53 protein-coding genes and 1 tRNA gene (1 of these 54 only partly in view) are annotated in these 57,671 nt (G+C 30.6%); 27 read left to right on the plus strand and 27 right to left on the minus strand.

Annotated elements, in window-relative coordinates:
• The 3 genes in view from LXD69_RS09315 to rluF are tightly spaced (at most 43 nt apart) and all read right to left on the minus strand, a layout consistent with a single transcriptional unit that may run on beyond the window.
• A protein-coding gene (locus LXD69_RS09315; protein WP_246914799.1) for a DEAD/DEAH box helicase crosses the window boundary here: on the minus strand, positions 1 to 39 show its beginning. It extends 1,302 nt beyond the left edge of the window; the window shows 39 of its 1,341 coding nt (coding positions 1-39); the start codon lies at positions 37 to 39; the stop codon falls past the left edge of the window.
• A gap of 43 nt (positions 40 to 82) precedes the next feature.
• Complete coding sequence (locus LXD69_RS09320; protein WP_246914802.1) at positions 83 to 535, minus strand: hypothetical protein; 453 nt, start codon at positions 533 to 535, stop codon at positions 83 to 85.
• 21 nt (positions 536 to 556) lie between these two features.
• On the minus strand, positions 557 to 1,348 hold the full coding sequence (gene rluF / locus LXD69_RS09325; RefSeq protein WP_045967719.1) for a 23S rRNA pseudouridine(2604) synthase RluF: 792 nt from the start codon (positions 1,346 to 1,348) through the stop codon (positions 557 to 559).
• Between the two features lie 275 nt (positions 1,349 to 1,623).
• Here rluF and LXD69_RS09330 point away from each other — a divergent pair, with 275 nt between their 5' ends.
• Positions 1,624 to 1,872, plus strand: a complete 249-nt coding sequence (locus LXD69_RS09330) for a hypothetical protein (protein WP_246914805.1) — start codon at positions 1,624 to 1,626, stop codon at positions 1,870 to 1,872.
• Between the two features lie 70 nt (positions 1,873 to 1,942).
• Here the strand turns inward: LXD69_RS09330 and LXD69_RS09335 are convergent, their stop codons facing one another.
• Both LXD69_RS09335 and LXD69_RS09340 read right to left on the minus strand, forming a co-directional pair.
• Positions 1,943 to 2,722, minus strand: coding sequence for a zinc ribbon domain-containing protein (locus LXD69_RS09335; RefSeq protein ID WP_045967721.1), 780 nt, complete (start codon positions 2,720 to 2,722; stop codon positions 1,943 to 1,945).
• 1 nt (position 2,723) lies between these two features.
• On the minus strand, positions 2,724 to 3,818 hold the full coding sequence (locus LXD69_RS09340) for a Nif3-like dinuclear metal center hexameric protein (protein ID WP_246914808.1): 1,095 nt from the start codon (positions 3,816 to 3,818) through the stop codon (positions 2,724 to 2,726).
• Positions 3,819 to 3,863: 45 nt separating this feature from the next.
• Here LXD69_RS09340 and lpxK point away from each other — a divergent pair, with 45 nt between their 5' ends.
• Positions 3,864 to 4,871, plus strand: coding sequence for a tetraacyldisaccharide 4'-kinase (gene lpxK / locus LXD69_RS09345; protein WP_246914811.1), 1,008 nt, complete (start codon positions 3,864 to 3,866; stop codon positions 4,869 to 4,871).
• On the plus strand, positions 4,843 to 5,655 hold the full coding sequence (locus tag LXD69_RS09350; protein WP_045967726.1) for a purine-nucleoside phosphorylase: 813 nt from the start codon (positions 4,843 to 4,845) through the stop codon (positions 5,653 to 5,655). The genes lpxK and LXD69_RS09350 overlap by 29 nt, the downstream gene beginning before the upstream one ends.
• On the opposite strand, the gene LXD69_RS09355 is transcribed toward LXD69_RS09350, so the two are convergent.
• From LXD69_RS09355 to recF, 8 genes are all read right to left on the minus strand, one after another.
• Complete coding sequence (locus LXD69_RS09355) at positions 5,639 to 7,774, minus strand: tetratricopeptide repeat-containing hybrid sensor histidine kinase/response regulator (RefSeq protein WP_246914814.1); 2,136 nt, start codon at positions 7,772 to 7,774, stop codon at positions 5,639 to 5,641. The genes LXD69_RS09350 and LXD69_RS09355 overlap by 17 nt on opposite strands.
• A gap of 177 nt (positions 7,775 to 7,951) precedes the next feature.
• Positions 7,952 to 8,947, minus strand: coding sequence for a type I glyceraldehyde-3-phosphate dehydrogenase (gene gap / locus LXD69_RS09360; protein ID WP_045967730.1), 996 nt, complete (start codon positions 8,945 to 8,947; stop codon positions 7,952 to 7,954).
• A 288-nt stretch (positions 8,948 to 9,235) separates the two neighbouring features.
• Entirely contained in the window at positions 9,236 to 10,111 is an 876-nt protein-coding gene (gene lipA / locus LXD69_RS09365) for a lipoyl synthase (protein WP_246914817.1), read from the minus strand.
• A gap of 112 nt (positions 10,112 to 10,223) precedes the next feature.
• Positions 10,224 to 10,805, minus strand: coding sequence for an RNA polymerase sigma factor (locus tag LXD69_RS09370; protein WP_045967734.1), 582 nt, complete (start codon positions 10,803 to 10,805; stop codon positions 10,224 to 10,226).
• The gene (locus tag LXD69_RS09375; protein ID WP_045967736.1) at positions 10,796 to 11,905 is read right to left on the minus strand and encodes a glycosyltransferase; all 1,110 of its coding nucleotides are present in this window, start codon (positions 11,903 to 11,905) and stop codon (positions 10,796 to 10,798) included. The genes LXD69_RS09370 and LXD69_RS09375 overlap by 10 nt, the downstream gene beginning before the upstream one ends.
• Positions 11,906 to 11,922: 17 nt before the next feature.
• A complete protein-coding gene (locus LXD69_RS09380) occupies positions 11,923 to 12,126 on the minus strand; it encodes a hypothetical protein (RefSeq protein ID WP_045967738.1) in 204 nt (67 codons plus the stop codon).
• A 60-nt stretch (positions 12,127 to 12,186) separates the two neighbouring features.
• Positions 12,187 to 13,194, minus strand: coding sequence for a UDP-N-acetylmuramate dehydrogenase (murB, locus tag LXD69_RS09385; protein ID WP_246914818.1), 1,008 nt, complete (start codon positions 13,192 to 13,194; stop codon positions 12,187 to 12,189).
• 46 nt (positions 13,195 to 13,240) lie between these two features.
• Positions 13,241 to 14,320 carry a DNA replication/repair protein RecF gene (recF, locus tag LXD69_RS09390; RefSeq protein WP_246914821.1) on the minus strand — a complete coding sequence of 360 codons (1,080 nt, stop codon included), beginning with the start codon at positions 14,318 to 14,320 and terminating at the stop codon, positions 13,241 to 13,243.
• Between the two features lie 196 nt (positions 14,321 to 14,516).
• Between recF and LXD69_RS09395 the strand changes: the two genes are divergently transcribed.
• The 8 genes from LXD69_RS09395 to LXD69_RS09430 all read left to right on the plus strand — a co-directional run bounded on the left by LXD69_RS09395 (position 14,517) and on the right by LXD69_RS09430 (position 21,114).
• Entirely contained in the window at positions 14,517 to 15,299 is a 783-nt protein-coding gene (locus LXD69_RS09395) for a tetratricopeptide repeat protein (protein WP_045967743.1), read from the plus strand.
• A gap of 7 nt (positions 15,300 to 15,306) precedes the next feature.
• A complete protein-coding gene (ribH, locus tag LXD69_RS09400) occupies positions 15,307 to 15,789 on the plus strand; it encodes a 6,7-dimethyl-8-ribityllumazine synthase (RefSeq protein ID WP_045967745.1) in 483 nt (160 codons plus the stop codon).
• Positions 15,790 to 16,044: 255 nt separating this feature from the next.
• Entirely contained in the window at positions 16,045 to 16,272 is a 228-nt protein-coding gene (locus LXD69_RS09405; RefSeq protein ID WP_045967747.1) for a hypothetical protein, read from the plus strand.
• 16 nt (positions 16,273 to 16,288) lie between these two features.
• Positions 16,289 to 16,576 (plus strand): hypothetical protein, encoded by a 288-nt coding sequence (locus tag LXD69_RS09410; protein ID WP_045967749.1) that lies wholly within the window; start codon positions 16,289 to 16,291, stop codon positions 16,574 to 16,576.
• Positions 16,577 to 18,439 carry a DNA mismatch repair endonuclease MutL gene (gene mutL, locus LXD69_RS09415; RefSeq protein ID WP_246914824.1) on the plus strand — a complete coding sequence of 621 codons (1,863 nt, stop codon included), beginning with the start codon at positions 16,577 to 16,579 and terminating at the stop codon, positions 18,437 to 18,439.
• Positions 18,436 to 19,188 (plus strand): rhomboid family intramembrane serine protease, encoded by a 753-nt coding sequence (locus tag LXD69_RS09420; RefSeq protein ID WP_246914827.1) that lies wholly within the window; start codon positions 18,436 to 18,438, stop codon positions 19,186 to 19,188. Before mutL ends, LXD69_RS09420 begins: the two co-directional genes overlap by 4 nt.
• Positions 19,189 to 19,212: 24 nt before the next feature.
• Positions 19,213 to 20,067, plus strand: coding sequence for a rhomboid family intramembrane serine protease (locus LXD69_RS09425; protein ID WP_045967754.1), 855 nt, complete (start codon positions 19,213 to 19,215; stop codon positions 20,065 to 20,067).
• Positions 20,068 to 21,114, plus strand: a complete 1,047-nt coding sequence (locus tag LXD69_RS09430; protein WP_246914829.1) for an endonuclease/exonuclease/phosphatase family protein — start codon at positions 20,068 to 20,070, stop codon at positions 21,112 to 21,114.
• A gap of 6 nt (positions 21,115 to 21,120) precedes the next feature.
• On the opposite strand, the gene LXD69_RS09435 is transcribed toward LXD69_RS09430, so the two are convergent.
• The 7 genes from LXD69_RS09435 to LXD69_RS09465 form a co-directional block, all read right to left on the minus strand.
• Positions 21,121 to 21,732 carry a WbqC family protein gene (locus tag LXD69_RS09435; protein ID WP_246914832.1) on the minus strand — a complete coding sequence of 204 codons (612 nt, stop codon included), beginning with the start codon at positions 21,730 to 21,732 and terminating at the stop codon, positions 21,121 to 21,123.
• A 97-nt stretch (positions 21,733 to 21,829) separates the two neighbouring features.
• On the minus strand, positions 21,830 to 23,536 hold the full coding sequence (gene lepB, locus LXD69_RS09440) for a signal peptidase I (protein WP_246914835.1): 1,707 nt from the start codon (positions 23,534 to 23,536) through the stop codon (positions 21,830 to 21,832).
• Between the two features lie 106 nt (positions 23,537 to 23,642).
• Positions 23,643 to 23,903 (minus strand): four helix bundle protein, encoded by a 261-nt coding sequence (locus LXD69_RS09445; protein ID WP_246914838.1) that lies wholly within the window; start codon positions 23,901 to 23,903, stop codon positions 23,643 to 23,645.
• Between the two features lie 107 nt (positions 23,904 to 24,010).
• Positions 24,011 to 24,709, minus strand: coding sequence for a 4-hydroxy-tetrahydrodipicolinate reductase (gene dapB / locus LXD69_RS09450; protein WP_045967761.1), 699 nt, complete (start codon positions 24,707 to 24,709; stop codon positions 24,011 to 24,013).
• 44 nt (positions 24,710 to 24,753) lie between these two features.
• Entirely contained in the window at positions 24,754 to 25,314 is a 561-nt protein-coding gene (locus LXD69_RS09455; protein ID WP_045967763.1) for a DUF5683 domain-containing protein, read from the minus strand.
• Positions 25,314 to 26,210 carry a ParB/RepB/Spo0J family partition protein gene (locus tag LXD69_RS09460; protein WP_246914841.1) on the minus strand — a complete coding sequence of 299 codons (897 nt, stop codon included), beginning with the start codon at positions 26,208 to 26,210 and terminating at the stop codon, positions 25,314 to 25,316. Before LXD69_RS09460 ends, LXD69_RS09455 begins: the two co-directional genes overlap by 1 nt.
• Before the next feature lie 3 nt (positions 26,211 to 26,213).
• Positions 26,214 to 26,978, minus strand: coding sequence for a ParA family protein (locus tag LXD69_RS09465; RefSeq protein ID WP_045967766.1), 765 nt, complete (start codon positions 26,976 to 26,978; stop codon positions 26,214 to 26,216).
• A 632-nt stretch (positions 26,979 to 27,610) separates the two neighbouring features.
• On the opposite strand from LXD69_RS09465, the gene LXD69_RS09470 reads away from it, so the two are divergent.
• On the plus strand, positions 27,611 to 29,239 hold the full coding sequence (locus LXD69_RS09470; protein ID WP_246914844.1) for an amidohydrolase: 1,629 nt from the start codon (positions 27,611 to 27,613) through the stop codon (positions 29,237 to 29,239).
• Positions 29,240 to 29,533: 294 nt separating this feature from the next.
• Here the strand turns inward: LXD69_RS09470 and LXD69_RS09475 are convergent, their stop codons facing one another.
• Positions 29,534 to 30,661, minus strand: coding sequence for a methionine aminotransferase (locus tag LXD69_RS09475; protein WP_246914847.1), 1,128 nt, complete (start codon positions 30,659 to 30,661; stop codon positions 29,534 to 29,536).
• Positions 30,662 to 31,741: 1,080 nt separating this feature from the next.
• Here LXD69_RS09475 and LXD69_RS09480 point away from each other — a divergent pair.
• The 11 genes from LXD69_RS09480 to LXD69_RS09530 all read left to right on the plus strand — a co-directional run bounded on the left by LXD69_RS09480 (position 31,742) and on the right by LXD69_RS09530 (position 45,811).
• Complete coding sequence (locus LXD69_RS09480; RefSeq protein ID WP_246914850.1) at positions 31,742 to 35,239, plus strand: DUF6443 domain-containing protein; 3,498 nt, start codon at positions 31,742 to 31,744, stop codon at positions 35,237 to 35,239.
• A 434-nt stretch (positions 35,240 to 35,673) separates the two neighbouring features.
• Positions 35,674 to 36,549 carry an RHS repeat-associated core domain-containing protein gene (locus LXD69_RS09485; protein ID WP_246914853.1) on the plus strand — a complete coding sequence of 292 codons (876 nt, stop codon included), beginning with the start codon at positions 35,674 to 35,676 and terminating at the stop codon, positions 36,547 to 36,549.
• Between the two features lie 499 nt (positions 36,550 to 37,048).
• Complete coding sequence (locus LXD69_RS09490; RefSeq protein ID WP_246914856.1) at positions 37,049 to 37,960, plus strand: hypothetical protein; 912 nt, start codon at positions 37,049 to 37,051, stop codon at positions 37,958 to 37,960.
• Between the two features lie 14 nt (positions 37,961 to 37,974).
• Positions 37,975 to 38,406, plus strand: a complete 432-nt coding sequence (locus LXD69_RS09495; RefSeq protein ID WP_246914859.1) for a hypothetical protein — start codon at positions 37,975 to 37,977, stop codon at positions 38,404 to 38,406.
• Between the two features lie 24 nt (positions 38,407 to 38,430).
• Positions 38,431 to 39,195, plus strand: a complete 765-nt coding sequence (locus LXD69_RS09500) for a zinc-dependent metalloprotease (protein WP_246914862.1) — start codon at positions 38,431 to 38,433, stop codon at positions 39,193 to 39,195.
• Positions 39,196 to 39,198: 3 nt separating this feature from the next.
• A complete protein-coding gene (locus LXD69_RS09505; RefSeq protein ID WP_246914864.1) occupies positions 39,199 to 39,741 on the plus strand; it encodes a hypothetical protein in 543 nt (180 codons plus the stop codon).
• Positions 39,742 to 39,881: 140 nt separating this feature from the next.
• Positions 39,882 to 40,142: a hypothetical protein gene (locus LXD69_RS09510; protein ID WP_246914867.1), complete on the plus strand. Its 261-nt coding sequence runs from the start codon at positions 39,882 to 39,884 to the stop codon at positions 40,140 to 40,142.
• Positions 40,143 to 40,236: 94 nt separating this feature from the next.
• Entirely contained in the window at positions 40,237 to 40,788 is a 552-nt protein-coding gene (locus LXD69_RS09515) for a PB1 domain-containing protein (protein ID WP_246914870.1), read from the plus strand.
• A gap of 142 nt (positions 40,789 to 40,930) precedes the next feature.
• Entirely contained in the window at positions 40,931 to 41,401 is a 471-nt protein-coding gene (locus LXD69_RS09520) for a hypothetical protein (protein WP_246914872.1), read from the plus strand.
• A gap of 170 nt (positions 41,402 to 41,571) precedes the next feature.
• Positions 41,572 to 44,778, plus strand: a complete 3,207-nt coding sequence (locus LXD69_RS09525) for a VIT domain-containing protein (RefSeq protein ID WP_246914875.1) — start codon at positions 41,572 to 41,574, stop codon at positions 44,776 to 44,778.
• 136 nt (positions 44,779 to 44,914) lie between these two features.
• Positions 44,915 to 45,811, plus strand: a complete 897-nt coding sequence (locus LXD69_RS09530) for a glycerophosphodiester phosphodiesterase family protein (protein WP_246914878.1) — start codon at positions 44,915 to 44,917, stop codon at positions 45,809 to 45,811.
• A gap of 42 nt (positions 45,812 to 45,853) precedes the next feature.
• Here the strand turns inward: LXD69_RS09530 and scpA are convergent, their stop codons facing one another.
• The 4 genes from scpA to udk form a co-directional block, all read right to left on the minus strand.
• On the minus strand, positions 45,854 to 47,974 hold the full coding sequence (scpA, locus tag LXD69_RS09535; protein WP_045967785.1) for a methylmalonyl-CoA mutase: 2,121 nt from the start codon (positions 47,972 to 47,974) through the stop codon (positions 45,854 to 45,856).
• A gap of 3 nt (positions 47,975 to 47,977) precedes the next feature.
• Entirely contained in the window at positions 47,978 to 49,345 is a 1,368-nt protein-coding gene (locus tag LXD69_RS09540) for a methylmalonyl-CoA mutase subunit beta (RefSeq protein ID WP_246914882.1), read from the minus strand.
• A 107-nt stretch (positions 49,346 to 49,452) separates the two neighbouring features.
• A complete protein-coding gene (locus LXD69_RS09545) occupies positions 49,453 to 49,803 on the minus strand; it encodes an FtsB family cell division protein (RefSeq protein WP_246914885.1) in 351 nt (116 codons plus the stop codon).
• A gap of 2 nt (positions 49,804 to 49,805) precedes the next feature.
• Complete coding sequence (gene udk / locus LXD69_RS09550; RefSeq protein ID WP_246914888.1) at positions 49,806 to 50,414, minus strand: uridine kinase; 609 nt, start codon at positions 50,412 to 50,414, stop codon at positions 49,806 to 49,808.
• A 129-nt stretch (positions 50,415 to 50,543) separates the two neighbouring features.
• Here udk and LXD69_RS09555 point away from each other — a divergent pair.
• A tRNA-Pro gene (locus tag LXD69_RS09555) sits at positions 50,544 to 50,618 on the plus strand.
• 321 nt (positions 50,619 to 50,939) lie between these two features.
• On the opposite strand, the gene LXD69_RS09560 is transcribed toward LXD69_RS09555, so the two are convergent.
• Both LXD69_RS09560 and LXD69_RS09565 read right to left on the minus strand, forming a co-directional pair.
• Positions 50,940 to 51,644, minus strand: coding sequence for a LytR/AlgR family response regulator transcription factor (locus tag LXD69_RS09560; protein WP_246914891.1), 705 nt, complete (start codon positions 51,642 to 51,644; stop codon positions 50,940 to 50,942).
• Positions 51,641 to 52,435: a sensor histidine kinase gene (locus LXD69_RS09565; protein WP_246914894.1), complete on the minus strand. Its 795-nt coding sequence runs from the start codon at positions 52,433 to 52,435 to the stop codon at positions 51,641 to 51,643. The genes LXD69_RS09560 and LXD69_RS09565 overlap by 4 nt, the downstream gene beginning before the upstream one ends.
• 201 nt (positions 52,436 to 52,636) lie before the next feature.
• Between LXD69_RS09565 and LXD69_RS09570 the strand changes: the two genes are divergently transcribed.
• From LXD69_RS09570 to LXD69_RS09580, 3 genes are read left to right on the plus strand one after another with little or no spacing between them, the layout of a single operon-like run.
• Positions 52,637 to 53,509, plus strand: a complete 873-nt coding sequence (locus tag LXD69_RS09570; protein WP_246914897.1) for an ABC transporter ATP-binding protein — start codon at positions 52,637 to 52,639, stop codon at positions 53,507 to 53,509.
• 10 nt (positions 53,510 to 53,519) lie between these two features.
• A complete protein-coding gene (locus LXD69_RS09575; RefSeq protein WP_246914900.1) occupies positions 53,520 to 56,795 on the plus strand; it encodes an ABC transporter permease/M1 family aminopeptidase in 3,276 nt (1,091 codons plus the stop codon).
• Between the two features lie 54 nt (positions 56,796 to 56,849).
• Positions 56,850 to 57,224 (plus strand): cupin domain-containing protein, encoded by a 375-nt coding sequence (locus LXD69_RS09580; protein WP_317236287.1) that lies wholly within the window; start codon positions 56,850 to 56,852, stop codon positions 57,222 to 57,224.
• Positions 57,225 to 57,671 lie beyond the last annotated feature (447 nt).

Here is a 57,671-nt window from a genome sequence, read left to right on the forward strand (position 1 = left end):
TGGTGCAGTAATTCCTAACTTGGAAAATTGATTTGACATCTTTTTATGGGTTTGTTGTTTTGAAAAACAGGTGTTTATAAATTTATATTTTAGTTTCAGGCTTAAAAGGAGTATACTTTTCCAAGTATTTAGGTTTTATAATTAATCCACTATATTTATGTTCAAGAGTTGAGTATACTCTAATTTCTGGATTATGTTTAATTTTTGAATAAGTGGCTTTAAATCTATAAATCAATGTTTTTTTATAGATTAAGGCTTGTTGGATTTCTAGATTTAATAACGTTCCAAAACGATCATTAATTTTTACACAAGACTCTGCTAAATTGTTAATAGTTAGTTTTCTTGCAAAATTTGGCGTTGCTATTTTATTTGTAATAGGAATATAATTTCCTGTTGAGCAACTTTCAAATTGAGTAAATGCGAAATTTTTAGCATTTATAATGTAAATTGAATCTAATTTATTAGGAATTGTTGTTGTGGTTGATGAACAATTATATAATGTAAAAAATATAATTAAAATATGAATTTTTTTCATAGATTATTTATGAAAATCCAGTTATCTATTCCTGTCATCATAATTTCTTTTGCCAGTAAATTTACTTTTATTACTTGGTAGACTAGCTTCTTCGGTTTTACTAGACTGCACAATCAAATTATTTAAATCGGTCATTTCTTTCGATGTAAGTAAACGATGTTGTCCAACAGGTATATCTAATGAAATATTCATTATTCGAGTACGTTTTAGCGCTTCTACTTCATAATCTAGGTATTCGCACATTCTACGAATTTGACGATTTAATCCCTGTGTTAAAATAATTCTAAAAGTATTTTTACTTACTTGTTCTACTTTACACTTTTTAGTAATAGTATCTAAAATAGGAATTCCATTTGCCATGCGTTGAATAAAACGATCAGTAATTGTTTTATTAACTGTTACAATATATTCTTTTTCGTGATTATTTCTTGCACGTAAAATTTTATTTACAATATCGCCATCATTGGTTAACAATAAAAGACCTTCACTAGCTTTGTCTAATCGACCAATAGGGAAAATACGCTCAGAATAATTAATATAAGAAACAACATTATCTCTTATATCAGGATTTGTAGTACATTCAATGCCTACAGGTTTATTAAAAGCAAGATAAATTCGATTATCTGTTTTTTCTTGAATCAATTGTCCGTTTACTCGCACTTCATCGTTTGGACCTATTTTTGTTCCCATTTCTGGAACAATTCCATTTATAGTTACACGACCTTGGTCTATTAAACGATCGGCTTCTCTACGTGAACAATAACCTGATTCTGATAAAAATTTATTAATACGAACTAATTTTTCTTCTTCCATGTTACAAAGATAAGTTTTTTAAAGTATTTGTAAATTTATTTTTAAAAAACACTATAATCATGTTTGTTTGAAAAAATGTAATGCGTTTTTACTTTATTGAAATTTAACTTTTTTTACAGATTTACTGTATGTGAATTAAGACGATTTGTAGCTATTTTTGTATAAAATTACAAAAGAGTAAGTTGTTTTTGAGAAAATATCTATTCAAATAAAAGTCGAAAAGCTGAAGGCGACTTAAAATATAGTGTAGGCATGTAAATAAATAAATTTTAATTATGAAAAATTTCTTTAATGTTTTTGGTTTAATGTTTTTATTTGTAACAATGGCTAGTTTTACTTTTCAGGAATCATCTAGTTCTTCAGTATTAGAAGTAGGACCACCGATAATACAAGGGTATGAGGCGGTGAAAAACGGTACAACTATTTATTTTAATACTCAGCAATGTGCTATAGATAATGGTTATACTTTAACAGGTAATGTTGCTATGTTACCAGAAACACAAGTTTATAAATGTTTTCAATAAAAAACATATTTAAACATAAAAACCGATGATTTATTTAAATCATCGGTTTTTTTTATATACGTTCTGAGAATTACAATTTAGCAAATAATTTCTCCATTTCATCTTTTACTTCTTCAGCTAGTATATTATCTACTAATATTCTACCACTGTGTTCGTCTGTTAAGATTTTTTTACGTCCAGCAATTTCCATTTGTGTTTGCGGTGGAATTGTGAAAAATGAACCAGCAGAAGCGCCACGCTCAATAGAAACAACAGCTAAGCCATTTCTAACACTTGTTCTAATTCTTGTGTATGCTGCTAATAAACGATCTTCAATTTTTTCTTGAAACTCTTCTGATTTTCCGATTAAGAAGTTTTCTTCTTTTTCAGTTTCAGCCATAATATCACTAAGTTCAGCCTTTTTGTGTTTTAAGTGATGTTGCTTAGAATCTAATTTTTCTTTAGTTTGACCAAGAACTTCTTTTTTATGTTCAATAGAAGCTTTCATTTCTTTAATATGCTTTTCAGCTAATTGAATTTCTAGTTCTTGAAACTCAACTTCTTTTGTTAAAGAGTTAAATTCTCTATTGTTGCGAACATTTTTTTGTTGATCTAAGTATTTTTTTATGCTTGTTTTGTGCTCATCGATTGCATTTTTCTTTTCTTTAATTTGAACATCGATAGCTTCTAAATCTGATTTTAATTTATCTAAACGAGTGCTTAGACCGGCAACTTCGTCCTCTAAATCTTCAACCTCAAGAGGTAGTTCTCCTCTAACATTACGTATTTCATCAATCTTAGAGTCAACCAGCTGTAAAGCATAAAGTGCTCTTAATTTATCTTCTACGCTAAGTTCTTTTTTGTTTGCCATATTAAAAGTATTGAACAGGATTTGTATTTTCTTCTGATAAAACGATTGCAAAATTAGTGATTTTTTCTTTAAGATAATCAACAATATAATTTTTTGTAAATCTTTCGCTCTCAAAATGACCAATATCGGCTAAAAGAAGTCTTCCTTCTGCTTCATAAAATTGATGATATTTTAAATCTGAAGTTAAAAAAGCATCTGCACCAGCTTGTAAAGCTGCTTTTGTTGCAAAACTTCCCGAACCACCTAAAACAGCTACTTTTTTTATAGATTTGTTTGTAAAAGCACTATGTCTAATGCCTCCACACTGCATTTTTGTTTTTACAAAAGATAGAAAATCGCTTTCATTCATTGGTTCAGATAATTCTCCTATCATTCCTAAACCAATATTTTGATGTTTATTGTTTAATGAATAAATTTCATATGCAACTTCTTCATAAATATGATTGCTGAATAATGTTTTTAGAATTTTAGATTCTAAATGCTTTTCAAAAGTAACTTCAATTTTAGTTTCTATATTTTCTATAAATTCAAATTTGTTTCCTATTTCAGGGTTGCTATTTTCATTTCCTAAATAAGTGCCGATTCCTCGACTGTTAAAACTACAATTTTCATAGTTCCCTATTTTTCCTGCTCCAGCTTCAAATAATGCATTTCTTAGTTGTGTAGAATTTTCAGGAACAGTATAAGTAACTAATTTTTTGATATAATTTTCTTTTGGAATAAGAATCTTAGTGTTTTGTAAACCTAGAGCATCACTGAAAATTTTATTGACACCATTTTGATGATTATCAAGTGCCGTGTGAATAGCATAAATTGAAATATCATTTTTAATAGCTTTCATAATCGCTCTCTCTACATAGTTTTTACCTGTAATTTTTTTTAATCCACTAAAAAGAATAGGGTGGAAGCAAACTACAAGGTTGCATTTCTTTGAAATGGCTTCATCAATTACATTTTCTAATGCATCATGACAAACTAATATTCCTTTTATTGTTTCGTTTTGATTGCCAACGAGTAAGCCTACATTATCAAAATCTTCTGCATATGGTAATGGAGCGAGTTCTTCAAGTATAGGAAGTATTTCGAAAAGTTTCATGTATAGAAATTTACTTCAAAGATAAAAAATTGCTACTTTCGTGCTATGGTTTTTTTAAGAAAAATACTTTTCCCACTGGCATTCATTTACTGGATAGTAACATTCATTCGAAATCTTTTGTATGATATTGGCATTTTTAGAAGTCAGACTTTTAATATTCCAATAATTGCTGTTGGAAATTTAAGTGTAGGAGGAACAGGAAAGACACCTCAAATTGAGTACTTAATACGCTTGTTAAGAGAGTATAAAGTAGCTACACTAAGTAGAGGTTATAAAAGAGAATCAAAAGGTTTTGTTTTAGCTAATGAAAATACTTCTGCTAGAATTTTAGGAGATGAGCCTTTTCAATTTTATTCTAAATTTCCTGAGGTTTTGGTTGCTGTTGATGCTAATAGAAGAAATGGAATTGCAGAATTGTTAAAATATAGTCCAGATGTGATTTTGTTAGATGATGCTTTTCAGCATAGAAAAGTAAAAGTAGGATTTTATATTCTATTAACGACTTATGATGATTTGTTTTGTAATGATTTTATTCTCCCTTTTGGTAATTTAAGAGAACCTTCATTAGGAAAAAAAAGGGCAAATATGATAATTGTCACTAAATGTCCTTCACTAATTTCCGAACTTACACAGGAGAATATAAAGAGACAGTTAAATGTTAATTGTCCTGTTTTCTTTAGTACAATTGAATATGATGAATATGTGTATGCTGAAAATGAGGTAATAAAAATCGAAGATTTAAAAGAGCCAAAGTTGCTTTTGGCAGGTATTGCTAAACCCGATTTGTTTTTTGATTTCTTAGGAAATGAAGAAGATGAAAAAATGGTTTTTCCAGACCATCATAATTTTTCTGATCAAGATATAAAAAGAATAAAAAAGTTAGCTAGTAATAAAAAAATTATTACTACTGAAAAAGACTTTGTTAGACTAAAAGGTAAATTTTTAAATAATCAATTATTTTATTTGCCTATTAAGAGTAGAATAATTGAAAACGAAAATAATTTTAATAGTAAAATAAAAGAGTATGTGGGAAAAGGCACAAGAAACGGTTAATTATTTGAAAGGTATAACACATTTTGCTCCAGAGTATGGAGTTATTTTGGGTTCTGGTTTAGGAGGATTTGCCAATGATATTAAGGTTGAATTTTCAGTTTCCTATAGTGAAATTCCAAATTTTCCTGTTTCTACTGTTAAAGGACATAAAGGAGCGTTATTATTCGGAACTATTGATTCTAAAAAAGTAATGGCTATGCAAGGACGATTTCATTATTATGAAGGTTATGATATGAAAGAAGTTACGTTTCCTGTGCGAGTTATGAAATTATTAGGAATAGAAAAATTAATTGTTTCAAATGCTTCTGGTGGTGTAAATGCATCTTTTAAAGTAGGCGATGTTATGATAATAAAGGATCATATAAATATGATGCCAGAACATCCATTGCGTGGGCATAATGATGAGCGTTTTGGGCCAAGATTTGTAAATATGAGTGAACCATATTCAAAAGATATGATTGCTAAAATAAAAAATATTGCAAAAGATAATGAAATAGAGGTTAAAGAAGGTGTTTATTTAGGGTTGCAAGGACCTACATTTGAAACATTAGCTGAATATAAGATGGTTAAAAATATTGGAGCTGATTGCGTAGGAATGTCTACTGTTCCAGAGGTTATTGTAGCAAAGCATATGAACATGGATTGTTTAGGAATTTCTGTAATTACAGATATGGGTAATGAGGAAAGTATTGAAGAAGTAAATCATGAAGAGGTTTTAGAAGCTGCAAAAAAAGCAGAACCACATGTGAGAAGCCTAATTAAAAATTTTATTCTTCAGTATTAGATAAAAAGTTAAATAGAATAGTGTAAAATTCTTCAGGAACAAATGGTTTTGTGATTACTTCATTCATGCCGTAAGAAAGCAGCATTTCCCTATTCTCATTTAATGATATTGCTGTGAGAGCAATTATGGGTGTAGTAGTGTCAAAACTTCTAATTTCAGAAGTAGCTTCTGTTCCATTTATGCCAGGTAAGTGAACATCCATTAAAACCAAATCATAAGTGTTTGTTTTTAAATGTTCAATAGCTTCTTCTCCATTATCAATGATAACTGAAAATATACCTTTTTGTTCTAGCATTTTTTTGGTTATCATTTGATTTATTTTGTTGTCTTCAACTAATAAAATTTTTATAGTTTTTTTTGTGGGTAAATTTTCACTTTCTTGTAATGCTTCTTTCTTTTCAATGATTTCACCCTTGTCAAAAGTTAAATTAAATTGTAAGCTAGTTCCTTTGTTAACATCACTTTCAAGTATAATATCGCTACCTAAAATTTCTAAAATTTTCTTTACAATGGATAATCCTAAGCCAGTTCCACCATAAGTGCGATTGATTTCTACAGATCCTTGACTAAAGCTGTCAAAAATACTTTTTTGTTTATCTTTTGGAATACCAATTCCATTATCTTTTATTTCAAAAGAAAGTACGATTTGATTTTTAGATTCTTTTATTTTTTGAATGGTTAACCAAACATCTCCATTCTTACTAAACTTAATAGCATTGTTAACTAAGTTAATTAAAATCTGTGAAATTTTTGTAGGATCACCAATAGTGTAAGGAGGGATATCTTTGTCTATCTTAAGGTGGAAATTAATATTATTTTCAATAATAAATTCATTAAAAGAGGTTTTAATATTTTCGACTAAATCAATTAAATTAAAATTTATTTTTTCAACTAATACTTTGTCAGATTCAAGTCTGTTAATTTCAAGAATATCATTAATAAATGTAAGTAAATATTTTCCGGAAAATTCTAATGATTTTAAATAGTTTAGTTGAGTTGCTTTTGGTTTTTCATTAAGCAGAATATATGCAATGCCATTTATAGCGTTTAAAGGTGTTCTAAGTTCATGACTTACGGTTGCTAAGAACTCAGCTCTAGCTTTACTTGCTCTTTCAGCTCTTTCTTTTTCTATGGTTAATTCTTTGTTTTTTTCTTTTAATAATTTATTTGTGCTAATTCTAATTTTATTGTTTTTGTATAAAGACAAACTAAGTAGCGATAAAATAGAAATTAATGCGATACTTAAAATACTTATTAGTTTTGAAAAACGAAGCGTTTTTTGTTGACTTTTTTTCTCTTTGTCTAATTGCTCAATTGTTTTTAATTGTTTGTCAAACTGAATTCTATCAAATGTGTTTTCAGATAATGAATGATTGTAAAAATTATCTAAAGAATCTGCAATAGAAACATATCTTTCTAAATAAATTTGAGATTTATCAAGTTGATTGTTTTTTTTATAGGTATTACTTAATTGTCTAAGAATTTTCTTTTGGAGTTGAATATTCTTAGAATGATTATAATTCATAATTAATGCATTTTCGAAAAAATCAATTGCATTATTAGTGTTGTTTTTTAGATTTTCAATTTCACCTATTTGGTAATAAGCTTCTACTTTTGTGTCAAAAAAAGATTCATTAGAAATGGAGCTAATTACAGAGCTAAAAATAGAAATAGCTTCGTCATATTTTCCTTTGTTTTTCTGGATAATTCCTTTTTGAATGTTGATTAATTCAATTGCGTCTGAAAAATTTAATGCCCCGTAGATTTCAGAAGATTTATTAAAATAGATTTCAGCAAGATCTATTTTGTTCTTTTCTAAGTAACATTTTCCTAAACTATAATAAGCTAAAGCTAAGTTTGCACTAGGAACATTTTTTTTATATAGATTAATACTTCTTATGAAGTTTTCAATTGCAGTATCAGGTTTTCCTAAATCATAATAAACTCCACCTAAAACTAAATAACAGTCTGGAAGTTTAGAATACTCTCCATGTTTCTTGGCATAATCTATGGCTTTGTCAATATAAATTATGGCTTTGTTAAAATAGCGTTTATCTTCTTTGTTGAATGATGCAACTTCTAAATAATAATCAATACTATCATTTATTTCAGTAGTCAATTTTAAAAGTGACTGAGAGTAACTTATTGAGCAGAAAAATAAAAAAACAAGTAATAAGTTTCTCATTATAAATGAAATTGATTTTGAGATTTAGCGATTGTTAACAAAAATATATATTTTTTTCTAATGTTATATTTTAATTATAGTTAATTGATTTTACGTATTTTAATTATAAGATTATTTTTTGGATACAAAGAGAATCAAGTCTATTAATCGTGATGAATATCCGATTTCATTATCATACCAACCTACAACTTTTATCATTTTGTCTATTACAGATGTTAATTGTGCGTCGAAAAGACAAGAATTTCTGTTCCCTATTATATCTACTGAAACAATTGGATCTTCTGTATAGTCTAATATTCCTTTTAAATTTGTAATTGAGGCTTGTTTAAAAGCATTGTTTATTTCTTCAATACTTACTTTCCTTTTTACATTAAAAGTGATATCAGTTAATGAACCATCAGGAACAGGAACACGAATACCACATCCTCCAATTTTACCTTCTAGTTCTGGAAAAATTTTAGATAATGCTTTTGCTGCACCAGTTGTTGTAGGAACAATAGACTGAGAAGCACCTCTAGCTCTTCTTAAATCTTTATGAGGTTGATCGTGTAAACTTTGATCGGTGGTGTAAGAGTGTACGGTTGTAATATAAGCTTGTTCAATTTCGCATAGTTCTTGAATTACTTTTATCATAGGTGCTGCATTGTTTGTTGTGCAACTTGCATTTGAAATGATAACTTCAGAACCGTCTAAAATGCTTTCATTTACTCCTAAAACCACTGTTTTTATTTTGTCATCTTCAGGAGGAACAGATAGAATTACTTTTTTTGCTCCAGATGAAATATGTTGATTTAAAGTGTCCCAAGTTTTGAATTTTCCTGTAGCTTCAATTACAATGTCTATATTTAAGGATTTCCAATCTAAATTTTTAATATCTTTTTCGTGATAGAATAAATATTCTTTATCATCTATTATAATAGAAGTATCATTATAACTTGTTTTTGATTGTAACACACCATGAATACTGTCATATTTTATTAGATGACTCATCGTTTTGTTGTCTGCAATATCATTTATTGCAATAACTTCAATTGAAGGATGGTTAAGCAAAAGGCGAAATAAATTTCTACCAATTCTTCCAAAACCATTAATAGCAATTCTTGTCATTTTTTTAAAGAAAAATTAGAGTATAAAAGTAAGGAATTTATTATTTTTGATGGATAGATAAGGAATATAATTTGATTGTATTATTAAATTTTAAGATTTATTTAAGTTATGTGATTATTTGAAAAAGAATAATGATTATTTGAAATATAATTCAATGAAGAAGTTTTGGTTGTTGTTAAAAACGATAAAGTATAGATAATAAAAAACTCCATAAATTAATAGTTATGGAGTTTTTGGTTTGAATAAAGTAATAGTTTCTAGTTAATAACTGCTAACTTTATATGGTTTTTAATGAATATGTTTTTCAGCATGGTAAGAAGAGCGCACTAAAGCACCACTTTCAACATGTCTAAATCCTAATTCTTTACCTATTTTTTCATATTTTTCAAACTGATCAGGAGTAATGTATTCTTTTACAGGCAAATGTTTTTTACTAGGTTGTAAATATTGACCTATTGTTACAATATCAACATTTGCAGCTCTTAAATCGTGTAGAGTTTGAATTACTTCTTCTTCTTTTTCTCCTAAACCTAACATAATACCAGATTTAGTTCTTTTAATGCCTTGTTCTTTTAAATAACGTAAAACTTCTAAACTTTTTTCATATTTAGCTTGTATTCTTACTTCTCTTGTTAGTCGTTTTACAGTTTCCATATTATGAGAGACTACTTCTGGAGCTACTTCAATAATACGATCTAAATTTCTAGTGTTTCCCTGGAAATCAGGAATTAGAGTTTCTAAAGTAGTGTTTGGGTTCATTCTTCGAATAGCTTTAACTGTTTCAGCCCAAATAATAGATCCCATATCTTTTAAATCATCTCTGTCTACACTTGTAATAACGGCATGTTTAATGTTCATTAACTTTATAGAACGTGCCACTTTTTCAGGTTCGTCCCAATCAACCGTTTCTGGTCGACCTGTTTTTACACCACAAAATCCGCATGAACGAGTACAGATATTTCCTAATATCATAAAAGTAGCGGTTCCTTCTCCCCAACATTCTCCCATATTTGGGCAACTACCAGAAGCACAAATTGTATTTAATTTGTATTTGTCAACTAATCCTCTTAATTCTGTATAATTTTTTCCTGTAGGTAACTTTACTCTCAGCCACTTTGGTTTTGGTTCTCTTGGAGGAAAAACATTCTCAGTAACAGTATTCATAAAAATAATTTTGAATCACAAAGATAGTGAGATTTGATAAAACAAAAGAAGAATTAGTAAGTTTTAAGATTTGTTTGTCATGTTGTGAAATTTGAAACAATATTAAGTGCGTTTACTTCAATTTTTTATTCTTTTTTTTAGAAATAGTTTCAGCTAATAATTTTTTAGCACGAAGTAGCTTTATCTTAATATTATTTAAAGGCTCATCAAGTTGCTCAGCCATATCTTGATAGGTCATTTCTTGGAAATAACGTAGTTGAATAACTTCTTGATATGCGGGTTTTAATGTTTTAATGTAATTTAATAGTTGCGAAAGATTTTGTTCAGTAATAATTTCATCTTCTATAGAAGGTGTTTCGTCAACAACATTAAATGCATGATCATTTTCTTCATCTGTAATATCTATAAATAATGAAGATTTCTTTTTGCGTAGCATATCAATATGAACATTTTTTGCTATTGCAATTAACCAAGTATTAAACCCGAATTCTGGATTGTAATTAGTGATTTTATCAAAAGCTTTTGCAAAAGTTTCAATTGTAATGTCTTCTGTGTCGATTTCGTTTTCAGTTCTTTTTAGCATAAAGCCATAAACTTCATTCCAGAAAAAATCTAATAAGAATGTGAAGGCAACTTGGTCTCCAGTTTTTGCTTTGTCTATATTTTTTTGAATAATTTCAGAATTTATTTCCAATGTACGGGTTTTGAGAAAATGTTAGTAAAGAAAACATTTAGTTGTGTGAAGATAAGGAAAAATTCTATAATTGGATACCAATACATTACATCTTTTTCTTTTAGTTTTCCGGCTGCATAACCAAGACTTATCCATGTAAATAAATAGCGAAATACTATAATTGATGTTACAATGATCCATTGATGTTGAAAGGCTAACAATATAATTGAAAGTAAAATGAATGCTAATTGAGAAATGTAAAATAAGCCTAGTTGTAAGCGATCAAAAGGTTTGTATAGTTTTGCGGTTGATACATGTCTCCTTTTTTGATTAAACCATTCATTAAATGTTTTTTTAGGTTCAGAATATGTGAAGCTTTCAGGTGTAAAACAAATAGTAGTATTTGATTTTGTACCTACTTGATTTATAAATAAATCATCATCACCAGACCTAATTTTCATGTGTTCTATAAAACCACCTGCATCAAAAAAAGTTTTTTTAGTATATGCAAGATTTCGACCAACGCCCATGTATGGATTGCCTGTTTTTGCCCATCCGAAGTATTGAGTAGCTGTAACAAGTGTTTCAAAACGAATGACTTTATTTAGGAAGGAGTTTTTGATTTTTTCATAACCACCATATCCTAATACTATTGCTTTTTTTGATGTAAACTGGCTAGCCATTTGTGTTATCCAGTTCTTTGAATTAGGATAACAATCTGCATCAATAAAAAGAAGATGTTCGTTTTTAGCAACTTTTATTCCTAATGTAAGTGCATATTTTTTATTTCCCCAAAAAGTTTCATTGTTTTGAACTTTGACTAGTTTTATATTTGAATATTGTTGTTCGTATTTTTCAAATAAATCAAGTGTTTCATCACTAGATGCATCATCAATTAATATAATTTCATAATCTGGATGATTCTGTGAAATTAAAAGAGGAAAATATTTTTTGATATTTTCAGCTTCATTTTTAGCGCAAACAATTACTGAAATAGGGATTTTTTTAGCTGTAGTAGTTGTTTTTTTAGAAAAAGAAAATCGTCCTAAAATAAATACATAGTATAGGAATTGAATACCAACAAAAAATGCTAGTAAAATCAATAAAATTTGTAAAAACATATAGAGAAAGTAAAAAATTAAGAGTGTGAACTTTCTTCACAGTTTTTCATTTCTTCTGGAGTTTTTCCACAAAAGCTACAGTTTTCTCCATCTGGATTTAGGAATGGACTTTGGCTAGCACAAGTTCCAGCGAATTTACCATCTTTTTTTGCCCAAATCTTTATTGAAATGCCAATAATGGCAATTGCTAGAAGACCTATAGTAAGTAGAATTAGTTTCATAATGCTTAATATTAGACTGCAAATTTACAAAACAATTAGTATTATTATTGATTTTTATTATTAAATAATGTTTACTTCTGCTTCTATTAAGATACCAAATTTGTTTAAAATAGTGTTTTGAATGTCTTTAGAAACGGCAAGAATTTCACTTCCAGTAGCATTTCCGTAGTTAACTAATACAAGTGCTTGGTTTTTGTGAATTCCAGCATCACCAAAGCGTTTTCCTTTGAAACCAGCTTGTTCAATTAACCAACCAGCAGGTACTTTTACTTCAGAATCAGAAATGTTATAATGTGGCATGTCTGGGAAAAGTAGTGCAATTTTTGAATATTTTTCTTTCGAAATAATAGGGTTTTTAAAAAAGCTACCGCTACTGCCTAATTCTTTTGGATCAGGTAATTTGCTTTTTCTAATAGAAATTACAGCATTGCTAACATCTTTTATAGTTGGAGTAGTGATATTTTGATTTGCTAATTCTGTCTCAATAGCACCATAAGAAGTGTTTAATTTGTGATTTTTATTAGTTAGCTTAAATGTAACGGAAGTAATAATATATTGATTTTTCAGCTCGTTTTTGAAAATGCTTTCTCTGTATCCAAATTGACAAGAGTCTTTATCAAAGATAATTAGCTTTTGTGTTTCAATTTCCATTGCTTCACAGCTAAAAAAAACATCTTTAATTTCTACACCATAAGCACCTATGTTCTGAATAGGAGTTGTTCCTACGTTGCCTGGGATTAAAGATAAATTTTCAATTCCACCATAATTATTTTTAATACAATAAAGTACAAATTCGTGCCAGTTCTCACCAGCATTTGCTTTTATATATGTATATTCTTCATTTTTATCTATGACTTCTATTCCTTTTAAATTAATATGAACAACTAATTTATTAATGTCTTTAGTAAGTAACATATTGCTTCCACCACCAAGAATGAAAATATCTTTCTCATTTTGTAATAATGTTGCTAATTCTTCTATTGTATGAATTGCGATAAACTGTTTTGCTAAAGCATTAATTCCAAAAGTATTATGTTTTTTTAAAGAAAAATTAGATTGAATGTTCATTTTGAAATAAAATTTAATGATGCAAAAATAAGATTAATTCTATAAATTATAAGTTGTAAATAGTGTAAGATTGATGTGTGTTTTTAATAATGTTTTCTGTTCTTTCAGCATGGGTATCAGAAATGAAAATTTGTCCAAAAACAGCATCGTTTACCATAGTTACAATTTTTGAAACACGAGATTCGTCTAATTTGTCAAAAATATCATCAAATAAAAGAATAGGTAATTCACCGCTTTGTTCTTTTATAAATTCAAATTGAGCTAATTTTAAAGCAATTAAAAATGATTTTTGTTGTCCTTGTGATCCGAATTTTTTAATTGGGAAATTATCAATTTCAAAAGAAAGGTCATCTTTATGAATGCCGGTACTAGTATATTGTAGCGCTCTGTCTTTATTTAAGTTTTGCTTAAACAATGTAGTTAAATCAGATATAAAAAGCTGACTTTGATAAATTAATTGTACTGTTTCTGCTTCACTAGAAATTATAGTGTAGTATTTTTGAAAAATAGGGATGAATTGATCTAAAAAGTGTTTCCTTTTCTCAAAAATTATTTTACCTAAAGGTTCAAGTTGGTCATCATAGATAGCTAAATTATCTTTGTCAAATATTTGATTTAATGCAAAGTATTTTAAAAGAGCATTTCGTTGTGCTATTAATTTTTGATATTGTATTAATTCATTTAAATATTTGTTATCTAATGTAGAAATAACACTGTCAATAAATTTTCGTCTGGTTTCACTTCCTTCGACTATTAAGTCTGTATCAGAAGGTGAAATAATAACTAAAGGAACAAAGCCAATATGTTCTGAAAGTTTTTCGTATATTTTATTGTTTCGTTTTATTATTTTTTTCTGACCTCTTTTTAAACTACACGAAATTTTTTCTTCTTGTTCGTTTTTGTTAAAAATGGCATCAATTAAGAAAAAATCCTCATCATGTTTTATATTTTGAGAAGCTAATGGATTAAAATAACTTTTCCCATAAGCTAAATGGTAAATAGCATCTAAAATATTAGTTTTTCCTATTCCGTTTTTTCCAACAAAACAATTGATTTTACTATCAAAATCAAAAGATTGTGTGGAGATGTTCTTATAGTTAAGTAAGGTGAGATGTTGTAAAAACACTATGTAATAAATCTTATTAGTATATGAAATTACAGCAAAAATACTATGAAATTATATAAAACAATTAAAAAAGCACTTTTAATTTATTCATAGCTTAATAATGTAAGTATAGCTTAATATAATAATATTTTAAAATATTTTTTGTGTCTGTTTCAATAAAAATTATATTTTTGCAACTTTAATAAACTTATTATAAATGGCAACATATAACAAAAGAGGTTATAAAGCACCAAAACCAAAAGATGTTTTAGATAACGAAAATGAATTTGAAGAAGTATTAGAATCTGGTGAAAGTACAACGGAAGAAGTATTTAATACACTTGACGAGACAGCTTCAAGAACAGAAGAATGGGTAGCTAAAAACCAAAAGTTAATTTTAGGAGTTGTAGGTGCTATCGCTTTAGCAACAATTGGGTATTTATTATTTAATAAATTTGTAGTAGAGCCTAAAGAAGATAAAGCGTTGAATGACATTTACCAAGCTCAAGTTTATTTTAATGATGCTTTAGCTAATGCTCAAAACCCAGATTCATTATTTAATTTAGCACTTAAAGGTGGTGAAGGTAAATTAGGATTAATAGGTGTTGCAGAAGAATATTCAGGTACAAAATCTGGAAATGTAGCAAACTATTATGCGGGTATGGCTTATTTACATACTAAAGATTTTAAAAATGCTGAAAAATACCTTACAGCTTATAAAGCAAATGATGCAATAACAAAAGCAGAAGCTTTAGGAGCTTTAGGTGATGCATATTCAGAACTAAATAAAGTTGATGCAGCAATTGATAGTTATAAGAAAGCAGCAGAATCTAACGAAAATGATTATACTACTCCAAGATTTTTAATGAAAGCAGCTCAACTATGTTATTTAAATAATAAAAAAGGAGAAGCAAATGCTTTATTCAAAAAAATTAAAGAGAATTATGAAACGTCAAGAGAAGCTCAAAATATAGATGCTTTAATTACGATGACAGAATAAGCTTATTATGGCTACAGAAAATAAAAATTTATCACAATACGATAAAAACACAATCCCAAATGCGAAAGACTTTCGATTTGGGATTGTTGTTTCAGAATGGAATGACGCAATTACGAATGGTTTGTTTGAAGGTGCAAAAGCAGCTTTAATAGATTGTGGTGCTTTACCAGAAAACATTGTCCGTTGGGATGTGCCAGGAAGTTTTGAACTAATATTTGGTTCAAAAAAGATGATTGAAACACAAAATGTAGATTGTGTTATTGCAATAGGCTGTGTTATTAAAGGTGAAACGATGCATTTCGAATTTGTATGTGATGGAGTAACTCAAGGAGTGAAAGATTTAAATTTAAAGTATGATGTACCTACTATTTTTTGCCTTTTAACAGATAATACAATGCAACAGTCTATTGATAGAAGTGGAGGAAAGCATGGTAATAAAGGAACAGAAGCTGCTATTGCAGCAATAAAAATGGTAGCCTTAAATAAATAAAAAAAACTAAAAGCCTGAGTTTAATTATTTCAAAGAAATAGTTGTCTCAGGTAAGTTTTTAATAAAAAAATATTACTTTTTATCACAAAATCCAGATAGGATTTAGCCTAAATTGATAGTTTTATAATAATCAAAAACTCATATTGGTTTTTAAGACTTGTAAGTTTCTCTAATTAACAAAATTTGGCAATTTGTATTTCTAATTCTATTTATTTTTAAGTATTTTTGATTCTATAAAAAAGCACCTAAGTTTTGTTGTATAAATCAAAAAATAGAACCTTTAATTATAAGCCTCGATTTTCAAAAGAAAATAATAGAGAGACCAATGATGATTCTTTGTCAGAGGAAGATTTTATTTCAAAATGGAAAGGTGTGCATGGGCAAAATAAAAAAACAAAAACAGTTCTGCCAATAAGTGTATTAATACTATTACTGGTATTATTATTGATAGGTATATATGTGTTAGATTCCTATGTTGAATAATTAAAATAAAAGTAAAATGGGACTTTTGGGGAAAAGAAAAAATAAAAAATTTAGTTATCAACCAAGATATTTTGATGATAAAGGAGAAGGAAATCCTTTTGAAATTAAACATAAATTTGACGAATATCGAGTAACCATAGGTTCAGATAGAGGGTTGAAAGCAAAATTTATGAAAGCTTTAAATGATTTTAAACATAATCAAAACAAAGAAGCGAATAGGAGAATTTTGATTATAATAAGTATTTTGATACTTATTTTTTTATTTATAATTGACTTTGACTTATCGGTCTTTAAAAGAAAATAAATGTCCAGTATAATTCAATTATTACCTGATCATGTTGCGAATCAGATTGCAGCAGGTGAGGTTGTTCAAAGACCAGCTTCTGTTGTAAAAGAATTACTTGAAAATGCTATCGATGCAAAAGCAAATGATGTTAAATTAATTGTTAAAGATGCAGGAAAAACATTAATTCAAGTTATTGATAATGGAGTAGGAATGAGTGTTACAGACGCTCGTTTGTGTTTTGAACGCCATGCTACATCAAAGATTCGTTTAGCAGAAGATTTATTCGATTTAAGTACAAAAGGGTTTCGCGGTGAAGCATTAGCTTCTATTGCGGCAATTGCTCATGTGGAGCTAAAAACAAAACAGGATCAGGAAGAATTAGGACATCACATTGTTATAGAAGGAAGTAAATTTATATCACAAGATGTTGCAGTTCTACCAAAAGGAACCTCATTTTTAGTAAAAAATTTATTTTTTAATATTCCAGCTCGAAGAAATTTCTTAAAATCTGAAACAGTTGAAATGCGTCATATTGTTGATGAATTTCAACGTGTTGCATTAGCTCATCCAAATATTTATTTCACATTGATCCATAATGGAAGTGAAATGTTTAATTTACCTGCTTCAAATTACAGACAGCGTATTGTGAATCTTTTAGGAGGTAAAACAAATGAAAAATTAGTTCCAGTAACAGAAGATACAGAAATTGTAAAAATAAGTGGTTTTGTTGGTAAGCCTGAATATGCTAAAAAGAGTAGAGGAGAACAATTCTTTTTTGTGAATGATAGATTTATAAAAAGTGGTTATTTACACCATGCAATTATGAATGCCTATGATGGATTATTAAAAGAAGGAAATCAACCGAGCTATTTTTTGTATTTACAAGTTCCTCCAAATACCATAGATATCAATATTCATCCTACTAAAACAGAGATTAAATTTGACGACGAACAAGCTTTATATGCTATTTTACGTTCTGCTATAAAACATAGCTTAGGACAGTTTAATGTGGCTCCTGTTTTAGATTTTGAACGCGATCCTAATTTAGATACTCCTTATGAGTATAAGAATAAAGATAGTGATTCTCCTACTATTCAGGTTGATGCAAATTTTAATCCTTTTATAGAAGATAAACCAGTAAGAAATAATAATAATTCATACGCTTCAAGTGGAAATTATACGAAGAGAGAAACTGCAAATTCTTGGGAAAGTTTATATGTAGATTTAAGAAAGGATACTGCGGAAGTAGAAAGCATTTCATTTGAAAGTGAAGAGGTAACAGGTTCTTTTTTTGATAATATGGAAGTTGAAAATACAACTTCAAGAACCTACCAAATACACAAAAAGTATATCGTTAGTTCCATAAAATCAGGAATGCTTGTTATTGATCAAAATAAAGCACATCAACGTATTTTATACGAACAATATTTGACAAATATTACAGTTAAACATGCTTCAAGTCAGCAATTATTATTTCCATTAGAATTGTATTTTTCTAGAGAAGAAATTCAGTTTATCAAAGAACTACAACCTTCATTAGAAAATACAGGATTTATATTTGACAATATTAAAGAAGATAGTATTCAAATAGGAGGAATTCCTGTTTCCATTCAAGAGAGTGAAGTAAGTATTTTGCTAGAAGAACTAATAAATGGATTGCAACATAATATTCCTGAAAGTACTTTCTCTTTAAATGATGGAATTGCAAAGACAATGGCAAAAAGTCTTGCCGTAAAAACAGGAACATATTTAGCAGAAATAGAACAAGAGAACTTGGTTAATGGCTTATTTGCTTGTAAAGATCCAAACGTTTCTCCATTTAATAAACCGATCTTCATTACTATAAGTGTAGAAGATTTAGATAAAAAGTTTGCATTATGATTAGAATGACAGATATGGTAAAGCATTTGCTTATCATCAATATTATATTTTTTATAGGGAGTTATATATTACCTAATTCTATTGATTTATTAGCATTACATTACTTTGAAAGTGATAAGTTCCAATTTTGGCAACCTATTACACACATGTTTATGCATGGAGGTCCAATGCATATTTTCTTTAATATGTTTGCTTTGGTTTCTTTTGGAAGTGCTTTAGAGCAAATGTGGGGAAGTAATAAATTTCTATTTTTCTACTTTTCATGTGGAATTGGAGCAGCTTTACTTCACACAGGAGCAAATTATTATCAATTTCATAATGGACTAAATGTATTGTTAGAAAATGGAGTAGATAAAGAGGTTATTTTTGAAATATTAAACCAAGGAAAGTATAGCACAAACTGGACTGAATATCTTTCACAGAGTAGTTTAGATGGAATGGCTTCTTCATTTATAGCTCCAGCAGTAGGTGCTTCAGGAGCAATTTATGGTTTATTAGTAGCTTTTGCTTTTATGTTTCCTAATGCAGAATTAGCATTGATGTTTATTCCTGTGCCAATTAAAGCAAAATATTTTGTTCCAGGATTGTTAACAATAGATTTATATTTAGGATTACAAGGAAGTTCATTATTTGGTAGTGGAGGAACAGGAGTAGCTCACTTTGCTCATTTAGGAGGAGCATTAGTAGGATTTATTATGATGTGGTATTGGAAAAAGAATCAGTTTAATAAAAATCGTTGGGACAGATAACAAAATAATCTAATAAATAGATTTATGAATATTATAGAAGATATAAAACAGCAATATAAAACAGGAGGTATAGTTCAAAGATTAATTTTTTGGAATATAGGAATCTTTGTGCTGTCAATTATTTTCTTTTTCTCATTTAAAACCAAATCGTTTAATTACCCTATATGGTTAGGCTTGTTTTCTGATAATAATCAGTTAATATTTAGACCATGGACATTAATAAGTTACATGTTTCTTCATGCTGGTTTTTTGCACTTGTTTTTCAATCTAATGGTTTTACATTTTTCGGGTAGATTATTTATAAACTATTTTACAGGAAGACAATTATTAGGACTTTATATTTTAGGAGGTATTTTCTCAGGATTAATATTTTTAATTTCATTTTATATTCTAGGAGAATATTCTGTCTTAGTTGGAGCAAGTGGAGCAATAATGTCAATCTTAATAGCAGTTGCAACTTATGCGCCTTATATGTTATTGCGAATGCCATTAATTGGAACAGTAAAACTATGGCAAGTAGCTGCTGTGATTGTTTTGTTAGACTTAATTCAAGTTCCTATAAGTAATACTGGAGGACATTTGGCTCATTTAGGAGGAGCATTATTTGGATTTTTATATGTAAAATTGTTGAAAAATGGAACCGATTTATCAAAAGGAATTTCAAAACTACAAGATGCATTTGAAGATTTAATTTCACCAAAAAAGAAAACTCCTTTTAAAACCGTACACAAGAATACAAGTAAAACCACTACATTTACAAATCAGACAACAAATATCGATCAAAAAAAGATTGATGATATCTTAGATCGGATTAGTAAATCAGGTTATGATAGTTTGAGTAAAGAAGAAAAAGATTTTTTATTTAAAACAGGAAAATAATTGAAAAAAGAATCGTGGATAAGTAGGCTTGCATTTTTCGTTAATAAAGTTTTAGCTATATTGACGTTTTTGGCTTATATATTACCTTTCTTAGCTCCTAAATTATTTCCTTTTCTAAGTGTATTAACGCTTTTATTACCTCTTTTTCTAATTGTAAATTTTATTTTTTTTATTGTTTGGGTCTTACAATTAAAACGAAAAGCATTATTATCTGGATTTGTATTATTAATTGGTATCACATTTATAAATAAGTTATATCGTTTTTCTGAAACTAACGAAAAAGCAGAATCAAACGATTTTACTTTAATGAGTTATAATGTCCGTTTATTTAATAAATACGAATGGTTGCCCAATAAAAAAGTACCAAGTGATATTTCAGATGTTATTCAGAATTATAATCCTGACATTTTATGTTTACAAGAATATACACCTAATGAAAATGTAAGATTGAGAAACTTTCCTTTTAAAAACATAGAATTAGAGGGAAATAAAAACAAATATGGTCAGGCAATTTTTTCTAAATATGAAATTATAAATACAGGTGAAATTGATTTTCCAAACTCTAGTAATAATGTGATTTTTGCGGATATAGTAAAGTTTAAAGACACTATACGAGTATATAGCATGCATTTACAATCAATAAAAATTAGTACAGATATTCATGAGAAACTAGATGAAAACAAATCTAAATTTATTTTCATGAGAATAAGTGAGGCTTTTAAAGAACAACAATTACAATCAGAGTTAATTAAAGCACATTATGATAGTTGTAAGTATCCAAAAATTATTTGTGGAGATTTAAACAATAGTGCTTTCTCTTATGTATATAGAAATATAAAAGGAGAAATGAATGATGCATTTGAAGAAGCAGGATCGGGTTTTGGAAAATCGTATAATTTTAAATATTATCCTGCTCGAATTGACTATGTTTTTGTTGAAGATATTTTTAAAGTAAAAGAATTTCAAACTAATAATCAAGTAAAACTAAGCGACCATTTTCCAGTTATTACACGATTAGAAATAGTTGAAAAAGAATCGAAGAAATAATATACTTTATATTGTTTGTCTTAATAAGTATTCTTTTGCATGTCTACCTTCATTAAATAATAAATCTAGAATACTTAAATTAGGAATAAAATTATGTTTCTCGTTAAATACCTGAATATAATCTTCATTTATAAACATGTCTTTCTTTCCGTTTGCTAAAGATCTAAAATCTGTGAAATTAGGTGTCTCATGGAAAAATTCTTCCGTTTTAGAAAATGGAAGTGTAATCCCTAAACAGTCATTAATAACTGCAAAGATTTCAAAATTCAAATCCATCATAAAAGTGTGTTGCTTTTCAAATATCGGACGAAAGTCATCTTCAAAAAACTCAAAAAAAGGAGAAGTTCTATAAGCAGCTTCAAGGGATTTAAAATGATTTTTTTGCCAATCAAATGCATTTTCAATTTTAACGTCTTTGTATTTCTGATGTGCTGTTTTATTATGCTTTATAGGAATATTTAGCATTTGAATACCATTTGGACTGTAAATATACATTCTATTACGATTGGTTTGTTTCTGAAAATTATCTTCAACTTCAAAAGTAATTGTTTCCGCCTGTAACATAGCAGTATAATGACTTATAGATGGAAAGTAAGTAGGATGTAATAAAATATTCATTTTTTTAAACACTAAGATTGTTTATTTCTTTTAGTAAGAATTTTATTTTTCAAGAATGTATTGAATCTAAATACATTCTTGAAAAATAAAGTAATGATTAAGCATTTTCTTTTGCTTTTTTCTTTTTCTTCCAAAAATATTCGCCTACAAAATATAAGGCCAATAAAACTAGAAAATATTTAAAATAAGATTGTGGTTGACCTGTTCCGCTAACTGTTGTAAACAGTCTATCCCAGCGAATTCTCCAGTTTTTAATTCCATCATTAATTCCATCAATACTCATCCAAATAAAAATAGGTTTTCCTACAATGTGGTCAGCAGGAACATAACCCCAATATCTGGCATCGAGTGAATTGTGACGATTGTCTCCCATCATCCAGTAATAATCTTGTTTAAATGTATATGAAGTTGCAACTTGACCATTGATTCTAATTTCATCTCCATTAACTACTAATTGGTTTCCTTCATATTCATTAATTATTTTTTTGTAAAAAGGCAATGTTTCTTTGTTAAGCTCTACTGATTTTCCTGCTTCTGGAATGTAAATAGGTCCTAAATTATCAATAGTCCAATTTGTATTGCCAGGAAAAATTTCTTTGTTTAGTTCTTTTTTTGGTAATATAATTCTCACTACAGAATCAATAGCACTATTTTTTCTTAAATTTTCAGCATTTACAAGCGTTAGGTTAGCTTCTCTTTCAAAGTCACTAATTTCTGTTAATGAGATACTGAAACTTGAAAGAACTTTGTTTGGAATTCCTCTAGCATCAGTAAGAATAGTTATGGTACCGTCTTCATTTCTGAATGATCCTCTAGCATAAGGTGATAAAGCATTTGCTTGATTTTCGTTGTAGATAGTGGTAATAAATTTACGAGTAAATTCTGTAGAACCATTTTCTGTAAGTAGGTTAGAAGCTACACCGTTTTTAGAGTATACCTTATGCATATATTGAGGCTTTGCTCTATCAGGCATAATAGATTCTTTACCATTAATATAAATAATTCCGTCTCTAATTTCAAATGTATCACCAGCAATGGCTGTACATCTTTTTACATAATTGGTTTTTTTATCAATAGGTTTGTCATAGCGTTTGTCTGCTGCCTTGTACATGTGAAATAGGGTATCAGTAGGCCAATTGAATACAACAATGTCATTTCGTTCTATTTTTTGAAAACCAGGTAATCTATAATAAGGTAATTGTGGCCAAGTAGTATATGATTTTGTATGTATAAGAGGAATAGTATCATGAACCATTGGAGCAGCAAACGTAGTCATAGGTGTTCTTGCTCCATAATGAAATTTACTTACAAAAAGGAAGTCTCCTACTAATAATGATTTCTCTAATGATGGGGTTGGAATAGTATATGGTTGAATAAAATAAGTGTGTACAAATGTAGCTACAACAATTGCAAAAGCAAGTGAACCAACTGTGTCCATAGCTTTTGTAGGTGCTTTTAAATCACGATTGGCAAAATAAGTAACTTCTTGAGTATAGTTTACATACATGATGTAAAATCCAAGTGTTACAATTCCTAAGATCATGTCTAAAGTAGATTTTTTACCAAATGTTCTTAGTGTTTCAATCCAAATGATTGGAAATAAAAATAAATTGATAATAGGAATGAAAAGTAAAAGTGTCCACCACGTAGGGCGATTAATAATTTTCATTAAAACAATTGAATTATAAACTGGAATGAATGCTTCCCATGCTTTTCTACCTGCTTTTACATATAATTTCCAAGTTCCTAATCCGTGGATTACTTGTACTAATAAGATGAATAATAACCAACCTGTTACTGACATATTTGTTTTTTTTTTAGAATAAAGAAAACAGAGTAAAGAAAATAGACTCAATTTAGTCCATTTTGAAATAATATTGTTATTCTCTGAAATTCTTCAATTTTATTGTTTATTTTATTAAATGTTTTTCTGTTATATGTTTTTCTGTTATATGTTTTTTGCGCTTTGCGACTATTAATTGTATTATTAATTCAAATGAAAAACCTAAAGGGTAATCTATAAAATTACTAAAAGATTTATTTATTCTAGTAGATTTTTCAACAATATTACTAGGAATAGATAGAGAACAACAACTAATTTGAGAGCTTAAATCATATCTTTCGTGTTTTGGAAAATCAGATAAGATATTAAAAATGTTATTAGCTATCACAATTACCTAAACTGCCAAATTTTAAGATTCTTGTAATTATGCTCTTTATTAGCACTCATTGTTAATTATTAACTATATCTATATTCTCTTTTCTTTCTTCTTGTTATCTAAATCCCCAAAACATCTTTCATTGTAAATACTCCTTTTTTTCCTAATAACCATTCGGCTGCAACTACAGAGCCTAATGCAAAGCCTTCTCTAGTGTGAGCTGTATGTTTTATTTCAATTTGATCTACTTCACTATCATAAAAAACACTGTGTGTTCCTGGAATATTTTCAATTCTTTTAGCATTAATTAGAATGTTTTCATCATCTGTTGTTTCTAATGACCAATTTTTATAATCGGTATGTTTTATAATTCCATTTGCTAAAGAAATAGCAGTTCCGCTAGGAGCATCTAGTTTTTGTGTGTGATGAATTTCTTCCATTGAAACATTATATTGTTTCAAATTAGCCATCATTTTAGCTAAATACTCATTTAATTCAAAAAACACATTTACACCTAAACTAAAGTTAGAACCATATATAAAACTTCCATTTTTTGAATTACATAAAGCTACCATTTTGTCATATTCTTCAAGCCAACCAGTTGTTCCTGATATAATAGGTATTTCATTTTCAATACAAGTTGAAATGTTTAAAACAGCGCTCGATGGAACGCTAAAATCAATAGCAACATCTGCATTTTGTAATCCTTCAAAACTATCGTTACTTCCTTTTTTTAATACAATTTCATGACCACGCTCTAAAGCTATTTTCTCAATAACTTTTCCCATTTTTCCGTATCCTAAAAGTGCAATTTTCATTTGATATTTGTATGAATTAAGTAATTATGTTAGCTAAATAAATGTTAAAAAATATAGGTAAGTCGAATTCCTGATTTGAATTTGTAATCAATTTCATTTTGATATAATTCGGGTCTAATAGATAAATTATCGTTTACATTGAATTGTAATAAGTGTGCATCAACATTAGCATCGATAATATTTAAGAGATAAATTCCGGCAGTAATTAGCGCTGATAAATCTCGATTTCGTTGGTGAAACTTTTGTCCTCTAATTAAACCATCATTATCTATTCCACCGTAAATAGGATGCACACCCATAGCAGATGTTCCATCTAATCTTTTTTTGTATTCATCACGAAATTCGTGGTATTTTTTGTTGTTCCAAGTGTAAAAATAAATTCCAGCACCTAAACCAGCATAAACCAGAGGTATTTTCCAGTATTTTTTATTATAGGCTTGCCCTAAACCAGGTAAAACTGCCGAATAAAAGGCAGCTTTAGCTGGAGATAATGGGTTTATTGTAGTTGATATAGAATCTTTTGCAACTAATGAAATTTCTTCCTGAGCAGTAGCGTTAAAGCTTAAAAATAAGCTAAAAAAAAGTATGGTTAGAATCTTTTTCACTAATTGTTAATCAATTTCAAAATTCGATTAAAATCTTCTTCAGAGTGAAAAGGAATTGTAATTTTTCCTTTTCCATTTATGGCTACTTTTATATCTACTTTTGTTCCAAAAAAGTTTGTGAATACTTTTTTCTCTCCTTCGTCGATGTCAAAGCTAGATGTTTTCGTTTTTGCAGTAGTTGGTTTTAGACTTTCTTGATATTTTTTAACAAGCGCTTCGGTTTCTCTTACAGAAAGATTTTGTGATACGACTTTTTGATAAATATCAGATTGTATGTTTTCGTCTTCTACTGAAATTAAAGCTCTACCATGTCCCATAGAAATAAATCCATCACGTATTCCTGTTTGAATAATAGGATCTAATTTTAAAAGACGTAAATAGTTAGTAATAGTAGAACGTTTTTTACCCACACGCTCACTTAACTCTTCCTGAGTAAGGTTAATTTCATCAATTAAACGTTGATAAGAGAGTGAAATTTCAATAGGATCTAAATCGTGACGTTGAATGTTTTCTACTAAAGCCATTACTAATGATTCATTATCATTAGCAATTCTTATATAAGCAGGAATAACTTCTAATCCAGCTAATTTAGAAGCACGGAGTCTTCGCTCTCCAGAAATTAATTGGTATTTGTTGAATTCTAGTTTTCTAACAGTAATAGGTTGAATTACACCTAATTCTTTAATAGAAATAGCTAGTTCTTTTAGTGTTTCTTCGTTGAAATTACTTCTAGGTTGAAACGGATTTATCTCAATTGCATCTAATTCAAGCTCAATGATGTTTCCTACCACTTTATCTGCCCCTTTGTCTTCAACCGATTTAATATCGTTTGATGGGTCTTTTAATAAAGCTGATAATCCTCTTCCTAATGCTTGTTTTTTCACTGCTTTCGCCATTTTCTACTTGTTTTTCTTGATAATTTCTTCCGCTAAATTTAGATAATTTGTTGCACCTTTACTAGTGGCATCATAATTAATAATGCTTTCACCAAAACTAGGCGCTTCACTCAACTTAATATTACGTTGAATAACAGTTTCAAAAACCATATCATTAAAATGTTTTTGAACTTCTTCAACTACCTGATTTGATAAACGTAAACGAGAATCATACATGGTTAATAATAGGCCTTCAATATCTAATTCAGGATTGTGGATTTTTTGTACACTTTTTATAGTATTCAATAGCTTTCCTAGTCCTTCCAATGCAAAATATTCACATTGAATAGGAATAACAACGCTATCGGCTGCTGTTAAAGCATTTAGCGTAAGCAATCCTAATGATGGAGCACAATCAATTAGAATGTAATCGTATTTGTCTTTTACAGATTCTAATGCTTGTTTAAGCATGTATTCACGATTTTCTTTGTCTACTAATTCAATTTCAATAGCAACTAAGTCAATATGTGCAGGAATTACCCAAACATTTGGAGCTGTACATGTCATTGTAGCTTCATCAGGAGTGTTACTGTGTTCTAAAATTTGGTAAGTTCCTATTTCTACAGTTTCTATGTCAATTCCTAATCCAGAACTAGCGTTAGCTTGCGGATCGGCATCTATTAAAAGTACCTTTTTTTCTAAAACACCTAATGATGCAGCAAGATTAACAGAAGTTGTTGTTTTTCCTACACCACCTTTTTGATTGGCAATTGCTATGATTTTACCCATTTGACTATTAAAAATTTTTGAGTGGTAAAAATACAATTATTTATCGTTTTTTCAACTCAAATTTGTTAACAATACATTAAAGTGTGTTATTGCCTTATTTTAAAGATAGAATGTGCTTGTTTCTCTTTTTTTGAAGGATGAAAATTATGATTACGAGGACTTATATTGTGCTTTTTATTTTATTGCAGTACTTAAATAAAATAGCTGTTTATATAAAAAAACACGAATTACTTCGTGTTTGAATATTAAATGTCTCTTTTAGGAGTGTTTTTCTTGTCTCGTTTTTCAGCTTTTTTCTCTTTAGGAGTTTTTAAAGGCTCTTTTTTAGCTGTTTTCTTTGCATCTTGACTTTTTGCCATAATTTCTAAGTTTTTAGTAAAGGTACCTTAAATAAAATAAGAATCGGGATAAAATAAGGATATTCTTTACCTTTTGGGCGAAATTGTTTAAAACGTTAGTTTGAGTGTGAATCGTATTGGGAAGCTTCTATTGTAAGAATTATTTTCGATACTTTTTTAATGAAATCGCTGTTCTCATTTCATTAAAAATGCCCGAATTGACGAAAAAAAATCATCAAAAACTAATTACATCCAATGGGTTATTCTTTACATTTGTGTATTAAATTAATACATATGAATACTTCAAAGGTTGTTTTTCTTTTTTTATTAAATAGCTTATTTTTATTTGGTCAAAAAAGAGAAAAAATAGATTTGATACTTACTAATGCTACTATTTATACTGTTAATGATTCATTTGATATAGCAGAAGCAATTGCTGTTAACAAAGGGAAAATAGTTGCAGTAGGTACTACTAAAGCAATTACAAAACAGTTTCAGGCTAAAAAGAATATTAATGCTCAAAATCAATTTATATATCCGGGGTTTTATGATGCTCATGCTCATTTGTATGGTTTAGGAATGACTATGCAAAAAGTAAATTTAAAAGAGACTAAAAGTTATGATGATGTAGTTTCTCGAGTAGTTGCATTTCAAAATAAAAAGAATACTAATTTTATAGAAGGAAGAGGTTGGGATCAAAACGATTGGGAGAATAAAGAATTTCCATCAAGAGCGCAATTAGATGCTCTGTTTCCAAATATTCCAGTTGTGTTAACAAGAATAGATGGGCATGCAATGCTAGTAAATGGAAGAGCATTAGAACTTGCAGGAATTACGGCTTTTACAAAAATAGAAGGTGGACAAATAGAAGTTAAAGACGGAAAAACAACAGGAATTTTGGTTGATAATGCAATGGAACTAATCAATGCCATTATTCCAGAGCCAAGTTTGAATGTTAAAACAACCGCTTTGAAAGATGCTCAAAGCGAAATGTTCAACTATGGTATAACAACCGTTAATGAAGCTGGTTTAGAACGAAATATTATTGAATTAATAGATGAGTTGCAGCAAAAAAACATACTCGATATTAATGTTTATGCAATGGTTATGGCTTCAAAAGAGAATGTTGATTATTATACAAGATTAGGAATTTATAAAACAGATAAATTAAATGTTCGTTCTTTTAAGTTCATGGGAGATGGTGCTTTAGGATCTCGTGGTGCTTGTTTGCATCGTGCTTATTCAGATAAACCAAAACAATTTGGGGCGTTATTATCTCCAATAAATGAAATAAAAAGTATTGCAAAACAAATTGCTGATTCTGATTATCAAATGAATACACACGCAATAGGAGATTCTACAAATACTGTTTTATTAAAAATATACAAAGATGTTTTAAAAGATAAACCTAATAGAAGATGGAAAATTGAACATGCACAAATTATGCAAGAACAAGATTTTGATTATTTTAGATTAGGTATTATTCCATCTGTGCAACCTACACATGCTACTTCCGACATGTATTGGGCTGAAGATAGAGTAGGTGCAGAACGAATTAAATATTCCTATGCTTATAAAAAAATGCTAGAAAAAGCAGGTTTAGTAGCTTTAGGAACTGATTTCCCAATTGAAGAAGTAAATCCTATGTTGACTTTTTATGCTGCTGTAGCACGAAAAGATTTGAAGAATTATCCTGAAAATGGTTTTCAAATGGAGAATGCTTTAACTCGTGAAGAAACTTTAAAAGGGATGACTATTTGGGCTGCTTACTCTAATTTTGAAGAAAATGAAAAAGGAAGTCTTGAAGTGGGTAAATGGGCCGATTTTACTGTTTTTTCTAAAGATATTATGACAATGAATATTGATGAAGTTCCTTCTGTACTGCCTAAACATGTTTTTATAAAGGGAAAACAAGTAAAGTAATCCATTGAGTGTAATTAGTTTTTGATGCGCTTTTTTGTTAGTTCGAGTAATTTTTGAGAAGAATTTCTTTTCAGTACAGGAGTTCTCGATACATTTTTCATGAAATTGCTGTTCGCATTTCATTAAAAATACTCGAACAGGCGGAGAACTAAATACAAGAATATCTTTTCAAAACAATCCACATCACTTTGAGTGCGAAGCGTATCGAGAAGTATTTCTTTTCAGTACAGGATTCTCGATACTTTTTGACTTCGTTGTTCTACATTAAAAAACTCGAACTGATGTAACCTAGAATTAAACCTCTTTTAATTTTTCAGCAGCAGCAATCAGCGTTTCATCTGTTTTAGCAAAACAAAAACGAAGCATATTTCTATCTGTTGCATCATTATAAAATACTGAAATTGGAATAGCGGCTACACTATGATTTGTAATTAATTCTTTCGCAAAATCGACATCGTTTTTAGTGCTAATTTGATTGTAATTTACTACTTGAAAGTAAGTTCCATCACAAGGCATTAGTTCAAAACGACTATCCTTTAGTAAGTTTTGGAATAAATCGCGTTTGCGTTTGTACATTTTAGCAACTTCACTAAAATCAACTACGTTTAAATATTCTGCAATAGCATGTTGTGAAAAACTGTTTACACTAAACACTAAAAACTGATGTACTTTTTTCATTTCATACATTAGTTTTTCAGGCGCAATTAAATATCCTACTTTCCAGCCTGTTACGTGTAATGATTTTCCAAATGACGATGCTACAATTGTTCTTTCAATTAATTTAGGTCTTGAATTAAAAGAAATATGCGGATGTGAAAATGAGATGTATTCATACACTTCGTCTCCAAGAATTAAAACTTGAGGGTGTTTTTCTAAGATTTGTTCCAAGGTTTGGAACTCCTCTTCTGTCCAAATTCTTCCTGTAGGATTGTGTGGATTATTGATAACAATCATCTTAGTTTTAGCTGAGATTGCATCTTCAATTTTATTAAAGTTTGGTGCGTAATCTTCATTTAATGAAATACGCACAGGTTTTCCGCCCGCTACTAAAACAGAAGGTTCGTAACTATCATAACTAGGATCTAGAATTAATACTTCATCTCCTTGATTAATAAAAGTGTTAAGTGCTGTAAAAACACCTTGAGTTGCACCAGCAGTAATTAGCATTTCTGTAGCAATGTTTACATTTCTTTGGTAGTTTTTTGCTGTTAATGCAGCAATTCTTTCCATTAGTAATGGTAAACCAGCCATAGGTGTGTATTGATGTATGTTTTCACGAAGTAAACGTTCAGAAATTTGTAATAAGCGTTCGTCTACAGGGAAATTTGGAAATCCTTGTGATAAATTAATAGCTCCATAATCATTCGCTAATTGCGACATTACAGAGAATATACTTGTGGTGATATTAGGTAGTTTTGACATAATGCGAAAATACTAAAAAAAGTTGGATAGGAAATAAAGCTTTACATGTTTTGCTATTCTTTAAAAGGCTAAAATAGTGGCATTTTTTTGTTGTAATAAAATAGTCTTACATTTTATACTCCTGTGATAAAATATCTTTCATTTTTCACTAAAAGCCGCAAAAGAAAATAAGCCATAGGGTACCACAACTACGACTTTGATAAGGGGTATATACGGGGTTGATAGGGAGTATATAGGGAGTATCACCGTCTTTGACTCATCCTAAAACAACTATACAGGTTATTAAATTAATCCTAATATAGCTATACAACCATTCTTCGTTTGGATAATACAATTTGATTTATAGTTTTTATAGTAAAAAGTGACAAGTAATTAGTGAATGGTTACTTTATTTATACAAAACCCTGTAAATAATTTATTTGCAGGTTTTTTTGATTTTAATGTTGCTAAGATTATTTTCTTCTTATAAACTACTTCCATACTGTTTCTATACACTATCCTCCCTTTATCCTAACCTTTAAGTAACCTTTAATATGGAGTAGTACGTTTTTGACTCGTCCTAAAATAAAACAATTTAAAAACACCCTAATACCTTTCCATATATTCTTGTGATTTTTTTTTCATTTTAAAAATAAAATTACAAAAGTTGTAAACTTTTTTTCAAAACGAAAAAAAAATTACAGAAACCGTGATCTTTTTTTTCATTTTGAAAAAAAAATCACAACATAAAAACAACACGGAATTCATGAATTCCGTGTACTACTTTAAAAAAAATAATTCCTCATTGTGTTTTTCTAATTATATTTAAAAAAACATTGTTTTTGTATTTTTTTGAGCTACAAATTGTGTAAAAAAATATAGAAAAACTAAAAAGTACGTATTTATACGTACAAAAAACATTGAAAAATACGTATAAATACGTATTGACAAGTGTGTTTTAAACCAATATATTTGGAAAATCAAAAAATAAACTATTTTATTTGAGTAAAAAATGAGGTTAAAAAAGAAAAATAAACCACCCCGCCCGATGGGCACCCCTCCAAAGGAGGGGAATGTAAAAAAAGAGAGAATTATATATTTATGAAAAAAATAATATACTTATTAACCCTAATCCCCTTTCTTGCTTTAGGACAAAGTCCTGATCAAAACTGGGTAAAAACCATTACGTACAAACAACCCACTGCAACTCCGATTCCAAATCCTGATGTAAGCGTAGCGAATGTACAAGTGAGTTATTTTGATGGACTGGGAAGACCCATTCAGCAAGTAGCGCACCAACAATCCAACTCTGGAAAGGACATTGTAACCCATATAGAATATGATGAATTTGGCAGACAAACCAAAGAATATCTGCCTTTTCCGAATCAAACAGCCTCATTAAATTATGTAAATAGTACTACCACACTAACGGAATTAAATACTTTTTATAGTACTTATAATGGTGGTACTACAAATCCATATAGCGAAAAAGAACTAGAAGCTTCTCCACTAAACCGAGTGTTCAAACAAGCTGCTCCAGGTGATCCTTGGGCAATGGGACAAGGCAAAGAAATAAAATTGGAATACGATACCAATCTAGCAAACGATGTACGTTCCTATCAGGCCAATGCGACATGGAATGCTGCTTTAGGCTTATACACCATTAGTATTCAAGACTTAGGCTATTATGCCCCAGCACAATTATATGTTACTATTACCAAAGATGAAAACTGGACTTCAGGAAAAAACAACACCACCGAAGAATACAAGGACAAAGAAGGACAAGTGGTATTAAAACGTACTTTTAACAATAACACACCACACGAAACCTACTATATTTATGATCAATTTGGCAACCTTACTTACGTGATTCCACCATTAGCAGAAGGCATTGCCAGTCAGGCTAATTTGGATAATTTAGGGTATCAATACAAATACGACCATCGCAACCGATTAGTAGAAAAGAAATTACCCGGTAAACAATGGGAATTTATTATTTATGACAAACTAGATCGACCTGTAGCTACCGGACCTGCTTTTGCTCCTTTTAGTGGAGACCCAAATATAGGTTGGATGATTACTAAATATGACTTATTCAGTAGAGTTGCTTATACAGGTTGGTATAGTGCTACTTATCCTAATTCGAATGGAAGAAAGCAAATGCAAGATCTATACAACAATCAGTCTACCATTAGTGAGTCCAAGGGAAATGAAACCATAAATTATGTTTCTACAGGATACACGAATACCACTTTCCCTACAACTGGATTCTACTTGTTAACGGTTAATTATTATGATGATTATGCTTATCCAAATGCTCCAAATCCTGTGCCAACGCAAGTGGAGGGCCAGACTATTGCTAGCAATGTAAAAGGATTGCCAACAGGTTCGTGGACAAGAGTTTTAACTAGTGGAGGAGAATTTAAAGGGGAAACCAGCTACACCTTATACGATGATCGTTATCGACCGGTACGTGTTTATACATCTAACCATTTAGGTGGATTTACACAAGTAGATTCTAAACTGGATTGGGCTGGAAAAACCGAATATACCGTTACCACTCATAAATACGACACTAATGCTACAGTACTAACGGTTACCGATCGTTTTAGCTATTCCCCACAAGATCGTTTAACCCAACACAAACAGCAAATAAACAGTCTGCAAGAACAGCTTATTGCCCAAAATACCTATGATGAACTAGGACAACTCATCAGTAAAAAAGTAGGTGGCACCAATGTAAGCCCAAGCGCTACAGGACTCCAAAAAGTAGATTATACCTACAACGTGAGAGGTTGGCTGAAAAGCATTAATGATGTTAATGATATTACCACTGAAAACGATTTGTTTGCTTTTAAAATCAATTACAATGATCCTGAAAATGCCACTGCTTTATTCAATGGTAATATTTCAGAGACTTTTTGGAAAACAGGTAATGATAATATTGCCCGAAAATACAGCTATGATTATGACCATCTAAATCGTTTAATCAATGCTACGTATAAAAAAGGAATAGCTTCACTAAACTCCTATGGAGAATCTCAAACTTACGACAAAAACGGAAACATACAATCTCTACAACGCTTTGGAGAGTTTGACGATGTAGATTATACCTTGCAAATTGACGATTTAGCATATACTTATCATACAGAAAACAAAAACCAACTCTTAAAAGTATTTGATTCTACAAACAATCCTAGAGGCTTTAAAGACGATGGTAATGGTATTGCAGATCCTACTGATGATTACACCTACGATGCTAATGGAAATATGACAAAAGATGATAATAAAGGCATCACAAATATTATCTATAACCATTTAAACTTACCTGTTAAAATTCAATTTGACAACGGAAATAAAATTGATTATATTTACAATGCAACAGGCATTAAAGTAGAAAAGAAAATCACAAAAAACAATACTTTGGCAAATCAAACAACCTATTTACAAGGCGGTTTTCAATATGTAGGCACTTCGTTACAGATGTTTCCACATGCTGAAGGCTATGTAAGTGTTGTGGAAATAAACGGAGCCAACAGATACAACTATGTATTTAATTACACCGATCATTTAGGAAATATTCGTTTAAGTTATAGCACAGACCCAAGCACAAAAGCATTAGAAATACTAGAAGAAAATAATTACTACCCTTTTGGATTAAAGCATGCTAATTATAATATGAGTAGAAAAGCATATTACAAAAGTGGTGGAGATCTTGTCTTAGAAGAACCTTGCCCAAGTTGTCCTATTGATTTTAAGTATAATTATAAATACAACGGGAAAGAATACCAAGACGAGTTGGGGCTTAACTTTTATGACTACGGAGCACGGAATTATGACCCAGCTTTAGGTAGATGGATGAATATTGATCCACTTGCGGAGCAAATGCGCAGACACTCTCCTTATAACTATGCTTTTAATAATCCAATGCGATTTACTGATCCTGACGGAATGGCTCCTGATGATGTTATTATTATAGGAAGCCAGTCAAAACAAGCTCTTAAACAATTGAATGCCTCAACTAGCTTAAATATAACTAGAGATAAAAAAACAGGAAAATTATCAGCAACTGGTGAAGCAAAAACTGATGCAGATAAAGAATTATTAAATGCAATTAATGATGATGGTATAAATGTTGTACTTTTTGCAACAGATAAAAATTTTGTAAATAATAATGGACAAGAAGAAGCTCTTATTGGAGGAGACTTTGGAGGTAGTAAAATTGAGGAAGATGGAACTATTACTGCTTATCAAACTATTAATCCTAAACACACAAAAATAATAGAAAGTGTTACGGGTGCAGGTAAAGGAGTAATTGCACTTCATGAGGTTTTAGAAGCATATATTGGTGCAAAAGAAAACCCTGGTGCCTCTTCAAGTGATTCTAATGCTTATGTTAATGCTCATAATAAAGCAGAGTCATTAGATTCAAGAAGAGCAAATCATAAGTATAATGTTGATCAGATTCCTACAAATGTTAATACTAATAGTATGACTGCAACTTTAAGAGTTGATGTATCAAGAACTAGTGGTTGGGGTAGAAAAAAACTTTTCCAACAAGATAACGTAAGAGTAAAACCGAAAAGATTTAGACAATAATGAAAAAATATTTTATACTTTTTTTTATAGTGTTTTTTTGGAATTTAAAGTCATATTCCCAAAAATTTGAAGTTACAAGTATTGATTCAACTTCAAATAACTTTATTATAATGGTTAAGAATCATGAAATAGAATATTTGATTTTATCTCCAAAAGTCAAAAAAAAGAAATGTTTTATTTCTAAAAATGAGAAAATAGAAGTTGAAAAAAAATACGATTTTTTACTTACTGAAGCTACTTTTTTTGCTAAAACTGAACCCAATGTGAATAATACAATTTATGTTGATAATAGGATAATTTGGAAAAAAGAAAATAATTTTAAAATTTATTTTTGTAAAAACCTAAAAGGGCTATATTTTCTGAGTTCTAAGAGTAAACAATAAAGGATAATGTTCCAAATTTAGTGATGAGTACTTTTTTAGAAATCTATAACTATGAAATACCAAGGGCAAGAACGTCAAGATGAATTGGGCTTGAATTGGGATAGTTTTAAATGGAGAAATTATGATTATGCAATAGGGAGGTTTATGAATATTGATCCTTTAAGTGAAAAATATGCTTATCAATCACATTACAACTTTTGTGAAAATAGAGTTATTGAAGCTAGGGAGTTAGAAGGGCTTGAAGCATTTTTTATACATGGCACTCAATCTTCACCCGAAAGATGGACTGAAAATTCAGTAAATACAATAATGCAATTAACTAATAATTCTATATCAAATACAAATTTTTCTTGGCAGAATAAAAGTAAATTAACAAATGATTCGTCTGATAGGAAAGAAGCTGCTAAATCTTTAGTAGAATATATAAGTACTAATAGAATTAAAGGAGAAGAGATTACTCTTATTGGTCATAGTCATGGTGGTAATGTAGCTATACAAGCAGCTAAAATGTATTATGAGCAAACAGGTGAAAGAATTGATGTTATAACAATTGCGACACCAACATATAATACTCCTAAAGGGGCAAAGCCATTAATGGAAGACCCAAATACACAATTAGGTTATAAAGCTATTAAGAATTTCTTAAGTTTGTTTAACACTATTGATGGTGTACAAGGAGGACTCGCTGGTAGTAATTACTTTAATCAATTAGGAAGTCATGATGGGACATACACTAGAAACGTTGGTGTAATTGATGTCTCAGATTTTTATTCCGGGTATGAATTTTTAGACGCACATTCTTTCGATATAGAGCATCCAAGTACAATACAAAATGCAATTAATAGCGGGGATATCAAAAGACCTGAATATCCTGGTTCAGCTGGCTCAGCAGATGATCCAAAAAATAAAAGAGAAATTAAAAAATAAAAAACGTTATGTCAAATAACTATTCAAAAAATAAGATAACCCTATATTTATATCTATTAAGTTGTATATTTTTTTTCTTGAGATATTTTATCTTTAACATCCCTCTAGGCTATGGTATAGGTGATATTGTTTATCTTATTTTATTTTCAATTTGGGCTCTAATATCTTTAGTGATTACTTGGAAAAGTAAAAATAAAAAGATATTAATTACAGCTTCAATAATAAATATTGCCCTTTCAATATATACTTTATTAATGATGTTTGAGTTTAGAGGGATAGAAAAATAATAAACCTGATTGTGATATTTCAAATGCAGGTAAGTTTAATGTAAAATGTTATTAGTTTACAAGGAACACTAGATTTTAACTATGTATTCAATTACACCGACCATTTAGGGAATATTCGTTTAAGTTATAGCACAGACCCAAGCACAAAAGCATTAGAAATACTAGAAGAAAATAATTACTACCCTTTTGGCTTAAAACATGCTAATTATAACATGAGTAGAAAAGCATATTACAAAAGTGGTGGAGATCTTGTCTTAGAAGAACCTTGCCCAAGTTGTCCAATTGATTTTAAATATAATTATAAATACAACGGGAAAGAACGTCAAGATGAATTGGGCTTGAATTGGGATAGTTTTAAATGGAGAAATTATGATTATGCAATTGGTAGATTTTTTAATATGGATAAATTAGCGGAAGATTATTCATATCAATCACCATATAATTTTGCTGAGAATAGGGTTGTAGATGGTAGAGAAATGGAAGGTTTAGAATGGACATCAAGTACTTCAAGTGATGGAAAAACAGTAAATTTAAATCTCAATGTAAGAACTGTAAATAATAGTGTTGGTATTATATCCAATGAACAGATGGCAACTTTAGCGAATGAAAGAGCTGCTCAATTGAGCTCAAGTTTAGGAGGTTTAGATTCACAAGGAAGAACAGTTAATGTTACCGTTACTTATAGAGAAAATGCTACTATGGTTTGGGAATATACAAATGCATTAAGTGCTAGTGGTGTTAAAGATCTTGCAGGTAAATCAGAGAGTAAAATTGCAACTGCATTAGCAATAGCTCAAGGTATAACAGACGAAGTAGGAAATACACAAGTTAATAGAACCCAGTTAAATATTGCTCATAATGAGCTTATGAAATTTGATGAAAATGGTAATGCTGTTTTTGAAAATAAAACAACAAGAGCAAATACAGCACAAACTGGTGCTCATGAAGATTTACATACTCTTGGAGGTAGACATGAAACTGATCCATTAAATAATTCGCCTTCTAAAAAATCACAAAAAAAAGATAAAAATAATTTAATTAATGAATCAGCAACAGGAACTAATGTTTTACCTGCTCAAAGAACAGAGTTTATCGAAAATGTAGAAAAACAACAAAACAATTGATAGTTATGAAAAAAATGATTTTACTTATTAACTCTTTTTTTCTGTTAAATTGCAGTGGTATACATAGAGTTTACGAAAATAACAACCTTGATTTAAATAATAAATCCACTCAATATGTTGTTGAAAAATTCGATGCTAAGGAGAATAATAAGTCGATACTGTTTTTTACTAGTGGTTTTGAAGGTGTAAATATTAAAATTGTCAATGGCAAAAATGAAATATTAGAGGAAGATGTTGAAACAGTACATCAAATAGGTTTTGCAACTTTGAAAACAATTAATAATGATTTTCCAGTAGATGTTTTTATTTCATCAAATCAAGAAAAACTAATTACATTAAAAAAAGAAGATTTAAAAAAGAATAAATTTATTTATATAAGTAAAAATATTGAAAAGAAAAATAATTATAAAGTAGAATACTCAAATTCCGTAAAGTCTTTTTTTTAAAATCCTCCTGTTATTGGTAGATGGATGAATATTGACCCACTGGCGGAGAAAATGCGTAGACACTCTCCTTACAACTATGCTTTTGATAATCCTGTTTACTTTATAGATCCTGATGGGATGGCTCCAGAAGGAAATAATAATGATAATGTAATAACTCAAGTATCAAATACAAAAAGAATTGGAAATAAAACAATGAGAGATATTAATATTACATTAACATTAACCATTGTTAATTTAAATAACTCCGACCTTTCAAAAACCATGTTTAATAAAAAAAGCGGACAAGTAGCGGCAAGTGCTTATCAAGGAAAAGCCGAAAATTACAATAGTGCTACAAATGAACACACTATTGACAATATAATCAATTTTACAATTGATTATAAAGTTGTTAACTCTTTAGATGATATTAGGGATGATGATCATGTATTAATTATTGCAGATAAAGTAGATAATGATAACAATTCAAGTAAAGACGGAGAGGGTATTGCCGATTTAGGAGGAAGAGTTGCAGGGGTTAACTCTAGTACAATTAAGGATGGAACTTTTAATCACACTGCACAACATGAAATTGGACATAACCTTAATTTAAAGCATACTGAAATGAAAGACTTAATGCATCCTAAAATTAATAATCAATCAACTCTATCTCCAAAGAAGAAAGGTGATGTTATAAGGAGACAAATATCTCCATCACAAGGTAATGGTAGCTATAAAGAATCTATTAATTACACAAAATCAAGTAAACAAGCAGCCAAAGACTTTATAAAAATTAATAATATTAAATTTTAACATATGAAGTGCTTATTTTGTATTCTATCTTTGATAATCTTTTTAAGTTGTACAAAGCGCGATTTGGTTTCCAATAAAGAGATCAACTTTGCCACATTTACTATCAAAGTACCTTTTAGTTGGAAAAAATATCAGGCAAAAGGCATTGATTCAGAAATATATTATTTGATTACTCAAGAAAATGACACTATCCTTGTAGAAATAGGTAAATATATTAATGATTTTGACGATGTATTAAATGTAAGTAATTTGTCAGAATATGACAAATTAGATTCTTTAGGGTTTCCTGTTAAGGAAATGTATTTTTCGGAAACTCCTGAAATAGATAAAAACCAAGGTGTTTTTCACAAAGAATTTTATTACTATGATACAATAAATAATAATATTGGAAAAATTAAAGAACCAAAATTTATAGGAAAAGGTGTGACAGCTATATTATTCAAAACTCCAAATTCTGGCGAGAATGTATTAATTTCAGCAAAAAATCTTGACCTGACATCACATAAGTGCCTTCTAGATTCTTTCAAAACAATACAGTGGAAATAGATGGAGAAACGGTAATGTCTCAGAATTAGTAATAGAGACTGTACCAGTATAAATACAACGGGAAAGAGTATTAAGATGAATTAGGTTTAAATCTATATGATTATGGTGCAAGGAATTATGATGCTGCTTTGGGTAGATGGATGAATATTGACCCGCTGGCGGAGCAAATGCGTAGACACTCTTCTTATGGTTATGCTTTTAATAGTCCTATGGCCTTTACAGATACCGATGGAATGTGGCTAGGGAACCCGTTTAAAGGTTTTATCACTAGAGCAAAGGCGGCTGTAAAAGATTATGCTTATGCAACTGTAGCCAAAACTTATTCAACAACAAAAATCTATATTGGTCAAAAAGCAAATGAAGTAAAAAATTCTGTTCCTGATTTTTTACTCCTGATTTGAGTTCTGATTCAAATACTAGAGCAGGTGGAGGAATAATGTTTAGTAACGGGAGTGGAGGGTCTTCGGGGAATAAAAAAAATAATAATAAATAAAAATGGGAGAAATATATATAAAAAGAATAAATTTTTTAATCATATTTTTTTTCTTATCTCTTTGTTCATGTAAAAATGATAAAGTAGAAGAAGTTGTTAGTCCAAAAATTAATGAAGTCAAAAAGAATATTGAGTATACAATAGATTTTCCAGATACCTTATTAGTAAATAAAGAATACGATGGAATTATACATTATAAAAGTCTTTTAGATACTATAATTACAACTTTTGGAGATAGTAGGCTCAATAGATATTCACGTTTTGTATTAGTGACATCGAAACATCCTAGTGTTAGTTATGAAGAATTAAAAAGTAAAGTTAAAGATACTTTTGGAGCTTTAAATAATAGAGAAATTCCTTTTTACAGAATTAAATTTAATGAACCTGGAGAGTATTATATTGAGGGGCTTATAAATGATTTAGTTTTAATAGATACTATTAAAGATGCTAATAATAAAGATAATGGAATAGAACTTATTCAAAATGAGGAAGTTGTGATACATAAGGTTATTGTAATTGAAAAGCGATTATCTCCAAAAATATCTTCATTTTAATTAAGGAACTGTTTATTCCTAATTTTATTAGTATCCCACCCTGGTGCAAGCATCTTGTTTGTGACCACTAAGTAAATAACGAAAAACAAACCACTTTGTAAAAGGAGTGGTTTTTTATCATTGATTATAATATACAATAGTTATGAATAAGTTAATAATATTTTTTTGCTTACTTTTTAATAATACCAATGAAACTACTTATATAAAAGGCAAAGGTTTTACTGGATATATTTTCAATGAGAATCATTTTGTCCTTATGTCGATTGAAAATCAAAAAATGAGGTATACTCCAAATAGAAAAGACATTTTAAATGCAGAAAAATTGTTGAAAGGTAATTTAAAATGTAAAAATTCAGAACAAGCAAATCAAAAAAAAGGCTGTCCTGTTATTCACAAGAACTTGAAAAAATACATTCGCCAATATGTTGGCTTTATAAATACTGAAGGAGAAAAAATTATTTGGATTAATTTCTTATGGGATAAAAATATTGATGAAAGCAGACTGAAACAAGATATTATTATGACCCATGATGGCTGTAGTCATTATTGGAACATTAAGATAAATATAGATAAGGAAGTTCTATATGAGTTAAATATTAATGGTAACGGATAATTTAGATACTGTTGAAAACTATGTAAATGTTATTAGTTTACAAGGAACACTAGATTTTAACTAGTTCTTGATCCTTTAAAATAATTTTAAAAAAAACAAATTCTCTTCCCAACCTTTTTATAAGAATTATACTCTATATCTTTATAACCTTTCTTTAAAAAGACTATAAGATGAAAAAAGTAATCCTGTTTCTCCTGTTTATAAGCCAATTTGTTGTGGGGCAAAATCCGCAACTTACTGTGAAAGACAAAGACTCTTCCTTGGTGCGATTGAGTAAATTAAAAGTAAGTGTGAAAGTAGTGGGTAATATTGCTTACACCACAACTGAGATGCATTTCTTTAATGCTGCTGCTCGCGATATGGAAGCCGAATTGCTGTTTCCGTTGCCAGAAGGCGTTTCGGTGTCTCGTTATGCGATTGATATTAATGGAAAAATGAGAGAAGCTGTTCCGGTGAATAAAAACAAAGGGAAACAAGTTTTTGAAGCCATCGAACATAGAAGAGTAGATCCAGGTCTTTTAGAAAAAGTAGAAGGGAATAATTTTAAAACGCGTATTTATCCTATTTTACCTAATAAAGAACGTATTGTAATTATTGGATACGAACAAGAATTGACTAGTTATGATACTTCGTTTTTAGGCTATCAAATGGTGAGTGCTTACACGAAGAAAATAGATAGTTTCGAATTGGAAGTTTCAGTGGTTGGGTCGAATGAAAAACCAATTATTACTAATGACGGTAAAGAAATTACAATAGAAAAATTTAATACCATTTATCAAGCAAAAATTCAACAGGAGCATTATTTGCCTAATGATAAATTGTTGGTAAAAATACCCATTACTTCTGCTATTCCCACGGTAATTGCGCAAGCCAATGATAATCAGTATTATTTCTATGCCAATATGCATTTGGAAACGGAAAAGAAAGCCAAAGCATTACCAAAATCAATCGGTTTGCTTTGGGATGTGTCGTTGAGTAGTGCTAAGCGCGATACAAAAAAGGAATTGGAATTATTGGATGCCTATTTTAAAAAGTTGGATAACGTTGCTGTGAGTTTGTATTTCGTAGGTTTTACATTCGATAAAAAAGCCGATTTTACGATTACCAATGGAGATTGGTCGGCTTTACGAAATGTTTTAGAAACGATAAATTATGATGGAGGTACTCGTTTTTCGGAAATTGGTTTTCCTAAAAAAGATGAAATTCTATTTTTTACAGATGGTTTATCCACTTTGAGTGACGCTACTTTACCTGAAAGTAAACAACCAGTGTACACGATTACTTCTTCCGTAACGGCTGATTATGCTTTTCTGAATTACAATGCCATGAAAACAGGTGGAGCTTTTATAAACTTGAATCAAGTGAAAAAAGAAGAAGCTTTAGATCGTTTGTTATATAAGAATTTGTTGTTTTTTGGGATAAAAAACAACCCTACATTGGTAGAAACTTATCCAATGATCGGTACTTCTGTGACCGATAATTTCAGTGTTTCGGGTATTTCGTTATTACCTTCTAATGAAATTACATTTTTATTTGGTTATGATGCGAACAACCTTACTGAAAAGAAAATTCAGTTAGACGTAAAGAACCAAGCTATAGCAGAAATTAGTGTGGAAAAACTTTGGGCACAGAAAAAAATAGCCAATTTGGAGATTCAATATGAAAAAAATGCAGAAGCAATTGAAACCATGGGTAAAAAATATGGCATCATTACTCCTAATACGTCTTTAATTGTATTGGAAGATATTAACGATTATATTTTATATGATATTATTCCACCAGCAGAATTAAGAGAAGAATTCGATAAAATAAAAAAGAACCAGTTAGCCGAAAGAGAAGCTACAAAAAAGAGTAATTGGAACAACATTGACAGTTATTTTAATGGTTTGTCTACTTGGTGGGAAAAAGATATTAAGTATGTGAAGCCAAAATATGTAAAATCAAAAAAGAATAAAAGAGACAATACTGTAACAGGTTCCAACTTACAACCAAACCCTACTGGAGAAGTAAAACGAATTACAGTTACTGTTAACGATGCATTAGGTCCGTTGCCAGGAGCAAGTATTCAAGTTAAAAATACTACTATTGGTACAACGGTAAGTTTTGATGGTATTGGGTTTATAAATGCTAAGACAGGTGATGTATTGATTGTTAGTTTTATAGGTTATCAGTCGAAAGAATTCAGAATAGAGTCACAATCTAATTATACTGTAACTCTTAATGATAATGTAGCGTTACAAGAAGTTGTAGTTACTGCATATGCAGTTGAAGATAGGGGCAATAGAAGGGAAAGAAGAAGAGCTAGTTCAGTTCCAATGGAAACGGTTGAAGCTGTTGAAGACTTTAATGGAGAAGCAAATGATTCCAAATTAAGAGTAGGATTAAATTATGAGCAAGCTTTAGCTGGACGAGTTGCAGGAGTGGAGATTACAACAGATTCAATTTCTATTTCAAATAACCCAAGAACAGTAAAAACAAGCAGTTGGAATCCAGATCGAGTTTATTTAAAAGCCTTAGACAAAGTCGCTAAAGAAGAAAAATATGCTTTGTATTTGCAATTGCGAGAAGTCAACAAAAACAATCCAAGTTTTTATTTTGATGTAGCCAATCATTTCTACGAAGCAGGAGATAGAGCCAATGCATTGCTAGTGTTGAGTACCATTGCCGAATTGGATTTAGAAAATCATCAATTATACAAATCGTTATTATATCTATTACGTCAATGGGAAGCAAATGAAATGGCATTGCATGTTGCGAAAAAGATTGTAATATGGAGAGCACACGAACCGCAATCTTATAGAGATTTGGCTTTAGCATTAGAAGATAATAAACAATATCAAGAAGCATTTGATGCCTTAGTAACCGCTTTGGAAACCAATTATTACGGAGAAATGAGCGGTGTTTATGCAGGTATTGAAGATATTATTCTAATGGATATTAATAGAATGGTTGCCACTCATAAAAGTATCAATACAGATAAGTTGGAGAAAAAATATGTAGAGAATATACCTGTAGATGTTCGTATCATTTTAAACTGGAATCAGATGGATACTGATATCGATTTACATATTATTGAACCAACAGGTGAGGAGTGTTATTATTCACATACTAGTACAGAAATAGGGGCTCGATTTTCTAAAGATTTTACACGAGGATATGGACCAGAACAATATTTATTACGTAATGCAATAAAAGGAAAGTATAAAATAAAAACAAATTATTACGGAGAAACCAAATTAACCGAAAGTGGACCTGCAACAGTTATGGTTGAGATTTATATCAAAAGGAAGAATGGTAAAATAGAACGTACCTTGCAAACGATTCAATTAGGTAAAGTAAAAGAAAATCAGAATTTAGCAGAAATTGAAATAGAGTAATATTTTTTAGGACGTCTGTTCAGGTTTTTTAATGGAGAGAAGTTGAAAAGATATTTATCTATTAATTAACAATTTGATGAATTGTATGCATCTTTAGAATACCTACTTTTGCACTTCAAATTTTAAATATACTATTTTGAAAAAGATATTCGTTTTTGTAGTGGCACTTTGTAGTGTTTGTTCAGTAACAGCACAAGATAAGCTACATACTTTGGAATTTAAAAATAATGATTCTTTTAAGTCTTTCTTTAGAGCATCAAGTAACTTTTATCCTGTTGTAAGTGCACATCGTGGCGGACCAACAGTGGGTTTTCCTGAAAATTGTACTGCTACATTTGAAAACGCAATACAATATAATCCAGCGATTATTGAAACCGATATTGCTTTGACCAAAGATTCGGTTTTGGTAATGATGCATGATAATACTTTAGATAGAACCACAACAGGAACAGGTAATATTAATGAGTACACTTATGAAGAATTGCAAGCCTTGTTTTTGGAAGATAACGAAGGCAATCGTACTTCTTATAAAATAGAAACATTAGATGAGGTATTACAATGGGGAAAAGGAAAAGTGGTGTATACATTAGATGTGAAACGTGGTGTGCCTTTTAAAATGGTTGTAGATGCTGTAAGACGTAATAACGCAGAAAATTATTCTATTATTATTACTTATAATGCAAACCAAGCTGCTGAGGTTGCTACTTTAGCTCCAGATTTAATGCTTTCTGTTTCTGCCAGAGGAAAAGAAGATGTGGAACGTATGGAAAATTTAGGAGTAAAAGCTGAAAATATGGTTGCTTTTGTTGGAACTTCTTTTCCAAAACCAGAAGTAATGGATTATATGAAATTGAAAGGAATTACTTGTATTTCTGGAACAATGGGTAACTTAGATAAAAGTGCTATTGCCAATGGAGATAAAATTTACCTTGATATAGTAAAAGCAGGTGTTATGATTATTTCTACTGATAGACCTGTTGAAGTAGCAAAACAAATGGAAATTTATATTAAGGAGAATAAGTTGAAGAGATAAAATAAACCTGACAGGTTTCAAAAACCTGTCAGGTCTGTTTTTTTAATCCTCCAACAGTACTTCTAAAATAGTAATGGCAGCTTCACTAATTTTGGTACCAGGACCAAAAACAGCTACAGCACCTGCATCGAAAAGGAATTGGTAATCTTGAGCGGGAATTACGCCACCTACAATCACCATAATATCTTCACGTCCGTATTTTTTTAACTCGGCAATTACTTGTGGTACTAAGGTTTTGTGTCCGGCAGCTAATGAAGACACACCTAAAATGTGAACGTCATTTTCTACGGCTTGCTTGGCTGCTTCCACTGGTGTTTGAAATAACGGACCAATATCCACATCAAATCCTACATCTGCATAGCCTGTCGCTACTACTTTTGCACCGCGATCGTGACCGTCTTGCCCCATTTTGGCAATCATAATACGAGGACGACGACCGTCTTTCTTAGCGAAAGCATCGGCTAATTGTTTTGCTTTTTCAAAGCTTTCGTCATTTTTTATTTCTTTGCTATACACTCCGCTAAAACTTCTAATTTGTGCTTTATATCTTCCAAATACTTTTTCTAAAGCATCGCTAATTTCTCCAAGAGTTGCTCTATTTCGAGCAGCTTCTACTGCTAAAGATAGTAAATTTCCTTCTCCTGTTTTAGCACATTCGGTTAATTTGTCTAAAGAGTCATTTACTTTTTCGGTATTTCTTTCCGATTTTATTTTGGCTAACAATTCTAATTGTTGCTTGCGAACCATTTGGTTGTCTACATCTAAAATGTGTAATGGATCTTCTTTTTCTAGTCTGTATTTATTAACCCCAACAATAATATCTTGTCCGCTATCAATACGTGCTTGTTTTCTGGCAGCAGCTTCTTCAATACGTAGTTTAGGGATTCCAGCTTCAATTGCTTTGGTCATTCCTCCTAAAGATTCTACTTCTTCTATTAATGCCCAAGCTTTTTCGGCAATTTCTGCGGTTAAACTTTCTACATAATAACTTCCAGCCCAAGGGTCAACTGTTTTGCAAATCTTGGTTTCTTCTTGTAAAAAAATTTGAGTATTACGTGCAATTCTAGCGGAGAAATCGGTTGGCAATGCAATAGCTTCATCTAAAGCATTTGTATGTAAAGATTGTGTGCCTCCAAAAGCTGCTGCTGCTGCTTCAATTGCTGTTCTCGCTACGTTATTAAAAGGATCTTGCTCTGTTAAACTCCAACCTGATGTTTGACAGTGTGTACGTAATGCTAATGATTTATCGTCTTTAGGGTTGAATTGTTTTAGGAGTTTTGCCCATAACATTCTTCCTGCACGCATTTTTGCAATTTCCATGAAATGGTTCATTCCTATGGCCCAAAAGAAGGAAAGACGAGGAGCAAAAGTGTCAATGTCCATTCCTGCTGCTAAACCAGTACGAATGTATTCTAATCCGTCAGCTAGTGTGTAAGCTAGTTCAATATCGGCAGTAGCACCTGCTTCTTGCATGTGATAACCAGAGATTGAAATGGAGTTGAATTTTGGCATATTGTTACTTGTGTATTCGAATATGTCGGCAATGATTTTCATGGATGGAGTAGGTGGATAGATATATGTATTTCTAACCATAAACTCTTTTAGAATATCGTTTTGGATGGTTCCAGAAAGTAGTTTAGCAGGAACTCCTTGTTCTTCTGCTGCTACAATGTAAAATGCCATAATTGGTAAAACAGCTCCATTCATGGTCATTGAAACAGACATTTCTCCTAGTGGGATTTGGTCGAATAATATTTTCATATCTTCAACAGAGTCTATAGCAACTCCTGCTTTACCAACGTCTCCTACAACTCTTTCATGATCTGAATCATAACCTCTATGAGTTGCTAAATCGAAGGCAACGGAAAGTCCTTTTTGTCCAGCAGCTAAGTTTCTTCTGTAAAAAGCATTACTTTCTTCTGCGGTTGAAAATCCTGCATATTGACGAACTGTCCATGGACGACGAACATACATTGTACTATAAGGGCCTCGTAAATTAGGAGCAAAACCTGCTGCAAAATTGAGGTGTTCTAAATTTTCAATATCTACTTTGGAGTAGGTTGATTTTATTTCAATATTTTCAGCCGTTAGAAAGTCTTTTGAATTTTCATCTTTTGAATTTAGACTTTTGACTAATTCAATATGTTGTATGTCTTTTCTCATAGCTTATTCTTCTTGTGCTAATCGTTCTTGTTCTAATTTTTCAGCCAAACGTTTTTCAATTACAGGGGTAATTAGTGTTTTGCGTGAATTTGTTTTTACAAAAGGGAATAATTCTAATTCGTTTTTCATTCTATCATTTTTATTAGGATATTTATTAGTTCCTAATAAAATTTCTTTTCCAGAATCAAAAAGTTCTTGTTCTTTTTCAGCACTTTCTTTTATTTTACGTTGTATGGTGCCTTCTATTAATTGGGTTATAAAACCTCCATTTGCTTCAATATCTTTAAATAAATTCAATGCTTTCTCGGCTAGTTGATCCGTTAGTGTTTCGATATAGTAAGCTCCATCAGCGGGATTATTTACTTTGTCGAAATAGCTTTCTTTTTTTAAGATTAATAATTGATTTCTAGAAATTCTGTCTCCAAACTCATTGTCTTTATGATACAATGCATCATATGGTAAATTCGCAATTGCATTGGCTCCACCTAAAATAGCACTCATACATTCTGTTGTGGTACGAAGCATGTTTACATTGTAGTCGTATAGTGTTTTATTTCGTTTTGTAGGTGTAGCAATAATATGACAATCAAATTCATGATTGTATTCTTTTGCTAATGTATTAAAAAGAATGCGTAAGGCTCTTAGTTTTGCTATTTCAAAGAAATAATTTGTTCCTACAGCTACTTCAATTGTAATGGGTTGATTGTTGATAGATGGAATTCTGTTGAAATATTCATTTAGATGCGCTAGAGTATAAGCTAATTGTTGAATGATATTAGCTCCTGCATTTTGATAAATATTGGTTTTTATGTTTATAACAGGAAAGTGCGATTCGCTAGTAATGGTATTTATTTTTTGAAAATCTTTTTCAATATTTTCATGCCAGTTTCCTTCTTTTACTAATTGTCCAATAGGGTCTATTTGAATAATAAAATTTCCTTTTTTTGAAGTAGCAAAATCATTTAGTTTTTTTAGGAAAGGAATGGATAAAAATTTTAAATTGAAATGATAAATAGTACTTTCTAAAGGAAGACTTTCTAATAATGCTTCAATAGCAATATTTTCATTTTCTATTGTAAATCGGATGCTTTCGGCTCCTCTATTTAAACTTTCTTTTGTTTTTTCTTTTGCTTTTTCTACATCATTTACAAAGATATTTTGTAAGATTTTAAAGGTTGATACGTTTGTTCTTACAGAAGTATTTTTTTTAAACTCATCTTTGTGATAGAATGGTTTTACTTTTATTCCTTCAAGACTTTCCCATATTAAAGTGTCGTTATAATCAGCTCCTTTAAGTTCTACTTGTATTTTTTGTTTCCATTCTTTTGATGAAACAGTGGTGAATTCTTGAAATAATTTTTTATTTGCCATTACCTAAATTGTATTTAATGGTTTGAAAAAGTTTTGATAGTTTGATTTAGCTAGCTATCATGATAATGTGAATAGCAAGAAAATGGTTTGAAAAAGGGATGGAAGTTTTATTGCTGATTGTTTTTTGAATCAACTTCTTCTTTTTCTTTTTCGAATTCAATAATATATATATCCTCGTTTTCTTTTTTCATGTAATATTTTTCTCGAGCATATTTTTCAATTTGATCACTATTTTTTAACTTTTTTATTCTTGTGCTGTCTTCTTTTATTTCTGTTTTATAGTATTCTATATTGTCTTCTAGTTCTTCCATTTGTTTGTTTAGTACTCGATGCTCTAGATAAGAGTAATTGTCTAGAAATAACATCCATACTATGAAGAATATGAGTACTAATACATATTTGTTTCCTAATAATTTTAGGAATTTGAAACGAGATAATATAGTTGTTATTTTATTCAATTTTAGTGTATGCGTTGTTTTATTACAGCTCTTACTACATCGATTGCTACTGTGTTGTATCGATCATTTGGAATGATAATATCTGCGTATGTTTTTGTAGGCTCAATGAACTGTTGGTGCATTGGCTTTAGTGTGTTTTGATATCGGTGTAATACTTCTTCCATATCTCGTCCTCTTTCAGCAATGTCTCGTTTTAACCTTCTGATTAATCTTTCGTCAGAATCGGCATGAACAAATACTTTTATGTCAAACATATCACGTAGTTCAGGGTTTGTAAGAATTAGAATTCCTTCTACAATCATAACTTTTCGTGGATGTGTAATGATTGTATCATCTGTTCTATCGTGTGTTACAAAAGAATAAACAGGTTGTTCTATTGTTTTTCCTGCTTTTAAATCTTTTAAATGTGAAACTAGTAAATCAAAATCAATTGCTCTTGGATGATCAAAATTTATTTTAGTACGTTCTTCATAGTTAAGATGATGTGTTTCTTTGTAATATGAATCTTGTGATATTATCCCAACTTCTGTAGCTGGTAGTTCATTCATTATTTGGTGAACTACAGTTGTTTTTCCACTACCTGTTCCACCAGCAATTCCAATAACTAGCATTTTGATTAATTTTTATATGGCAAATTTAAGTATTTGATTTTAATTTTAGGGTTTTAATTTTAATGCTAAAAATATTTATTATTTTATTTGTAAGTAATAATAATAGTCTTATATTTGCAACCGCATTCACGGGGTGTAGCGTAGCCCGGTTATCGCGCCTGCTTTGGGAGCAGGAGGTCGCAGGTTCGAATCCTGCCACCCCGACAAATTGTGATGTCAATTTATAAAAAAACCTGTTAATCATATGATTAACAGGTTTTTTGTTTTAATCTTCATTTAAGGATAACAAGTTATTTTGGATTTGTAACAAAAAGAGGGTGATTTTTTAAGTTCTATATTGCTCTTTGGATGAAATTCTAAATATCATTTCTTAAATTTTTATGATGCTATATTTCTATATATTCAAGAACTACCAATTTAGCTTTTTCATGATTCTAATATTTTTTTTTAGTTAAACAGTCTTAAAATTTATGTCTGAGTAAATGTAGTAACTCCACTAAATGACTATTCAGAATCTTAGTACTTCTATTTTAGAATCCTATCCAACTGAACCTTGAATAATTTTCCAATAGGCACTGTATAATTATCGAGAAATATCTGATTTCCTTCAATACGTTTGATATGCTTCTGTGCTACCATAAAAGACCGATGTACTTGAATAAAACTGTCAATGGGCATAAGTTCCATCATTGACGATAATTTTCCACGTGTGGTGATAATTTCTTCTTTTAGGACAATTTTAATATAGTTGCCCGAAGACTCTACAAACAAAATATCATTAAGTACAATTTGTGTGTATTTATTATCTGAACGAAGAAAAAAACTTTCCTGTTTTTTGTCGGCAACCACATTTTGCAAGTTAGATATAATTTTAGGAGTATCTGTACGTACCTTGTTAACCGCTTTCAAAAAACGTTCGAATGAAAAGGGCTTAAGCAAGTAATCAATAATGTTTAATTCATAACCTTCTAAGGCATGCTCTTTATAGGCGGTGGTAACAATTACCTTTGGTGAATGAGACAAGGTTTTTAGAAATTCAAATCCTTGTAATTTAGGCATATTCAGATCCAGAAAAATCAAATCTACTTCGTTATTATTGAGGTATTCAATGGCTTCAATGGCATCGTAGCAGTCCTGCATCAATTGCATATTGGGCAACAACGAGCAATATTTCTTGATGATGTCGTGTGCCACCGACTCGTCATCAACTATGATATATTTAATACTCATAAGGTAAGTCTTAATCGAATTTTATAAATAGCTTCATGATTGGTAGATATTTCCAATTTATGTTTGTTCAAATAAACCAATTCCAGTCTTTTTTTTAGGTTATTCAGGCCAATACCTTCAATCGCACCTTGCTCCTCGGCATCAAAATTATTTTCAATTTCAAAATCAACATATTGCAAAGTAGCCTTTAAGCGAATGTAAACAAATGCATCTTTTCTCAGTTTTTCTACTCCATGTTTAAAAGCATTTTCAACCATAATAATAAATAGTAATGGCATGATTTTAACGCTCCGATCTTCAGCCTTTACATCAAAGCGAATAGTAATCTCCTTGTGGTATCGCATTTTATGCAAATCCATGTAGTTTTCAAGATACGTGATTTCATCCGCTAAGGTAACCCAATCATTTTGTCCTTCATAAATACTGTACCTCATCATGTCAGATAATTTGAGAATTAACTGCTGTGCTTTAGCGGTATCTTTTTCTACCAGTCCATACAAATTATTCAAGGTGTTGAAAAAAAAGTGTGGATTAACCTGACTTTTTAAGTGCATTAATTCAGCTTGTGTTTTATCTTTTTTTAGTCGGAGTATCAATTTAATCTGAATAATTAACCAGCGTATCATCCAGGCTATCATCGAAGTGAAAAATAGCAGAATGAAAATGTGATAATCTTCTTCTTTTCCGAAAAAATCATTAAAAATCACAATTAACATGGTGGTCACAATGAAAAAGTAAGGTACCAGCTTTTGAAGGCGTTGCTTATTAAAAGTTTTTTGTAGGGTAGTCATACTGCAAAATTACATAAAAATTCAAGTCGACCGATGAGTTGTTACGGATGTGCCTGTAGGTGTGATGAACGTACTGTTTATAGATGTCAAATAGTTTCATATCACAATCCCAGTAATATGTACCTACTTTCCATACATCTGTCCCATTCCTTTTTATATTCATTCTATTCATCTTAATATTGGATCAAAATTAAATTAATCATGGACAATTTGATCATATCTGACCTTTCTAAAACATACAGTAACGGAGTTAAGGCACTTCAAAACATATCATTACAAATACCCGTAGGCATGTTTGGCTTACTTGGGCCAAATGGTGCAGGTAAATCAACACTCATGCGTACTATAGCAACCTTGCAGGAGGCTGACAGTGGAAGCATTAAATTAGGAAGCCTCAATATTTTAGAACGCCCGAATGAACTAAGAAAAGTGTTGGGTTATCTACCACAGCAATTTGGTGTATATCCAGCACTGTCTGCTGAGATGCTATTGAACCATTTGGCGGTGTTGAAAGGGATTATGAATCGAAAAGAGCGTAAAGAAATTGTGCATGCTCTTCTTTATAAAGTAAATCTATATGAGGTTCGAAGCCAAAAACTGGGTGAGTTCTCCGGAGGAATGAAACAGCGCTTTGGCATTGCTCAGTCATTGCTAAACAACCCAAAGTTACTTATTGTGGATGAACCAACAGCAGGATTAGATCCTTTGGAACGCAACCGATTTTATAATCTTTTAAGTGAGGTGGGCGAGTATACCATCGTAATTCTCTCAACGCATATAGTAGATGATGTGAAAGAGTTATGTCCCAGAATGGCCATCATCAACAAAGGCAAAGTGCTTATTCAGGGCAATCCCGTAGAAATTATGGAAAATCTGCAAGGGCGGTTATATGAGAAAATCATACACAAAAATGAATTGGAACAATACAAAAATGAATATCAGGTTATCAGTAATCGCCTGTATTTAGGAAACCAGATTGTTCATGTGGTGAGTGACACGCACCCGGGGTCAACGTTCAAATCCATTAACGCCAATCTTGAAGATGTTTATATGTCTCAAATTCTTAATTCTTAATTTTATCCACATGTTATACGAATTTTTCATATTCGAAATTAAATACCGATTGAAGCGACCTGAAACGTATTTTTTCTTTCTTCTTCTGTTCCTGTTCTCAGCAGTGGGCGTTGAATTTGTCTTTCAGGGAATAGATTTAGGATTAGTGAAGAAGAATTCTCCACTTGTGATTGCTAAAGCCATGGGAGCCATTACGGGATTGTCGATGATTATTGCATCGATGATTATGGGTGTTCCTGTACTGCGTGACTTTCAGTACGACATTACTTCACTTATTTATGTCAACCCTATCTCCAAGAAGAATTACTTATTAGGCCGTTTTTTGGGATCCTTTGCTGTGTTACTTTTTATTTTCAGTGGTGTGCTCTGGGGAATGACAATTGGAGAATTTTTGCCATGGAATGATCCAAGCGAATTTTTACCCTTTCAATTTATTAATTATTTGCAGCCCTTTCTTTGGGTGGTGTTACCCACCTTGTTTTTTGGTGCTTCTGTATTTTTTGCGACTGGTGCACTCAGCAAAAATCTGATGGTTGTGTACACTCAAGGTGTAGTCATTTTTGTTTTGTTCATGATTACTAAAGGCATTACAAATGAAACCTTTCAAGCATTATTGGATCCCTTTTCACTTACCACATTAACTAAAGCAAGTAAGGAGTGGACGGTAATGGACAGGAACTATTTGCTGATTCCCGTGTCTGGTATTATGCTGCTTAACAAACTCTTTTGGCTAGGTTTGGGCATTTTGGCACTGACGATTGGCTACATCAAGTTTAAGTTGATGGTCATAAACAAAAAAGCTTTCAATAAAAAACATAAACAAAAAGTAAAAACCTTACCATTTACTTTCACCAAGACATTACCCTCGGTTACACCTGTCTTTGATATTAAGGCGCAATTCGCACAGCTATTGCTCAATGCCTGGTTTCATAGCGTGTCTATTTTCAGGCTCATTTCCTTTTGGACGATTATTCTGTGCTGCTTTATTGTTATCCTTGTCAATTCGGTGAGCTTAGGTACCTCTTATGGAGTAGATAGTTATCCAACCACGTATTTCATTATCGAAGAATTGCGAGATATGTCTATTTACTTCTTCATTATCATTTTAGTCTTTTATTCCGGTGAGATTATGTGGAAGGAAAGGGATGTTAAGCTAGACCTTATTCATGATGCCTCACCATTTAGTAGTTTTATTAATTTGAGCAGCAGGTTTCTGGGATTACTTTTCATCTATGCCATTGTCATGCTTTCACTCATTACTGCTGGCATTCTTTTCCAAACACTAAACGGCTACTATCGCTACGAATTGGATGTCTACTTCTTCGGATTTTTTTTAGAGCTATTCCCATTCCTGGCCTTGTACACATTTGCATCCATATTCTTTCAAGTACTTACTGGCAACAAGTTTATGGGAATGCTCGCCACCATCGCCTTCGCTATAATAAACGTAGCCATTGGCGTATTTGGTTTGGAACATGCGCTACTTAACTTTGGTGGACAGGCACTGGCCACATACTCGGATATGAATGGTTATGGACACTTCTTGACTGCCTATCTCTGGGTAAAAAGCTATTGGGTTTTGTTTGGCATTCTGCTTTTGATCCTCGCAAGTATCTTGATGGCAAAGAGCAACGAAACGGGGTTAGGAAAACGATGGACGAATGGATTAAAACAAATGGGAAAATCGTTGAGGGTTTTCAGTTTAGTTTGCCTGACGCTTTTCATCAGTATTGGAAGTTATATTTTTTACAATACCAATGTGTTAAATGAATTCTGGACCAAAAGTGAGCAAGATGATTTTAGAGCTGGTTACGAAAAAAACCTGAAGCAGTTTGAATATATTCCGCAACCTAAAATTATAGATGTTAATTTGAAAATCAACTTGTTTCCATCACAAAGATCCTACGAAATAACAGGTTACTATGTTGTTACCAATACATCGCAAATGCCCATTTGTGAAATTCATGTACAAAAACTACTAGAATCAAATGTGAAATTAACGGATGTAACCTTTGATCGTGCTTCAAAAATAAACAAAATGTATAAAAAATATCAGTATACCATTTATAAATTGAGTCAATCGTTAGCTCCGGGTGATACAATGAAAATGAACTTCAAACAAACCTTAAAGCCGATGGGTTTTGAAACTGATAATTCAAATACAGATGTGGTATATAATGGGACTTTCTTTGATAACGCTGTTTTACCAAGCTTTGGTTATCAGAAAAAATATGAACTGCAGGACGAGGACGACCGAAAAGATTTTGAGCTGGCTCCACGATTGCAAAAAGCCAAGCGGGATGATGTCAAAGAATTGGTAAATGCACGTGGTGGAAGTGATTCGGATGGAATCACATTAGATATAGTAATCAGTACAGAAGCACCACAAACAGCACTCACTTCTGGCGATTTAATTAAAACATGGAACATAGAGAGTCGAAATTATTTTCATTATAAAACCAATCAACGAATCATCCACTTTTATCCCATTGTATCAGGCCAGTATGAGGTAATGAGGGAAACCTATATCCCATCAGGCAATACTTCAAAGGAACTTGTTGATTTAGAGATTTATCATCAGAGAGGACATGAATACAACCTCGAACGTATGATGGAATCTATGAAAATGTCATTAGACTATTACAGCACCAATTTCAGTCCGTACCAATACAAACAACTTCGTATTGTAGAGTTTCCAAGGTATCGAACATTTGCGCAATCTCTACCAGGCATCATTCCTTTTTCAGAAGCGATTGGTTTTGTTATGGACATTGATGATAAAAAAGATGTAGATATGGCATTTTATATTACTGCTCATGAAGTGGCTCACCAATGGTGGGGCTTGCAACTGGAAGCTGCAAACGTACAGGGACAAAACATGATTTTGGAAACACTGTCGCAGTATGCTGCCATAATGGTACTTAAAGAAAAATACTCAGATGAAAAAGTGCAGCAATTTTTAAAGCTCCAATTGGATGAATACACAGAAGCTAATTTAAAATCTAGCAAGAAGGAACTGCCACTGGCGTTGGTTGAAAATGAAGAACATATCTACTACAACAAAGGAGCACTCTCTATGTATGAATTGCAGAAACAAATTGGCAAAGAAAATATAAACAAGGCGTTAAGGCATTTTCTCAATGATTGGCATTCTTTCAATAATTCCCAAAAACCAAATCGCTATGCAACTACCGTGGACTTAATTAAGTATTTTCGTGAAGTAGCTCCGGATTCGAAACAACATGTTATAACAGATTTATTTGAACAGGTCAATAGTATTAAGTAAAACCCTATTGATCATTATAGAGCGACATCAAAAAACATTTAAAATCAAAGAAATATGCAAGAGATCAATTCTATCAACATTTTGGAAAAATTTTCATTGTTTGAAAAGTTATGGACACCACATATAATTGGTGAACTCAACGGACAATATGTTAAGCTCTGTAAACTTAAGAATGACTTTGTCTGGCACAGCCATCAGGATGAGGATGAAATGTTTGTGGTAGTTAGTGGCACATTAATGATGGACTTTAAAGATGGAAAAACAATATCAACTAGACCTGGAGAAATATTGATAATACCAAAAGGAGAAGAACACAGGCCTTGGACAAAAGGAGAAGAAGTTATGGTAATGCTTATCGAGCCCAAAACCACACAGCATACAGGAGAAATAAAGGTTCCTCAAACTGTTGAAAAATTGGAATGGATATAAAGGAAGAAATAAAAGTAATAGCCAATGGAGTTACTGTCGGTAACAATATATACGATTAAAAAGTTTTCAAAAGATTTATGGGTTAGATATGGTTTAACTCTCATCAATAATTTTAACAATCTTATTTTTTCTGCACCAAAAGCATCCCAATTAGCCCCTAATCCAAAACTATAGTTTTTATAACTAAACCCTTTACTGGAGTGTAGTGAACTCCACCAAAAACACTCATTCCTTTAAGAAAGTCATATTTCAGATTTATTTGATTCATTGCATCTTGAGACAACTTTTTGTTCCAACTAGAAGAAATATTGGTCACGCTAAAAAACTTAATTTAGGAATATCACTTAATGCTTTATTAATAATCATTTGTGAAGCATAACCGTCGTTGCCTACCAGCACTTCTATAATTACAGGAAGGTTTTCTGGAAGTTTTTTAACAGATGTTTG

The sequence above is a fragment of the Flavobacterium sediminilitoris genome (assembly GCF_023008245.1).
GTDB lineage: Bacteria > Bacteroidota > Bacteroidia > Flavobacteriales > Flavobacteriaceae > Flavobacterium > Flavobacterium sediminilitoris.

What these genes read in the sequence shown, in the direction of transcription:
- LXD69_RS09520 (WP_246914872.1), top strand. Translation starts at nt 40,931, where the DNA reads ATGAATAAGTTAATAATATTTTTTTGCTTACTTTTTAATAATACCAAT.
- lpxK (WP_246914811.1), top strand. Translation starts at nt 3,864, where the DNA reads ATGGTTTTTTTAAGAAAAATACTTTTCCCACTGGCATTCATTTACTGG.
- LXD69_RS09510 (WP_246914867.1), top strand. Translation starts at nt 39,882, where the DNA reads ATGAATATTGACCCGCTGGCGGAGCAAATGCGTAGACACTCTTCTTAT.
- LXD69_RS09475 (WP_246914847.1), bottom strand. Translation starts at nt 30,661, where the DNA reads ATGTCAAAACTACCTAATATCACCACAAGTATATTCTCTGTAATGTCG.
- LXD69_RS09470 (WP_246914844.1), top strand. Translation starts at nt 27,611, where the DNA reads ATGAATACTTCAAAGGTTGTTTTTCTTTTTTTATTAAATAGCTTATTT.
- LXD69_RS09380 (WP_045967738.1), bottom strand. Translation starts at nt 12,126, where the DNA reads ATGAAACTAATTCTACTTACTATAGGTCTTCTAGCAATTGCCATTATT.
- LXD69_RS09575 (WP_246914900.1), top strand. Translation starts at nt 53,520, where the DNA reads ATGTTATACGAATTTTTCATATTCGAAATTAAATACCGATTGAAGCGA.
- LXD69_RS09425 (WP_045967754.1), top strand. Translation starts at nt 19,213, where the DNA reads ATGAATATTATAGAAGATATAAAACAGCAATATAAAACAGGAGGTATA.
- LXD69_RS09465 (WP_045967766.1), bottom strand. Translation starts at nt 26,978, where the DNA reads ATGGGTAAAATCATAGCAATTGCCAATCAAAAAGGTGGTGTAGGAAAA.
- murB (WP_246914818.1), bottom strand. Translation starts at nt 13,194, where the DNA reads ATGAACATTCAATCTAATTTTTCTTTAAAAAAACATAATACTTTTGGA.
- LXD69_RS09490 (WP_246914856.1), top strand. Translation starts at nt 37,049, where the DNA reads ATGAGTAGAAAAGCATATTACAAAAGTGGTGGAGATCTTGTCTTAGAA.
- rluF (WP_045967719.1), bottom strand. Translation starts at nt 1,348, where the DNA reads ATGGAAGAAGAAAAATTAGTTCGTATTAATAAATTTTTATCAGAATCA.
- mutL (WP_246914824.1), top strand. Translation starts at nt 16,577, where the DNA reads ATGTCCAGTATAATTCAATTATTACCTGATCATGTTGCGAATCAGATT.
- LXD69_RS09560 (WP_246914891.1), bottom strand. Translation starts at nt 51,644, where the DNA reads ATGAGTATTAAATATATCATAGTTGATGACGAGTCGGTGGCACACGAC.
- udk (WP_246914888.1), bottom strand. Translation starts at nt 50,414, where the DNA reads ATGCTAGTTATTGGAATTGCTGGTGGAACAGGTAGTGGAAAAACAACT.
- LXD69_RS09500 (WP_246914862.1), top strand. Translation starts at nt 38,431, where the DNA reads ATGAATATTGACCCACTGGCGGAGAAAATGCGTAGACACTCTCCTTAC.
- LXD69_RS09320 (WP_246914802.1), bottom strand. Translation starts at nt 535, where the DNA reads ATGAAAAAAATTCATATTTTAATTATATTTTTTACATTATATAATTGT.
- LXD69_RS09515 (WP_246914870.1), top strand. Translation starts at nt 40,237, where the DNA reads ATGGGAGAAATATATATAAAAAGAATAAATTTTTTAATCATATTTTTT.
- LXD69_RS09395 (WP_045967743.1), top strand. Translation starts at nt 14,517, where the DNA reads ATGGCAACATATAACAAAAGAGGTTATAAAGCACCAAAACCAAAAGAT.
- LXD69_RS09505 (WP_246914864.1), top strand. Translation starts at nt 39,199, where the DNA reads ATGAAGTGCTTATTTTGTATTCTATCTTTGATAATCTTTTTAAGTTGT.
- LXD69_RS09350 (WP_045967726.1), top strand. Translation starts at nt 4,843, where the DNA reads ATGTGGGAAAAGGCACAAGAAACGGTTAATTATTTGAAAGGTATAACA.
- LXD69_RS09340 (WP_246914808.1), bottom strand. Translation starts at nt 3,818, where the DNA reads ATGAAACTTTTCGAAATACTTCCTATACTTGAAGAACTCGCTCCATTA.
- ribH (WP_045967745.1), top strand. Translation starts at nt 15,307, where the DNA reads ATGGCTACAGAAAATAAAAATTTATCACAATACGATAAAAACACAATC.
- scpA (WP_045967785.1), bottom strand. Translation starts at nt 47,974, where the DNA reads ATGAGAAAAGACATACAACATATTGAATTAGTCAAAAGTCTAAATTCA.
- LXD69_RS09565 (WP_246914894.1), bottom strand. Translation starts at nt 52,435, where the DNA reads ATGACTACCCTACAAAAAACTTTTAATAAGCAACGCCTTCAAAAGCTG.
- LXD69_RS09410 (WP_045967749.1), top strand. Translation starts at nt 16,289, where the DNA reads ATGGGACTTTTGGGGAAAAGAAAAAATAAAAAATTTAGTTATCAACCA.
- LXD69_RS09570 (WP_246914897.1), top strand. Translation starts at nt 52,637, where the DNA reads ATGGACAATTTGATCATATCTGACCTTTCTAAAACATACAGTAACGGA.
- LXD69_RS09435 (WP_246914832.1), bottom strand. Translation starts at nt 21,732, where the DNA reads ATGAATATTTTATTACATCCTACTTACTTTCCATCTATAAGTCATTAT.
- LXD69_RS09485 (WP_246914853.1), top strand. Translation starts at nt 35,674, where the DNA reads ATGAAATACCAAGGGCAAGAACGTCAAGATGAATTGGGCTTGAATTGG.
- LXD69_RS09420 (WP_246914827.1), top strand. Translation starts at nt 18,436, where the DNA reads ATGATTAGAATGACAGATATGGTAAAGCATTTGCTTATCATCAATATT.
- LXD69_RS09540 (WP_246914882.1), bottom strand. Translation starts at nt 49,345, where the DNA reads ATGGCAAATAAAAAATTATTTCAAGAATTCACCACTGTTTCATCAAAA.
- LXD69_RS09330 (WP_246914805.1), top strand. Translation starts at nt 1,624, where the DNA reads ATGAAAAATTTCTTTAATGTTTTTGGTTTAATGTTTTTATTTGTAACA.
- LXD69_RS09375 (WP_045967736.1), bottom strand. Translation starts at nt 11,905, where the DNA reads ATGTTTTTACAAATTTTATTGATTTTACTAGCATTTTTTGTTGGTATT.
- LXD69_RS09495 (WP_246914859.1), top strand. Translation starts at nt 37,975, where the DNA reads ATGATTTTACTTATTAACTCTTTTTTTCTGTTAAATTGCAGTGGTATA.
- lepB (WP_246914835.1), bottom strand. Translation starts at nt 23,536, where the DNA reads ATGTCAGTAACAGGTTGGTTATTATTCATCTTATTAGTACAAGTAATC.
- lipA (WP_246914817.1), bottom strand. Translation starts at nt 10,111, where the DNA reads ATGAATACTGTTACTGAGAATGTTTTTCCTCCAAGAGAACCAAAACCA.
- LXD69_RS09335 (WP_045967721.1), bottom strand. Translation starts at nt 2,722, where the DNA reads ATGGCAAACAAAAAAGAACTTAGCGTAGAAGATAAATTAAGAGCACTT.
- LXD69_RS09460 (WP_246914841.1), bottom strand. Translation starts at nt 26,210, where the DNA reads ATGGCGAAAGCAGTGAAAAAACAAGCATTAGGAAGAGGATTATCAGCT.
- dapB (WP_045967761.1), bottom strand. Translation starts at nt 24,709, where the DNA reads ATGAAAATTGCACTTTTAGGATACGGAAAAATGGGAAAAGTTATTGAG.
- LXD69_RS09525 (WP_246914875.1), top strand. Translation starts at nt 41,572, where the DNA reads ATGAAAAAAGTAATCCTGTTTCTCCTGTTTATAAGCCAATTTGTTGTG.
- gap (WP_045967730.1), bottom strand. Translation starts at nt 8,947, where the DNA reads ATGACAAGAATTGCTATTAATGGTTTTGGAAGAATTGGTAGAAATTTA.
- LXD69_RS09480 (WP_246914850.1), top strand. Translation starts at nt 31,742, where the DNA reads ATGAAAAAAATAATATACTTATTAACCCTAATCCCCTTTCTTGCTTTA.
- LXD69_RS09580 (WP_317236287.1), top strand. Translation starts at nt 56,850, where the DNA reads ATGCAAGAGATCAATTCTATCAACATTTTGGAAAAATTTTCATTGTTT.